Source organism: uncultured Psychrobacter sp., from assembly GCF_947500265.1.
Lineage (GTDB): Bacteria > Pseudomonadota > Gammaproteobacteria > Pseudomonadales > Moraxellaceae > Psychrobacter.
Map to the genome: position 1 here is coordinate 1 of NZ_CANMRN010000012.1, position 57,671 is coordinate 57,671.

Annotated in this window: 51 protein-coding genes (1 of these 51 running past the window's edge); 20 read left to right on the forward strand and 31 right to left on the reverse strand. The window is 43.4% G+C overall.

What is annotated here, in order from left to right:
* Window positions 1-279: 279 nt before the first annotated feature.
* From fusA to Q0788_RS13200, 4 genes are all read right to left on the reverse strand, one after another.
* Window positions 280-2,406, reverse strand: coding sequence for an elongation factor G (fusA, locus tag Q0788_RS13185; protein ID WP_057761733.1), 2,127 nt, complete (start codon window positions 2,404-2,406; stop codon window positions 280-282).
* Between the two features lie 343 nt (window positions 2,407-2,749).
* Window positions 2,750-3,223 carry a 30S ribosomal protein S7 gene (gene rpsG, locus Q0788_RS13190; RefSeq protein ID WP_057761735.1) on the reverse strand — a complete coding sequence of 158 codons (474 nt, stop codon included), beginning with the start codon at window positions 3,221-3,223 and terminating at the stop codon, window positions 2,750-2,752.
* Window positions 3,224-3,441: 218 nt separating this feature from the next.
* The gene (rpsL, locus tag Q0788_RS13195; protein WP_011281154.1) at window positions 3,442-3,816 is read right to left on the reverse strand and encodes a 30S ribosomal protein S12; all 375 of its coding nucleotides are present in this window, start codon (window positions 3,814-3,816) and stop codon (window positions 3,442-3,444) included.
* 411 nt (window positions 3,817-4,227) lie between these two features.
* The gene (locus tag Q0788_RS13200; protein ID WP_298811439.1) at window positions 4,228-5,349 is read right to left on the reverse strand and encodes an EcsC family protein; all 1,122 of its coding nucleotides are present in this window, start codon (window positions 5,347-5,349) and stop codon (window positions 4,228-4,230) included.
* Window positions 5,350-5,847: 498 nt separating this feature from the next.
* Between Q0788_RS13200 and Q0788_RS13205 the strand changes: the two genes are divergently transcribed.
* A complete protein-coding gene (locus Q0788_RS13205; protein WP_102091614.1) occupies window positions 5,848-7,083 on the forward strand; it encodes a beta-ketoacyl-ACP synthase II in 1,236 nt (411 codons plus the stop codon).
* A 3-nt stretch (window positions 7,084-7,086) separates the two neighbouring features.
* The gene (locus Q0788_RS13210) at window positions 7,087-8,802 is read left to right on the forward strand and encodes an anthranilate synthase component I family protein (protein WP_298811443.1); all 1,716 of its coding nucleotides are present in this window, start codon (window positions 7,087-7,089) and stop codon (window positions 8,800-8,802) included.
* A gap of 155 nt (window positions 8,803-8,957) precedes the next feature.
* Here the strand turns inward: Q0788_RS13210 and hisC are convergent, their stop codons facing one another.
* The 8 genes from hisC to Q0788_RS13250 all read right to left on the reverse strand — a co-directional run bounded on the left by hisC (window position 8,958) and on the right by Q0788_RS13250 (window position 17,082).
* On the reverse strand, window positions 8,958-10,091 hold the full coding sequence (gene hisC, locus Q0788_RS13215; RefSeq protein WP_298811445.1) for a histidinol-phosphate transaminase: 1,134 nt from the start codon (window positions 10,089-10,091) through the stop codon (window positions 8,958-8,960).
* 74 nt (window positions 10,092-10,165) lie between these two features.
* Window positions 10,166-11,461 (reverse strand): histidinol dehydrogenase, encoded by a 1,296-nt coding sequence (hisD, locus tag Q0788_RS13220; protein ID WP_298811446.1) that lies wholly within the window; start codon window positions 11,459-11,461, stop codon window positions 10,166-10,168.
* Window positions 11,462-11,712: 251 nt separating this feature from the next.
* A complete protein-coding gene (gene hisG / locus Q0788_RS13225; protein WP_101205353.1) occupies window positions 11,713-12,405 on the reverse strand; it encodes an ATP phosphoribosyltransferase in 693 nt (230 codons plus the stop codon).
* 94 nt (window positions 12,406-12,499) lie between these two features.
* Window positions 12,500-13,768, reverse strand: a complete 1,269-nt coding sequence (gene murA / locus Q0788_RS13230; RefSeq protein WP_114701832.1) for a UDP-N-acetylglucosamine 1-carboxyvinyltransferase — start codon at window positions 13,766-13,768, stop codon at window positions 12,500-12,502.
* A 111-nt stretch (window positions 13,769-13,879) separates the two neighbouring features.
* Window positions 13,880-14,131 carry a BolA/IbaG family iron-sulfur metabolism protein gene (locus tag Q0788_RS13235; RefSeq protein ID WP_057761749.1) on the reverse strand — a complete coding sequence of 84 codons (252 nt, stop codon included), beginning with the start codon at window positions 14,129-14,131 and terminating at the stop codon, window positions 13,880-13,882.
* 164 nt (window positions 14,132-14,295) lie between these two features.
* Window positions 14,296-15,291: an alpha/beta hydrolase gene (locus tag Q0788_RS13240; protein ID WP_298811450.1), complete on the reverse strand. Its 996-nt coding sequence runs from the start codon at window positions 15,289-15,291 to the stop codon at window positions 14,296-14,298.
* Window positions 15,292-15,528: 237 nt separating this feature from the next.
* Window positions 15,529-16,329, reverse strand: coding sequence for a BON domain-containing protein (locus tag Q0788_RS13245; RefSeq protein ID WP_298811452.1), 801 nt, complete (start codon window positions 16,327-16,329; stop codon window positions 15,529-15,531).
* A 267-nt stretch (window positions 16,330-16,596) separates the two neighbouring features.
* Window positions 16,597-17,082, reverse strand: a complete 486-nt coding sequence (locus tag Q0788_RS13250) for a YraN family protein (protein ID WP_298811454.1) — start codon at window positions 17,080-17,082, stop codon at window positions 16,597-16,599.
* Between the two features lie 143 nt (window positions 17,083-17,225).
* Here Q0788_RS13250 and rsmI point away from each other — a divergent pair, with 143 nt between their 5' ends.
* Both rsmI and Q0788_RS13260 read left to right on the forward strand, forming a co-directional pair.
* Complete coding sequence (gene rsmI / locus Q0788_RS13255; RefSeq protein ID WP_298811457.1) at window positions 17,226-18,182, forward strand: 16S rRNA (cytidine(1402)-2'-O)-methyltransferase; 957 nt, start codon at window positions 17,226-17,228, stop codon at window positions 18,180-18,182.
* Window positions 18,183-18,236: 54 nt separating this feature from the next.
* On the forward strand, window positions 18,237-19,256 hold the full coding sequence (locus tag Q0788_RS13260; RefSeq protein WP_201569522.1) for an adenosine kinase: 1,020 nt from the start codon (window positions 18,237-18,239) through the stop codon (window positions 19,254-19,256).
* Window positions 19,257-19,371: 115 nt separating this feature from the next.
* On the opposite strand, the gene Q0788_RS13265 is transcribed toward Q0788_RS13260, so the two are convergent.
* On the reverse strand, window positions 19,372-20,694 hold the full coding sequence (locus Q0788_RS13265) for an aminotransferase class I/II-fold pyridoxal phosphate-dependent enzyme (protein ID WP_298811462.1): 1,323 nt from the start codon (window positions 20,692-20,694) through the stop codon (window positions 19,372-19,374).
* 256 nt (window positions 20,695-20,950) lie between these two features.
* Window positions 20,951-21,634, reverse strand: a complete 684-nt coding sequence (gene nfuA / locus Q0788_RS13270; RefSeq protein WP_298811464.1) for a Fe-S biogenesis protein NfuA — start codon at window positions 21,632-21,634, stop codon at window positions 20,951-20,953.
* A gap of 583 nt (window positions 21,635-22,217) precedes the next feature.
* Here nfuA and Q0788_RS13275 point away from each other — a divergent pair.
* The 4 genes from Q0788_RS13275 (at window position 22,218) to Q0788_RS13290 (ending at window position 26,875) form a co-directional block, all read left to right on the forward strand.
* A complete protein-coding gene (locus Q0788_RS13275; RefSeq protein ID WP_298811466.1) occupies window positions 22,218-23,207 on the forward strand; it encodes an alpha/beta hydrolase in 990 nt (329 codons plus the stop codon).
* A 139-nt stretch (window positions 23,208-23,346) separates the two neighbouring features.
* A complete protein-coding gene (locus Q0788_RS13280; protein WP_298811468.1) occupies window positions 23,347-24,414 on the forward strand; it encodes a bifunctional nicotinamide-nucleotide adenylyltransferase/Nudix hydroxylase in 1,068 nt (355 codons plus the stop codon).
* A gap of 209 nt (window positions 24,415-24,623) precedes the next feature.
* Window positions 24,624-26,021: a nicotinate phosphoribosyltransferase gene (locus tag Q0788_RS13285; RefSeq protein WP_298811471.1), complete on the forward strand. Its 1,398-nt coding sequence runs from the start codon at window positions 24,624-24,626 to the stop codon at window positions 26,019-26,021.
* Window positions 26,015-26,875 (forward strand): SGNH/GDSL hydrolase family protein, encoded by an 861-nt coding sequence (locus Q0788_RS13290; protein WP_298811473.1) that lies wholly within the window; start codon window positions 26,015-26,017, stop codon window positions 26,873-26,875. Before Q0788_RS13285 ends, Q0788_RS13290 begins: the two co-directional genes overlap by 7 nt.
* 111 nt (window positions 26,876-26,986) lie before the next feature.
* Here the strand turns inward: Q0788_RS13290 and Q0788_RS13295 are convergent, their stop codons facing one another.
* A complete protein-coding gene (locus Q0788_RS13295; protein WP_057761772.1) occupies window positions 26,987-27,265 on the reverse strand; it encodes a type B 50S ribosomal protein L31 in 279 nt (92 codons plus the stop codon).
* A 503-nt stretch (window positions 27,266-27,768) separates the two neighbouring features.
* On the opposite strand from Q0788_RS13295, the gene Q0788_RS13300 reads away from it, so the two are divergent.
* Both Q0788_RS13300 and Q0788_RS13305 read left to right on the forward strand, forming a co-directional pair.
* On the forward strand, window positions 27,769-28,368 hold the full coding sequence (locus Q0788_RS13300) for a YceI family protein (protein WP_298811475.1): 600 nt from the start codon (window positions 27,769-27,771) through the stop codon (window positions 28,366-28,368).
* A 233-nt stretch (window positions 28,369-28,601) separates the two neighbouring features.
* The gene (locus Q0788_RS13305; RefSeq protein WP_298811477.1) at window positions 28,602-29,693 is read left to right on the forward strand and encodes a GNAT family N-acetyltransferase; all 1,092 of its coding nucleotides are present in this window, start codon (window positions 28,602-28,604) and stop codon (window positions 29,691-29,693) included.
* Between the two features lie 122 nt (window positions 29,694-29,815).
* Here Q0788_RS13305 and Q0788_RS13310 read toward each other — a convergent pair whose 3' ends face one another.
* Window positions 29,816-30,250, reverse strand: a complete 435-nt coding sequence (locus Q0788_RS13310) for a hypothetical protein (protein ID WP_101205338.1) — start codon at window positions 30,248-30,250, stop codon at window positions 29,816-29,818.
* A 560-nt stretch (window positions 30,251-30,810) separates the two neighbouring features.
* On the opposite strand from Q0788_RS13310, the gene Q0788_RS13315 reads away from it, so the two are divergent.
* Window positions 30,811-32,430: an FAD-dependent oxidoreductase gene (locus Q0788_RS13315; RefSeq protein WP_298811479.1), complete on the forward strand. Its 1,620-nt coding sequence runs from the start codon at window positions 30,811-30,813 to the stop codon at window positions 32,428-32,430.
* A 131-nt stretch (window positions 32,431-32,561) separates the two neighbouring features.
* Here the strand turns inward: Q0788_RS13315 and Q0788_RS13320 are convergent, their stop codons facing one another.
* On the reverse strand, window positions 32,562-33,245 hold the full coding sequence (locus Q0788_RS13320; RefSeq protein ID WP_057761780.1) for a TIGR00730 family Rossman fold protein: 684 nt from the start codon (window positions 33,243-33,245) through the stop codon (window positions 32,562-32,564).
* Window positions 33,246-33,626: 381 nt separating this feature from the next.
* Here Q0788_RS13320 and Q0788_RS13325 point away from each other — a divergent pair, with 381 nt between their 5' ends.
* Window positions 33,627-34,514 carry an alpha/beta fold hydrolase gene (locus tag Q0788_RS13325; RefSeq protein ID WP_367179727.1) on the forward strand — a complete coding sequence of 296 codons (888 nt, stop codon included), beginning with the start codon at window positions 33,627-33,629 and terminating at the stop codon, window positions 34,512-34,514.
* A gap of 48 nt (window positions 34,515-34,562) precedes the next feature.
* On the opposite strand, the gene Q0788_RS13330 is transcribed toward Q0788_RS13325, so the two are convergent.
* Entirely contained in the window at window positions 34,563-35,285 is a 723-nt protein-coding gene (locus Q0788_RS13330) for a DUF3820 family protein (RefSeq protein ID WP_298811484.1), read from the reverse strand.
* 197 nt (window positions 35,286-35,482) lie between these two features.
* Here Q0788_RS13330 and Q0788_RS13335 point away from each other — a divergent pair, with 197 nt between their 5' ends.
* Window positions 35,483-36,073 carry a M23 family metallopeptidase gene (locus tag Q0788_RS13335; RefSeq protein ID WP_298811486.1) on the forward strand — a complete coding sequence of 197 codons (591 nt, stop codon included), beginning with the start codon at window positions 35,483-35,485 and terminating at the stop codon, window positions 36,071-36,073.
* Between the two features lie 107 nt (window positions 36,074-36,180).
* Here the strand turns inward: Q0788_RS13335 and phoR are convergent, their stop codons facing one another.
* From phoR to dtd, 3 genes are all read right to left on the reverse strand, one after another.
* The gene (phoR, locus tag Q0788_RS13340) at window positions 36,181-37,272 is read right to left on the reverse strand and encodes a phosphate regulon sensor histidine kinase PhoR (protein WP_298811489.1); all 1,092 of its coding nucleotides are present in this window, start codon (window positions 37,270-37,272) and stop codon (window positions 36,181-36,183) included.
* 58 nt (window positions 37,273-37,330) lie between these two features.
* Entirely contained in the window at window positions 37,331-38,035 is a 705-nt protein-coding gene (phoB, locus tag Q0788_RS13345) for a phosphate regulon transcriptional regulator PhoB (RefSeq protein ID WP_057761786.1), read from the reverse strand.
* A 112-nt stretch (window positions 38,036-38,147) separates the two neighbouring features.
* Entirely contained in the window at window positions 38,148-38,600 is a 453-nt protein-coding gene (dtd, locus tag Q0788_RS13350; protein WP_298811491.1) for a D-aminoacyl-tRNA deacylase, read from the reverse strand.
* Window positions 38,601-38,874: 274 nt separating this feature from the next.
* Between dtd and asd the strand changes: the two genes are divergently transcribed.
* Window positions 38,875-39,711: an archaetidylserine decarboxylase gene (gene asd / locus Q0788_RS13355; RefSeq protein ID WP_298811493.1), complete on the forward strand. Its 837-nt coding sequence runs from the start codon at window positions 38,875-38,877 to the stop codon at window positions 39,709-39,711.
* Window positions 39,712-39,804: 93 nt separating this feature from the next.
* Here asd and Q0788_RS13360 read toward each other — a convergent pair whose 3' ends face one another.
* From Q0788_RS13360 to fadB, 4 genes are all read right to left on the reverse strand, one after another.
* A complete protein-coding gene (locus Q0788_RS13360; protein ID WP_298811496.1) occupies window positions 39,805-40,434 on the reverse strand; it encodes an HD family hydrolase in 630 nt (209 codons plus the stop codon).
* 240 nt (window positions 40,435-40,674) lie between these two features.
* Window positions 40,675-41,250 carry an isochorismatase family protein gene (locus Q0788_RS13365; protein ID WP_101205330.1) on the reverse strand — a complete coding sequence of 192 codons (576 nt, stop codon included), beginning with the start codon at window positions 41,248-41,250 and terminating at the stop codon, window positions 40,675-40,677.
* A gap of 285 nt (window positions 41,251-41,535) precedes the next feature.
* Window positions 41,536-42,708: an acetyl-CoA C-acyltransferase FadA gene (gene fadA / locus Q0788_RS13370; protein WP_057761795.1), complete on the reverse strand. Its 1,173-nt coding sequence runs from the start codon at window positions 42,706-42,708 to the stop codon at window positions 41,536-41,538.
* A gap of 230 nt (window positions 42,709-42,938) precedes the next feature.
* The gene (gene fadB / locus Q0788_RS13375; RefSeq protein ID WP_298811499.1) at window positions 42,939-45,098 is read right to left on the reverse strand and encodes a fatty acid oxidation complex subunit alpha FadB; all 2,160 of its coding nucleotides are present in this window, start codon (window positions 45,096-45,098) and stop codon (window positions 42,939-42,941) included.
* Between the two features lie 866 nt (window positions 45,099-45,964).
* Between fadB and Q0788_RS13380 the strand changes: the two genes are divergently transcribed.
* The 4 genes from Q0788_RS13380 to Q0788_RS13395 all read left to right on the forward strand — a co-directional run bounded on the left by Q0788_RS13380 (window position 45,965) and on the right by Q0788_RS13395 (window position 49,732).
* A complete protein-coding gene (locus tag Q0788_RS13380; protein ID WP_298811500.1) occupies window positions 45,965-47,041 on the forward strand; it encodes a polyprenyl synthetase family protein in 1,077 nt (358 codons plus the stop codon).
* Window positions 47,042-47,112: 71 nt separating this feature from the next.
* On the forward strand, window positions 47,113-47,931 hold the full coding sequence (locus Q0788_RS13385; protein WP_298811501.1) for a DUF72 domain-containing protein: 819 nt from the start codon (window positions 47,113-47,115) through the stop codon (window positions 47,929-47,931).
* A complete protein-coding gene (locus Q0788_RS13390) occupies window positions 47,931-48,707 on the forward strand; it encodes a hypothetical protein (protein WP_298811502.1) in 777 nt (258 codons plus the stop codon). The genes Q0788_RS13385 and Q0788_RS13390 overlap by 1 nt, the downstream gene beginning before the upstream one ends.
* Window positions 48,708-48,991: 284 nt before the next feature.
* Window positions 48,992-49,732, forward strand: a complete 741-nt coding sequence (locus Q0788_RS13395) for an SDR family oxidoreductase (protein WP_298811503.1) — start codon at window positions 48,992-48,994, stop codon at window positions 49,730-49,732.
* A gap of 136 nt (window positions 49,733-49,868) precedes the next feature.
* Here Q0788_RS13395 and Q0788_RS13400 read toward each other — a convergent pair whose 3' ends face one another.
* A complete protein-coding gene (locus tag Q0788_RS13400) occupies window positions 49,869-50,498 on the reverse strand; it encodes a superoxide dismutase (protein WP_101205324.1) in 630 nt (209 codons plus the stop codon).
* A 552-nt stretch (window positions 50,499-51,050) separates the two neighbouring features.
* On the opposite strand from Q0788_RS13400, the gene rdgB reads away from it, so the two are divergent.
* Complete coding sequence (gene rdgB, locus Q0788_RS13405; protein ID WP_298811506.1) at window positions 51,051-51,704, forward strand: RdgB/HAM1 family non-canonical purine NTP pyrophosphatase; 654 nt, start codon at window positions 51,051-51,053, stop codon at window positions 51,702-51,704.
* 534 nt (window positions 51,705-52,238) lie between these two features.
* Window positions 52,239-53,582: a trigger factor gene (gene tig / locus Q0788_RS13410; RefSeq protein WP_298811507.1), complete on the forward strand. Its 1,344-nt coding sequence runs from the start codon at window positions 52,239-52,241 to the stop codon at window positions 53,580-53,582.
* Window positions 53,583-53,765: 183 nt separating this feature from the next.
* On the opposite strand, the gene Q0788_RS13415 is transcribed toward tig, so the two are convergent.
* From Q0788_RS13415 to ureC, 5 genes are all read right to left on the reverse strand, one after another.
* A complete protein-coding gene (locus Q0788_RS13415) occupies window positions 53,766-54,518 on the reverse strand; it encodes a HupE/UreJ family protein (RefSeq protein WP_298811509.1) in 753 nt (250 codons plus the stop codon).
* A 50-nt stretch (window positions 54,519-54,568) separates the two neighbouring features.
* Window positions 54,569-55,258: an urease accessory protein UreG gene (gene ureG / locus Q0788_RS13420; RefSeq protein WP_298811510.1), complete on the reverse strand. Its 690-nt coding sequence runs from the start codon at window positions 55,256-55,258 to the stop codon at window positions 54,569-54,571.
* A 57-nt stretch (window positions 55,259-55,315) separates the two neighbouring features.
* Window positions 55,316-56,110 (reverse strand): urease accessory protein UreF, encoded by a 795-nt coding sequence (locus tag Q0788_RS13425; protein ID WP_191114300.1) that lies wholly within the window; start codon window positions 56,108-56,110, stop codon window positions 55,316-55,318.
* Window positions 56,100-56,738 carry an urease accessory protein UreE gene (gene ureE, locus Q0788_RS13430; RefSeq protein ID WP_298811513.1) on the reverse strand — a complete coding sequence of 213 codons (639 nt, stop codon included), beginning with the start codon at window positions 56,736-56,738 and terminating at the stop codon, window positions 56,100-56,102. The genes Q0788_RS13425 and ureE overlap by 11 nt, the downstream gene beginning before the upstream one ends.
* Window positions 56,739-56,904: 166 nt before the next feature.
* On the reverse strand, window positions 56,905-57,671 hold the 3' end of the coding sequence (gene ureC, locus Q0788_RS13435; protein ID WP_298811516.1) for an urease subunit alpha. 1,423 nt of this gene lie beyond the right edge of the window; the window shows 767 of its 2,190 coding nt (coding positions 1,424-2,190); the start codon falls outside the window, past its right edge; it ends in the stop codon at window positions 56,905-56,907.

Consider the following 57,671-nt stretch of genomic DNA (forward strand, 5'->3'; position numbering starts at 1 on the left):
CCGATTGTACCGACGTTGACGTGTGGCTTGTTACGTTCAAACTTGGCCTTTGCCATGGGTATTTCCTCTTTTTTTGGGGTTCAAGACTTAACTCATATAAATATGATTATTAAGACGATTTTGACCACATTAAGATAATTGTTAAAAGGTTGCACATACTAATGTGCAGATATTATAAGAAAATCGCGGCCAATAACAAGTCTTTTAACAAGTTATTGGCGTATTCTTTAGTGACAATACACAGACGCACTCTATATTGTCACTTTCAGTAAACTTTATTTACTCGTCATCATCTTTAGAGTTGAACTTAGAGATGATTTCAGCAGCAACTGATTTTGGAATTTCAGCGTACTTTTGGAATTCCATTGAGTAAGTTGCACGGCCTTGTGACATAGAGCGCATTTGAGTGGCATAACCAAACATTTCCGCTAATGGTACTTCAGCACGAATCTGTTTAGTACCGCCAGGTAGATCTTCCATACCCTGTACCAAACCACGACGACGGTTAAGATCGCCCATGATGTCGCCCATGTAGTCTTCAGGTGTTTCAACTTCTACTTTCATTACTGGCTCAAGTAGCGCTGGGTCAGCTGCTAAGAAACCTTTTCTGAAGGCCATAGAACCAGCCATCTTAAATGACAATTCATCAGAGTCAACGTCATGATAAGAACCATCATACAAGGTCGCTTTTACGCCAACTACTGGGTAGCCTGCAAGTACGCCGTTTTTCATGCGCTCTTGGATACCTTTGTCAACAGCACCGTGGAATTCTTTTGGTACAGTACCACCAACAACTTCTTCAGCGAATTCATATTCAGTGTCGCCAGCTGGATCAAGTGGCTCAAGACGTAACCAAACGTGACCAAACTTACCACGACCACCTGTTTGACGTACGAATTTGCCTTCTTGTTCAACAGTGTTACGAATCGTCTCACGATAAGCAACCTGAGGTGCACCGATGTTTGCTTCAACGTTGAATTCACGCTTCATACGGTCAACAAGAATCTCTAGATGTAGCTCACCCATACCACTGATGATCGTCTGACCAGATTCTTCGTCAGTGTGTACACGGAACGATGGATCTTCTTTTGCCAAACGGCCAAGAGCGATTGACATTTTTTCTTGGTCAGCTTTGGTCTTTGGCTCAACAGCTAGAGAGATAACTGGATCTGGGAATTCCATACGCTCAAGAGTAATCACGTTGTCTTCATCACATAGCGTATCACCAGTAGTCACATCTTTCATGCCGACTAGAGCTGCGATATCACCAGTACGAATCTCTGCAAGCTCTTCTTGAGAGTTTGCCATCATCTGTACGATACGGCCAACACGCTCACGCTTCATCTTAACTGGGTTATAAACACTGCTACCCTGCTTCATTACACCAGAATAAACACGTACGAAGGTTAAGTTACCAACGAATTTGTCATTCATGATTTTGAACGCTAGTGCTGAGAAAGGTGCTTCATCTGATGCTTCACGGCTGCCTTCGCTTTCGTCTTTGTCATCAAGAATACCTTTAATAGCAGGTACGTCGATTGGTGCAGGTAGATACTGAATAACGGCATCTAGCATCTTCTGTACACCTTTGTTCTTAAAGGCAGTACCACAAAGAAGCGGGATGATTTCGTTATCGATAGTTAACTGACGAATAGCACCGTGAATTTGTTCTACAGTCAACTCACCGTTTTCTAGGTATTCGTTCATCAACTCTTCGTTTGCTTCAGCAGCGCTTTCTACAAGGTGCTCGCGGTATTCTGCTGCTTTTTCTTGTAGTTCAGTTGGGATTTCGCGCTCATCATATTGCATACCTTGAGACGCTTCGTCCCAATAGATAGCTTTCATGGTTACTAGATCAACAACGCCTTCGAAGTCATCTTCTTTACCAATTGGAATAACCAATGGTACAGGGTTGCCGCCTAAGCGAGTTTTGATCTGTTCGATAACACGATAGAAATCAGCACCAACACGGTCCATTTTGTTTACAAATGCAAGACGTGGTACTTTATATTTGTTCGCCTGACGCCATACGGTCTCAGACTGTGGCTGAACGCCGCCTACTGCACAGTAAACCATGCAAGCGCCATCAAGTACACGCATAGAACGTTCAACTTCGATCGTGAAGTCAACGTGACCTGGGGTATCGATGATGTTGATACGGTGTTCGTCAAACTGTTTAGCCATACCTGACCAAAAACAAGTTGTTGCCGCTGAGGTAATAGTAATACCACGCTCTTGTTCTTGCTCCATCCAGTCCATAGTGGCTGCGCCATCATGTACTTCGCCAATTTTGTGGCTAACACCGGTATAGAATAAAACACGCTCTGTAGTGGTTGTCTTACCAGCATCGATGTGCGCTGAGATACCAATATTGCGATAGCGTTTTAGGGGAGTTTTACGAGCCATAGTGTTTTCCTAGGAAAAGTCGTGTATATAATAATGTATTGTGTCTCTACCTCATACTCTATGACAAAGCGTTCAGCTTCGTAATATTACTTACTGATTATTGAGCCTAATACGGACAAAAAAAGAGCAAATACTAAGAATAGTGCGGCATCAAATTTGGGATGCTCTCCAGCAAAAACTGTATTTGTTAAGAGAGACATCTGGATAGATGTCCGCCACCTCAGTCATCAATAAATAACATTTATATATGACCGAATGATGATGGCGGCAATCAATAGAATAAACAACAATGTAAGATTAAATGGCATGAGCCTCTAATCTTAAGCTACTATTAAAAAGTAGCTTAGAAACGGTAATGAGAGAATGCTTTGTTAGCATCTGCCATGCGGTGAACTTCGTCACGCTTTTTCATAGCAGCGCCTTTGCCATCAGCAGCATCATTCAATTCGCCAGCTAAACGCAAAGCCATTGATTTTTCAGAACGCTTAGCAGCAGCTTCAGCTAACCAACGCATAGCCAATGCAGTACGACGGGAGGGGCGTACTTCCATTGGTACTTGATAGGTTGCACCGCCAACGCGGCGAGCTTTTACTTCTACCATTGGGCGTACATTTTCTAGCACTTCTTCGAAGAAAGATACTGGATCTTCGACTTTACGCTTCTCACTTACTGTCTCAAGTGCACCGTAAACGATACGCTCAGCAGTAGATTTTTTACCATCACTCATTACATGGTTGATGAATTTTGCAACAGTTTGGCTACCAAACTTAGGATCCGGTAGGATCTCACGGGCAGCAACGACGCGACGTCTTGGCATAATAAATTTCCTTATCTTCAGGAGTGTCTAACATTCACAACATCGACTACTTATCATTAGGATATAGCAGTGAGTTATCAGTTAGCCTTACTGCATGGTGGTATGTTTTAAGAGCAAATCACAGATATATGTTTATATAAAAGCGATATTACTACTGACACCAAACCCATGCACAGTTATTGGGTAGTGCAAAAAGCTTATCTAATAACGTTTAGTTATTAAACTTTAGGCTTCTTAGCACCGTACTTAGAGCGACCTTGCTTACGGTCTTTAACGCCTGCGCAATCTAATGCACCGCGAACAGTGTGATAACGTACACCTGGTAGATCTTTTACACGACCACCACGGATTAGAACAACACTGTGCTCTTGTAGGTTATGACCTTCGCCGCCGATGTAGCTTGATACTTCATAGCCTGAAGTCAAACGTACACGACATACTTTACGCATGGCAGAGTTAGGTTTTTTTGGCGTGGTAGTATATACACGAGTACATACACCGCGACGCTGTGGGCACGCTTCCAACGCAGGAACTTTTGACTTTTCCTTGATGGTTTTGCGACCTTTACGAATCAATTGGTTAGTTGTTGCCATAAGGCATCCTTCTCCCGTTTGGTATAAAACAAAAAAATGGGCCAATGCACCATCTATCTGACAATAATTGCAGATTTCGGGGCACCCATTTTTAGGACAGTGTATTATAAAGAGTTGTTGCTGCTATTTCAACCACTTATGAATGGTTTCGCTTTACAACATTTGATAGATATGCATTCAGCCTCTCATTGTATCACTTTATAGATTTTTCGCCGAAAAATAGCGTAATAAATAAAGCAAACAAAGCGAGCTCAAGCATCATTAAGAAAAGATGTTTAACATTGAAATGGTACTTGATAGTAACTAAGTGGTGGTATTTATCCTAATTTTCAAGTCGTGTTGCTTAATCAAATTAAGATAAATACCATCGTGCTTATAAATATATAACCCAACTAGCAAATAATATGTCTATTACTTGGCTTTTTTATCAGACGTTTGCTTGTCTGAGTCTTTTTCACTGCTAGTTTCTTCTTTACTAGCTTCTTCTTTATCAGAGACCTTTTCTGAGTCACTGCTTTTTTCTTTACGCTCTGTGTCTTTTTTCGCCTCATCAGTATCAGCCTTTTCTACTTTAGCCTCACTGCTGCTGTCATCAGTAATAGCACGATTGGCCAATTTTGCTTCTGGTGCAAAGGTCGCTTGAGCAACGCCAATAACTTCGTCGATCAATTGGCTGTTATAGTGCATGCCGATCGCTACTGCGGTGACAGGAATAAAACGACGAACCCATGATAAATTAATCTGATCTAAATCAATACCTACTTGACTGGCGACTTTGTCTATTTGCTCAGCATAGAAATTTACATTTTTATTTTTTAGACCGAGATTTTTAAGTTCACTATGTAGTCCCTTGCTTTGAGCATTATCAAGCAAGCCTTTACCAATACCTAGACCAGCTAGTAGCGCTTGTTTTTCTTGCATTTTGCTCAAATCAGCGTTTGATAGTAGTTCGTATGCCATCTTGACGCCTTGCTTACCTGTCAGCGGCTTATTATATACAGCAGCAATCTGATAAACCGTACGTAATGAAACCAGTAATAGCCATAATGTATCAGCGAGCAGACCTGGTAGACCTGCTAAACCCGTCAAACCACCCATCATTGCAAGCGCGCGGTTTTGGTTAGCAATATCAGTAGCTAGCGCATAACGCTCTTCGTCATCTAAAGTAGCAATATTGGCAAAGCGATGTTCATTAGGTAAGTCTAGTTGACTCCAGTTGGCAGCGAGGTTGGCAACTTGGGCAAATGCGCCGTCAACTGTTGACTGGAAAAAACTATTCGGCACGATTTTCTTGGCGTATTTACCATAAGTAGCAAAGCGTGGTCCTAAAAGTTGCTGCGTAGCCTTTAGTGTTTGCTCACGAAACAAGTCTTGTTGGTAGTCTTCATCGCCTAGGTCGACGGCTTTGTATTGACGCGGTTTGCCTGTTTTGGCATTTACGCTGTCAATCATAGCCCCTACGCGCTCTAGGTTGTTTCGAGTAAAAGAGCCAATGGTATTGATACTTTTAGAGAGAGTACTACGCTTTGCCATCGTGATGTCCTTAATATGATGAAGTGGTTTTTAATATAGTTGTATTTTAATATGATAGTTAATTATTAATAATAATGAATCTATTATTTTAGCCAGTTATCGTAACTTGTGTCAGTGCGAACAATGTTATTAGAATCACAAATTTTGTATCTAAAGTATAATTCCGTCCATAGTCAGTAGCTAGTCTTACTTCTCCTCTCTTTACTCAAAACTCAGTCATAAGTGTTATTTTGTCGTTATTTTACACTTGTCCAAAGATTTTCAGTGTTTGATACGTTATCATGTGCCGTAACTGAGAGCATAATTGTACACTGAATTTATATTACCTCTGATAGACCGTTAACAGAATTTAGTTACCTAAATTCATGCTATCGTTATCTACATAGACTATTTTTTCATTATAATGCTCGAATTAACTCATAGTTAAACATCATATATAGATTTACCACGATTATTGCAACCAACTGCTAGCAAGTCGTTACTTATAAGGAATAGCATATGCGCCGCGTCGTTATTACTGGAGCAGGGATTGTCTCTTGTATTGGACATGATTTAGATACTGTCACCACTGCCCTCAAAGAAGGTCAGTCTGGCATCACATTTAACGATTCTTATGCTGAGCACGAGTTTAAATCACACGTGAGCGGTAGTATCAATCAATCAGAACTTGATACCAGTGGTATTGATCGTAAGCTGAAACGATTCTTTAGTGACGCCAGTCTCTATGCTTATGTTAGTGCGCTAAATGCGATTGAGCACTCAGGCCTGTCACTTGATACTATCAATAACAACCCACGAGTGGGTGTAGTGGCAAGTTCGGGGGGCGCATCAACAGAAAATATCGTCAATGCTATCGATGCTATGCGCGAAAAAGGTCTACGCGGTGTCGGCGCAATGGCCGTACCAAAGACAATGGGCAGCTCGGTATCAGCCGCTTTAGCAACCGGTCTCAAAATCCAAGGCGTCTCCTACTCGCTCGCCTCTGCTTGTGCAACTTCAACACACTGTATCGGTCATGCTGCTGAGCTTATCCAATTGGGTAAAGCCGATGTGATCTTGGCTGGTGGTAGTGAAGCTGAGCATTGGACGCAGTCTTGTATGTTTGATGCAATGGGCGCAGTTAGTACTCAATATAACGACACACCAAAACTTGCCTCAAGAGCCTATGACAAAGACCGTGACGGTTTTGTGATTGCTGCTGGTGGCGCGATGGTTGTTGTAGAGAGTCTGGAGCATGCTCAAGCACGCGGCGCCAATATTTTGGCTGAAATCGTTGGCTATGGTGCCAGCTCCGATGGTGCAGAAATGGTTGCACCAAGCGGTGAAGGTGCAGTTCGCTGTATGCAACAAGCCTTAGCTGAAGCGGGCCTAGAAAGTGTGGATTATATTAATAGCCATGGTACTAGCACACCATTGGGTGATATTACTGAGCTTAAAGCGATTGCTAAAGTATTTGATAATGACGTCAGTAAAGTACCTGCTATCAGCTCAACCAAATCAATGACAGGTCATAGCTTGGGCGCTGTTGGTGCACAAGAGCTGATTTATTGTCTGCTAATGCTACAGGACGGCTTTATCGCTCCAAGTATCAATGTTGATAACTTAGATCCTGCTGCTGAAGGTTTCGATATCGTCACCGAAATGCGTGAAGCAAACCTTGAAACCTTGATGAGTAACAGCTTTGGCTTTGGTGGTACTAATGCTACGCTAATTATCAAAAAGTTTGACGCTTAACCCATGCTTGTATCGAATCACAATACAACTGAGCAGACAGATTCTGCACCATCGCCAGCTAGCAAACCTAGCTGGCGTTTTGGTGATTTGTCTGCTGCAGAGCTGATGCCGCAGCTACAGCGTCATTTGCTCGCTCAAGATATTAAAGCAAACTGGCAACTTATTTGGCTTAATAACGATGGTCGACCAGTAATCGGCTTACTCCCAAAAGTCAGCTGGTCTGTTTATCCCACTGATGAGCAATCTTCTAGTGACTTACCCAATGTTTATAAGGTGATTAAAAATTGTCGCGATACTGATGTAAATAGCGATGATAATAGCTATGCTAGCACCACAGCTTATATGAGCTACCTAGAATGGCAAGAGGAACTAATCGCTTATAGCAGTACTCAAAAAGCCAATCACGACACGTCATATATCAATAACGAAGAAAGCTCGAAACCCAGTTATCATCATGGGCTAATCGGTTTTATTGGTTATGATATTGCAGCTCTCGAACTAAGCCCTGCCGATAGGATTGAATTGGCAATGCAGCCGTGTGCTTCGTTGGGACATTATGATATTTATCTAACACCTACGGCACATACTGATACAGGTTGGGCGTTAAAGACTCATCTAACTAACGATGATGCTTCTGAGAATATTGGTCATAAGACAAACGATATTCTTATAAATACTCTTACCTCTTACCTAGACGAACTGGATCAAAAACTGTCTGATAAATATCTCAATCAATCACAGTTTAAAGATACATCAAACATCACTCCCCTAGTTTTAAGTCCACGATGGAGTAAGCTTGATTATCAACAAGCATTTAATCGCACACAAGACTATCTACAGCAAGGCGACTGCTATCAGATAAACCTGACACAGAAATGGTCTGGTAGTTTAGCGCGTGAAAATAACGATGTTCAATCAGCCTTTTCGCTTATTGACTATTTGCCTGCGCTATATCGCAATACAAAAGCGCCTTTTGCAGGATATGTGAGCGTTGATGGCGATGATGGTGATTACCTAAATAAAAGCAGCAGCTTCAACGCAGATAGCAATCATTTTGAATTGTTAAGCTGCTCACCTGAGTTGTTTTTTACATTCACTAGAGAAATTGACACTGGCAAACACTCTATTCGCACTAAGCCTATCAAGGGAACTATGCCGCGAGGTGTTACTAATGAGCAAGATGAGCGCTATAAGCAGCAACTGGTCGATAGCGAAAAAGACCGTGCCGAAAATGTCATGATTGTCGATTTACTGCGTAATGATTTGGGCAAATACGCCAAAATTGGCACTGTGAAAGTACCACAGTTATTTGCGATTGAGAGCTTTAGTAACGTGCATCATATGGTGAGTACTATCATCGCTGAGCTAAAAACTGATACTCATCCATTAGCTGTATTGTTTGGTAGTCTGCCTGCTGGTTCTATCACTGGTACACCAAAAAAACGCGCTGTCGAAATCATCGCTGAACTGGAGTCTACGCCACGCGGTGCTTATTGCGGCACTATGGGTTACATGAATTTTGATGGTAATGGTCAATGGAATGTGCTCATTCGCACTTTGCAAGCCAACGCTTTATCGAATGATGACTGTAATAAAGAAAGACACGTTAACCTGTGGGCAGGTGGCGGTATTACGGTCGCGTCCGATTGTGATGCTGAATACCAAGAATGCTTAGATAAAGTAGGTAATTTATTATCAGTGCTGGCTCAAAAAACCTAAGATAGCGAACTCAAATATTACTGCTAATTTGAAATTAAAAAAGCCTGCCAACGTTACGTTAGCAGGCTTTGTTTTTAAGACTTGTTGATAGTGGTACGCGTTGTGAATAAAGAGACTTATTTATCAACATTCTATATTAAGCTATCAATCTAATATTATTCAGCAGCAACGCTAGCAGCAACTTGCAAGGCTTTTAGCGCATCAATCAAACGGTTGTTCTGCTCTGCCGTACCGATAGTAATACGCAAGTACTCTGCAATACGCGGCTTATCAAAATGGCGAACGATAATACCTTGCTCGCGTAACGCACTCGCGACAGCACTTGCATCGCCATCTTTTGGACGAGCGAATACGAAGTTGGCATGTGACGGTAGGACCTTATAGCCCAATGTAGTCAACTCTGCCGTTAGCGACGTACGTAAATCAATGACTTGCTGACGGGTTTGCTCAAAATACTCAGTGTCTAACACACTCGCAGTCGCCCCAGCTTGAGCCAACTTATCCAGCGGATAGCTGTTAAAGCTGTTTTTCATCCGTGTAAGTGCTTCAATCAACGATGCATTGCCAAAGGCCATACCAACCCGCAATCCAGCAAGCGAGCGTGATTTTGAAAAGGTTTGGGTCACGATGACGTTATCACATTCATTGATTAAGCTCACCGCTGAGACTGGAGCATCTGCATTGCTTTCATTTATCTGAGCAAAATCGATATACGCTTCGTCAATCACAATAACCGCATTAGAATGCTCACTCGCAAGTTTACGAATATCAGCAAGCGACAGCAGTAAGCCCGTTGGTGCATTCGGGTTAGCAATGATAATACCGCTACAAGGCTGACGATAAGCATCAGGGTCAATGCTAAAGTCTTCTTCTAGAGGAATCTGTACAAGCTCTACACCGAACGTCTGCGCATATACAGGATAGAAGCTATAACCAATATCAGGTGATAGCAGCGGACGCTCTTTTAAAAAGAAGCTCGCAAATACTAAAGCCAAGACTTCATCCGAACCATTACCGACGAATACTTGATTGATATCAAGGTTGTATGACTGTGCTAATGCAGCACGTAGGTCATTAGATTCAGGAGCAGGATATAAACGTAGTTCATCAGCTTGCTGCTCCAAAACCTTGGCAATAGCCTCCCCTACTTTTGGCGAGGGTGGAAATGGGTTTTCATTGGTATTTAGTTTGCATAGATTGTCGTGTTGCGGCTGCTCACCTGGAACATAAGGTGATAAGTTGCGCGCTTTAGACGACCATAGTCTGGTGTCTATCTTTGACTCACTCATAAATTATCCTACTATTAGCCAAAAAGACTATTAAAAATAAATATCAAAAGTAAAAGCTAAAAATTCAAAATCAATTACTGATAACGATAACGAGCTGAACGCGCATGGGCTTCTAAGTCCTCACGTTGCGCTAAAATATCAGCTGTCTCAGCCAGAGGCTTACTGCCGGATTCACTGCAATAAATGATGGATGATTTCTTTTGAAAATCGTAAACACCTAACGGCGAAGAAAAGCGCGCTGTGCCTGATGTTGGCAGTACATGGTTTGGTCCTGCACAGTAATCCCCAATAGCTTCAGGCGTATGACGACCCATAAAGATAGCGCCCGCATGACGAATATCATTCAATAATGCGTCAGGATTATCAACAGATAACTCTAAATGCTCAGGAGCAATACGATTGATAAGTGCCATACCTTCGCTACGATCTTTTACCAATATCAGTGCACCGCGGTTCTGCAATGAGTCACGCGCGATATCTGCTTTCGGCAGTTCAGCCAATGCTTTTTCTACCTCTAACGCTACTTCGTTGAGCTGCTCTTCACTAGTCGTCACAAAGATAGCTTGTGCAATACGGTCATGCTCAGCTTGAGACAATAGATCCATCGCTAGCCAGTCTGCTCTATCTTGTGCTTCGCCTTCTGCATACACCAATACTTCTGAAGGACCAGCAATCATATCGATACCGACTTGACCAAATACTGCGCGTTTGGCTGCGGCGACATATTTGTTGCCTGGTCCTGTGATTTTGTCCACGGCTGGAATCGTTTCAGTGCCGTAAGCTAAAGCTGCTACTGCTTGAGCGCCACCAATGGTAAAGACGCGATCGACTTGAGCCAGATGGGCTGCCGCCAATACCAGAGGGTTCAGCACACCTTTAGGCGCTGGCACCACCATGATGACTTCAGTGACGCCAGCCACCTTAGCAGGAATAGCATTCATCAATACTGACGAGGGATAAGAAGCTAAACCACCCGGTACATAAATCCCAACGCGATCAAGTGGTGTAACTTTTTGACCCAATCGGTTGCCTAGCTCGTCTTCATACTGCCATGTTTCTTGTACTTGGCGCTCATGGAATGTCTGTACCCGAGTTGCGGCTGTGGTCAGCGCTGTCTTTACTTTTTCATCAAGATTGGCAAACGCTTCAGCAAGCGCTTCTTTAGACAACTCTAACTCTTGCATCGACGTTGCTGGATGTTGGTCAAACTGCCGAGTCAATGCCAACACGACGCTATCACCATCAGCACGTACTTGGGCGATGATATCATCGACGGTATGTAGTAGTTCAGCATCATTGACTGTTTCAAAGGCAAGCAACTGTGTCAATTGACTATCAAAATCGGCATCTTGGGTACTTAACTGGCGCATGACCTAATCCTATATCTGAGCGTAAAGTGGTGCTAAAAATGAACGGCTTGGAACTGAGTAAAGTAGGTTTGTACGGTAAGAGTATTGCGACTTATTCGATGTCTTCTTGTCTGCATTTTATGATGATTTTATATTTTCACAAGCTAAGACAACAAAACCAGTTTAGCACGCTACGTCACTCATAGCCTGCTAAACTGGTTTAAAAATTTGTATAACCATGCTTTATATTACCAATGACTTGCACTGGATCATTAGCTGTTGGCGATACTATTTTTAAAGCTATCTAAGATTGGTTCTAGTAGGGCAAATTTGCGCTTATAGCTGACTTGATTGACGATCAGACGTGATGAAACATCACAAATGTGATCGCGTGCCTCAAGTCCATTGGCACGCAATGTATTGCCTGTATCGACCACATCGACAATCAAATCACCTAAGCCGACCAATGGCGCAAGCTCCATCGAACCGTAAAGCTTGATGACATCAACCTGCTGACCTTGGCTTGCAAAATAAGCACGAGCGACATTGACATATTTGGTCGCGATACGCAGGCGACGATTTGGCAGCGGTGCATCTTTCACACCCGCAGTCATCAGTTTACACTGAGCAATCTGCAAATCGAGCAATTCATAAACATGATTGGCACCATGCTCAAGCAGCACATCTTTACCTGCTACCCCAAAATCAGCAGCGCCATGTTCGACATAAGTCGGCACGTCGCTAGCACGCAAAATCAATACACGTACATTTGGATTTGAAGTTGGAAAAATAAGCTTACGTGACGCTTCAGGATCTTCTAAAAGATCAACGCCAGCTGCACGTAGCAGTGGCATGGTCTCTTCTAAAATGCGGCCTTTTGATAAGGCCAAGGTTAGACCTGAAAACTCATCGTTTACTTCGTTTAATAAACCGCTGGCTGGTAAAGATTTGCTTGTCTCAGTCATAATGACATCGTGTCCATGTGCAGTCCCCTACTCAAAGGGGAATTTTTAATTTATAACGTAATATGGGTAACAGTTGATATTGAGTCAATCAATATTAAGCGTTGGTATTAATACGCTCGATGTTCACGCCTAAGCTACGCAGCTTGTCTTCAACATGCTCATAACCACGGTCGATGTGGTAAATACGGTCAATCAGGCTCTCGCCTTCAGCGGTCGCCGCTGCCATTACCAATGACATAGACGCACGTAAATCCGTAGCCATTACTGGTGCTGCAGTAAAGTTTTCGACACCTCGTACTACGGCAGTATGACCATCAACCTGAATAGACGCGCCCAAACGATTAAGCTCTGGTACGTGCATATAGCGGTTTTCGAAGATGTTTTCGATGAAAGTACTTGTACCGTCCGCTAAGCAAGCAATCGCCATTAGCTGAGCTTGCATATCCGTTGGAAAACCAGGATGTGGCTGTGTACGAATATCAACCGCCTTTGGACGGCCTTTCATTTGTGCGCGAATCCAATCATCGCCGCTCGTAATAGTTGCACCCATGTCTTCGAATTTCTCTAGCACTGGCGTCAATAATAGAGCAGATGTTTTTTTGGTCAATACATCGCCACGTGTCATCAAGGCACCAGCAAGGTATGAGCCTGTTTCAATACGGTCAGGGACCACTGAGTACTCACAGCCGTGTAGACGCTCTACCCCTTCGATGGTCATCGTTGATGTACCGATACCGCTTATTTTGGCACCCATCGCAACCAACATATTGGCCAAATCAACCACTTCTGGCTCTAACGCACAGTTGCCTAAGACTGTTGTGCCTTTGGCCAATGCTGCTGCCATGATGACGTTTTCAGTACCACCAACAGTGATCATATCAAATGAGAAATTACAGCCTAATAGCTTGCCACCTTTTGGCGCTTGGGCTTTTACATAGCCATTCTCTACACTGATTTCGGCACCCATCGCTTCAAACGCTTTTAGATGTTGATCAACAGGGCGTGAACCAATCGCACAACCACCTGGCAATGAGACTTCAGCTTCGCCGAAACGTGCCAATAACGGCCCTAGCACCAAGATTGACGCGCGCATGGTTTTTACCAAATCATACGGGGCATAAAAGTTATCGATACTCTTGGTATCGCAAGTGACTGTATCATCTTGCTTTTGGATTTTGATCCCCATACCACCGATCAATTCAATCAACGTTCGCACGTCTTGTAGTGACGGCACGTTATGCAGTGTCGTTGGGGTCTCAGCCAATATCATAGCTGCGAGTAACGGCAAAGCGGCATTTTTGGCGCCTGAGATGGTGACTTCCCCTGCGATACGACTACTACCAGTGATTAAAAATTGATCCATAAAGGTGACAACCTAGCGATGATTATAAAAAATTATGAAAACTAGAACTACAACTCTCAACCATGCATATGGCCGATTCAGCAATATCTAGTCATATAGACAGCTATTTAATTAGCCTTTTGATTGAGCGTCCCACTCAGCAGGCGTCAGCGCTTGGATGTTGAGTGCGTGAATATCGCCACTCGCAATCTTATCATTGACTAACGCATATACTGCTTGCTGACGTTGAACCGCGCGTTTGCCTTCAAAGCTGGCATCGACCACGCGTACGTCAAACTTATTACCTTGGTTGGCAGCTTGAATAAAAGCGTCTGGGAAGTGAGTCTGTAAAAATGCGATCAAATCGTCAGCGTTCATGCTCATAGAATAGTCTGCCTTAAAGTTTAGAATAGGGTATAGATTTAAAGTGATGACATTATAACAAGAGTTTGCATATCTTACAGTACTGTCTTACTCAAGTGTGTTTAAGCATTGAGACAGTACTATCAATTAAATGGTCAAAATTTATAGATATGCATAGTGATAAGCTATTTGAGCGTTTTATCCAAGTAGGTCAATACTTGCGCGCGCACATCATTGACCCAGCGTAGCGGCGGTGCCATCGCACCAATACTGGTTGCGTGACTGGCCCCTTCGATTTCACCCGTTTCAACGGTGACGCCTGCTTTTTTAAACGCTTCTGTCATTTTGATTGTATTAGTCACATGTACAATTTTGTCTTTTTCCGCCGTTAATAATAAATACGGTGGCTGCGCTCCTTTAATCTGACGATCTGGCATCACCTGATCAGGTGTGGCATTGGGGCCAAACGCTGTTGCACTACTGAACTTGCGGAAATCATAGCTGTAAGGACCCGCAATTCCGATAACGGTTGCAATATCTGTTGGCTTAATACCATAAGGCGCCAAAAAATCTTCGTTGGCAACGGCTGCTACTGCATTAAACGCGCCAGCAGAATGCCCCATCACCGCTAGGCGTGACGGATCTGCATGGAGACTGGTCGCATTTTCAATACTCCAAGCAATTGCCTGAGCTGCATCTTTGACATAATCAGGATAGACGTGTTCAGGTGCTTTACGGTAATTAATCACTGCGGTGACGTAACCTGCTTTGGCTAAGCTCTGACCGACAAATGCATATTGTTCTTTATTACCACTCTCCCATGAACCACCATGGACAAATACCACCATAGGGTAGCTAGTATCAATAGCACTTTGAGATTTCATTGCTTGTGCTAGCGGTTTTGGATAATAGATATCTAGGTCTTGTGAAGGCTGATCACCATATAAGATATCCTTACTCACCCCAACGCCACCACTAGAAGTAATCCCATTGACGATAGCTAACGGTGATAGTGCCTGTGCGTTTTGTGTGGCTAGCGCGATACTGCCTAATGCCAATATTGCCGCACCACCAAATCTCAACGTTCGTGTTTTCTTATGAGCAGGTTTATTGTGTATGCCTATGTTACCAATGACACTTGTTTCTTCATTTGGTTGTATATTTGCCTGTGAATCCTTCATGACCAGTGTCCTATTATATTTATTTATCAATCAGTAGTAACAGGCTAACAGCGATAATGATTCATCCACTAGCCAATGATGTGTTTGATATTAGTACCGTTGGCTAATGCGCTGACTCTGCTACGTTTTACTATTGATATAGTACTCACTGACTGAATATTTCTCGTGCCTTTACTGTTATCACTATTTAGGCTTATTGTGATTAACGTCATTTATCGCATGGCAAACTAAGGATGCTTACTGGTTCTGATAAAGGTCAATATAAGGGCTTGAAGACGGCTGAGCAGTAGTAGCCTCTTCTTCTGTTATGGCAATAGGCGTTGCCGTGCCGATAGTAGTATCTTGGGCAGCTGGCGCTACTGCAGGATTGGCCAAATTATTCTCATACATGATGTCATCATTATTTATTTTCACCCCTCTATCGTCAACGACAGTTGTCAGCAATACCAACTCAGTGACTCCAACAGTACCATTGGCGATATCAATCAAATGACTCTGCTGAGTAGGTGTCATACGGCCCATAATATAGACCACACCATTATTGGTAACGGCTTTAATTTGTGACGCACTCACACCATCGCTGGCGGCTATTTTCGCCAGTAGCTTTGAAGTGATATAACCATCATGAACCGTTGAGCTATACCCTTTTGACGCACTCACTTCCATCTCATTATAAACACGGCGTACATCCGGCATAGAGCTAACGACTTTTTCTACTTCTGCTTTGAGCGTTTCAGTTGGCACTTCACCTGTGAGCAATACTTCGCTATTGAAACTATCGATACCCATACGGCTGGTTTGCTGCAAGTCTTCTTTTAGCCCGTATATATTGATTTTGGCAGTATGTTCAATACTACGATCGAGCAGACGCTGCGGAATCGTGCGCTCAGTCATTGGCACACCATAAGTCCCTTCTGTACTGTTGGTCAGATAGTTGGTGGCACAACCTGTACTGACAACGCAGGCAGCAATCATAATGCCAGTCGTAATACGGCGTGATGAACCAAAAATAGCAGTGCGCAAATGCATCCGTGTCATTATTTACCTCTTAGAACATGGTTGTGACAATTTTATAAATTGAACAAATCTTAATCTAGGCCGTGTTTTTATTTTGGAGAAAACACGCTCTAGTAGTGATGAGCTAAACTTAGCTGTAAGCTAATACTGTATCTGATTTATAGAAAATTGACTATAACCGCTACTTTACTTAATTTTGGCCATCAGCGGTTAGCTTTTTAGTAACGAACCTTACTTGTCAGATATGGTTAGATGCTTCACTTGGCAGCATCTATCTTACTTATTCTATTACCAAGCACTGGCTATAAAAGCATTTTGAATCCATTCTGGTTGATGGTCTAACTGCTCATTTCTTGAATTTGACTTACTCATCGTGTTGTAAGCAATGACATCAAACCGGCAATCATAATGAGCATATTCAGGATACTGCTGCAAAAAGGACTGTGCTGTCTTAATGACTTTACGCTGTTTGCTGGCTGTCACACTGAGTGCTGCATCGCCATAATTCGAGGACTTGCGTTGGCGAACTTCAATAAATACCAGTGTTGACCATGCTGAACCTGTCTCAATCATGACCAGATCCAGCTCACCTACTTTTGGCTGTTGCCAATTTTGCGCGACTAACCTTAACCCTTGCGCTTGTAAATACTCACACGCCTGCTGCTCAAACCGACTACCTTGGCGTTGTTTCGGTGAGGTTAAGATTAAGGGCTTATGGTTCGGCATAAGGTTGATTGGTCTGATTAACATTTGAGAATTATCATAGCACAACATGCTAAACTAGCCACTTCTGCGCATTCTACTCTCAAAATCTATCGATTGCCTCATTCGTTATTTGACTGAAAAACCATAGATAACGACTGTACATACTAGCGCACTATTATTTTCTAACGTCTTTTTAACGACCCGAGGTTTTCATGTCTACCCCTACTGCGATGCCAGCTTGTCTCTATATCGTTGCCACGCCGATTGGCAATATGTCCGACATGACAACGCATGCAATTGATGTCTTAAAGCAGGTCGCCATCATTGCCTGCGAAGACACCCGCACCTCAGGTAAACTACTGTCACATTTTGGCATCGATACCAAAGGCAGCAAAGGTGACGAGACAAAAGACTCAGAGACTCGTCCTGCCAAAAGCAGTATCGAAAATGATGACACGACGACAAAGCAAAAAGGTCACAATAAGCTATGGGCTTATCACGAGCATAATAGCGCCATTCAAACGCCCAAAATTATTGAAATGATTGAGCAAGGTCATTCGGTTGCCTTGATTAGTGATGCGGGTACACCTCTGGTCAGCGATCCAGGTTATCAACTGGTACAAGCCGCGCATGAAGCTGGCGTGACCGTATCACCTATCGTTGGGGCTTCTGCTGCAATTGGCGCATTGTCAGTAGCAGGGTTACCATCTGATCGATTTAGCTTTATTGGGTTCTTGCCCGCCAAAACGCATGGTCGTCAAAAACAGCTGAGCGACCTAATCGCACGTACCGAAACTTTAATCTTTTATGAAGCGCCGCATCGCATCATATCTAGTTTAGAAGACATGGCAACGATATTTGGTGCAGACCGTGCAGTGACTTTTTGCCGTGAATTGACTAAGACGTTTGAAACGGTACATAAGAGCACCCTTGGCGAGTTGGTTGAGTTTGTCAAAGCAGATGACAATCAGCAACGTGGTGAAATAGTCGTGGTCGTCGCTGGCGTCGGTGTGGCAAAAGATACTGACGACATCAGTACGCATGATAAATTGCTACAGCGTTTGCTAGAGGATTTATCGGTCAAAAAAGCAGCCGCACTAGCCTCTGATATCACTGGCGTGAAGAAAAATGCGCTTTATCAGCGTCTACTAGAGTTGCAAGCAGACTAGCTTTTAATAATAAGAAAGACAATCGTTTATAAATGAATTGAGGAGAGATAAGCAATGTACGATGTAATGGCAATAGGTAATGCGTTGGTTGATCACGAGTATGTGCTATCAGATGCGGCACTAGAAGAGACCGAGCTGACCAAAGGTAATATGACGTTGGCTGGTATTGAAGAGCAGCAGCAACTACTGGCTTATTTTAAACTGGCTGAGATTGAGCCATCAAAACAAGCAGGCGGCGGATCAGCAGCCAATACGATGTTTACCTTTGCCAGCTTAGGCGGTAAGCCTTTTTATGCTTGCCGCGTCGGTGATGATGATCAAGGGGCGTTTTATCTTAGAGACTTGCACGAAGCAGGTGTCGCAACCTCAGACAAATCTATTCATGAAGGCGGTGTGACTGGCTCCTGTGTGGTTGCCGTTACCGAAGATGGCGAACGCACCATGCAGACCTATCTTGGCACTTCAAGTGAGATTGTCGCTGACAATGTTGATTTTGACGCATTAACTCAAGCAGATTGGCTATATATCGAAGGCTATCTAGCGATGTCTGAGAGCATTCAACCAGCAATGACTCAATTACGTCAGCAAGCCGGTATTCATAATGCAAAAATCGCAGTGAGCTTTGCTGACCCTGCGGTAGTAAAATTTGCCAAAGATGGCTTGCTTAATATGCTCGGCAATAAAGTCGCAGTAATATTCTGTAATAGCGAAGAAGCTAGACTGTTTACGGATAAAAAACAAGTCAAAGCAGCAGCGCGTGCCCTGCTTGAATATTGCCAAATTGCCGTCGTCACTGATGGTGCCAACGGTGCGGTAATCGCTCACCAGCCTACTGACGAAGCAGAGGTTGAAGTCCATGACGTTGCAACCCCAGCAGTGGCCAACGTCATCGATACCAATGGTGCAGGCGATAACTACGCTGGTGCTTTCTTATATGCATTATCGCAGCAGTATAGTCTGCCAGAATGCGGTCGTCTTGCCAGCGAAATATCAGCACAAGTTATTCAGCAGTTTGGACCGCGTCTTGCTTCGCAGGATTATCGAGATATCGCGCAGCGTGTACTGTCTGCTTAATTACTAAATGTTTATATTTGACGCAAACAAAAAGCCCATATCAGGTCGATATGGGCTTTTTTGTTTATGGATTATAATCACTCAAATAATTTTCCTAAATGAGCATGCTTTTATATTAAGCAGTAGCTAATGCTTGCGCAAGATCGGCTTTGATATCTTCAATATGCTCGATACCAATAGATAAACGTACCATATCCTCACTAACGCCAGCTTGCTCAAGCTCTTGCCCATTTAACTGACGATGGGTGGTCGTCGCTGGATGACAGGCCAATGATTTCGCATCACCGATATTTACCAGACGAGTAATCAGTTGCAGCGCATCGATAAAGCGCGCTCCTGCTTCCAGTCCACCTTTCACCCCAAAGGTCAAGATAGCAGAAGGCGTGCCTTTCATGTATTTTTTGGCAAGCTCGTGCTCAGGATGGTCAGACAGACCCGCGTATTTCACCCAAGCAACTTTATCATGATCACGCAGATATTCTGCGACGGCTTGTGCATTTTGCACGTGACGCTCCATACGTAGACTTAGCGTCTCCATACCTTGCAAGATACCAAAGGCATTTAGCGGGCTAAGTGCTGCCCCAGTGTTACGTAATGGCGCAACGCGAGCACGGGCAATAAAAGCTGGAGCACCTACGTCTTTGACGAAATTTACCCCATGATAGCTATGATCTGGCGTATTCAACAGTGGGAAACGTTCAGGATAATCGCCCCAAGCAAACTTGCCACTATCAACAATCGCACCACCAATTGATGTACCCGTTCCGCTCATATATTTGGTCAATGAGTGAATCACGATATCTGCACCGAACTCAAACGGACGGCATATCGCTGGCGTCGCCACCGTATTATCAATCACGACAGGTACACCGTATTCGTGAGCAACATCACTGAGCGCTTGAATATCAACGATATTACCTAGTGGATTACCGATACTCTCTGCAAACACCATTTTAGTTTTGTCATCAATCAAGTCACGAATGGCTTCTGGGTCTTTATGATCAAAGAAGCGCACTTCGATACCTTGACGCGGCAATGCATGAGCAAATAAATTATAAGTACCGCCATATAGCGTTGATACAGCGACGATATTGTCGCCTGCTTCACAAATGGTCTGAATTGCATAAGTGATGGCAGCCATACCAGAGGCTACGGCAAGCGCACCGATACCGCCTTCTAACGCAGCCACACGCTCTTCTAGCACCGCGTTGGTCGGATTCATGATACGAGTATAGATATTGCCTGCGACTTTTAAATCAAACAGATCTGCACCATGCTGAGTATTATCAAACGCATATGAACTGGTATGATAAATAGGCACGGCGACTGCTTTGGTCGTTGGCTCTACACTATAGCCTGCATGAATCGCTAAGGTCTCAAGACGTTGAGGGGTTTCTGATTGTTGAGCTGTCTGCTGGTCTGCTGATCCATCACTCATAGTACATTCCTTTATTTTGATAAAAGATGATTTATTGACGACGTATCGCTCAAAAGTCATCTTAAAAAACTGTCTGCTAAATCATAGCAATAAAAAAAGCTGAGTTCATCATAACTCAGCTTCTTTATTAAAAGAATAGCAAAATACTCATCTCTTCATGACAAATATTCATAAGCAGTAAACCAAACAGGCATATCTATACTAAAGATAATGGCCACCTTTATAGCAGCCACTTTGCTTTTATCCACTTTTATTTTTATTTGTAGTAAGCATTCTCTGTACGAGTATGGTCAGTCTCGTCAACCACTTGGGTCAATTCTGGAATTTGCTGTTTCAACTGTACTTCAACGCCTTGGCGTAAAGTCATATCAACCGCTGAACACCCTTGGCAACCACCGCCAAACTTCAATACAGCGGTTAAACCAATACCTTCTTCATCAATCAGTTCAAGTAACTGTACGTCACCGCCATGTGCTGCCAAGCCAGGGTTAATCTCTGACTGCAATACATAGTTGATACGCTCTTCGACACTAGCATCAGCGCCCACTTTAGGCACTTTAGAGTTTGGTGCGCGGAAAGTCAGCTGACCACCGAAACGGTCTTTATTATAATCGATGACCGCGTCTTCTAGATAAGGTACTGACGCCGCCTCAATAAAGGCAGAGAAGTTTTCATACGTAAAACGCAAATCGGCGCTGTCTTCTTCGCCCGGCTGGTTATAAGCCATGCAACACTCTGCACGCGGCGTACCAGGATGCTCAACGAAGATACGCACACCGATACCATCGGTATCTTGCTTAGACAACAAATCTGCCAAGTAGCCTTGAGCTGACTCAGTGATAGTAATGTTACTTTTCGCTTCGACTTGCTCGGTATCTAGGGCTGATTCATAGCCAGCAGTTTGGTCTAGTTGGTTATCAGCTTGGTTTCGCTCACTCATAATGTTTCCTATGCGTTATGACACAAACGCTATATCTATTATGGCTACTGTGTCGTGAATTTGGATTTTTAAAATGTTTACGATTTATATAGGGCATGCAGACTGACAATGATTGGTATTTATTATTGTATGACATTGGTCGACATGAGTATAAAGTTTAATCCGTCTATAGCAGTCATTATACCTGAATCAAGCATCAATTCCGACCACGCTACTGTGAATTGAATAGTGACCGTTGTAAATGGTTGTCATTGGTTTTTTTAATGATGCTAACAGGTGGTAAAGTAACTTCATATTTAAACCATGACAGATAAACATGCTGAATGACTATGTTGGCTGCCAAGTTATTCTCTATATAAAGACAGCGGTACCATTTATCAAGCGCACTCAGCGTTTTCGATATGCCATACCGTTCACATCTAGTCCGAGCAAGTCATCTGGTTTTGACGTAGTATTGTTAATTTGAATAATTTTATGCATTAGTGTTATGAGCATGGTAGCTTTTAATTGTCTAGTATAAATATCAGCTTGTATAAATATCGACTTGTATAAAGATTACGTATTTTTTGGATAGGATCATTTTATGATGACACGGACGTTGCACCTAGTAACTACCAAGGATGATGAGAAAATTGCCGTTTGGAAAGTAGTTGATAATTCAGACAAAGATACGATAGCTAACACATCAGAAAACAGCCTACATGACATCACACCGCAAAACATATTTTTGACGCATGGTACATTTTCTGACAAGCAAACTTGTCTCAAAATCGCTGAATATTTTGCAGGGCTTGGTCATCATTGCTACATCATGGAATGGCGCGGGCATGGTGATAGCTCGCTACCGAAAGAAAAATTCAACTTTGAGACTGTCGCCACTTACGACTATGAAGCGACTTTTCGCTATTTCTTTGAAGAATTAAAGCTCAATAACCTGCACTGCGTTACTCATAGTGGTGGCGGTGTTGGCTTGACCATGTTTCTCGTCCAAAACCCAAGCTATATCGATAAGGTTAATAGCATCAGTATGTTTGCCTGCCAAGCTTTTGGGGCGGCGCAAGACTCGACTAGCTACGCAAAAATCCTTACAGCCAAGGTGTTTACGCGATTGGTCGGCTTTATACCCGCTAAGCAATTAAAGGTAGGCCCTTTTAACGAAAGCTACTATACGATGAGCCAGTGGTACGATTGGAATTTGTGTAAAAACTTTAAAAGTAGCTTTTTAAAAAAGGCTCATTTTGATAAAGGTAGAGCGAATATAGACGAAATGAACGAAAGCATTAACCAGCAGAAAAATACTGGTGATGACTTTATCGATTATCGTCATCATATGGCTCAAATCACGATCCCTGTTTATTCTATCAGTGCAAAAGGCGATACCTTCATCTCCCCTACTCGTGGCTGTCGTTTGTTTTTTGATGGCTTTAACAATTCAACCAATGTCTTTCGAGAATACTCGCTTAGTAACGGCGATTTAGATGACTATACGCACAGTCGCATCATGATCAGTCGTAACGCAGCCACAGAGATTTGGCCAACGGTAACGGCATGGATAGAGAAGCATGCCCGTTAAAGCATATGTGTCGATTGGACGGTTTCGGTAATGACACACCCCTAAACATCTTTATACTTGTCAGAAAGTCATAGGCTGTGTCAGTATTAGCGTCATTAATTTTTAATCAATAAAAATAAGTCGTAGGAAGTTGGCGTCTATGAGTGAATTATCAGAGCAACAGTCAGATAAGCAGAACCTAGATCAAAAAAGCAGTAAACACTATCGTTATCTAGTCTTTATCGGACGCTTTCAGCCGTTTCATGCTGGGCACAAAGCCGTCATCGATGAGGCATTAAAACGCTCAGACGAAGTGATTATGCTCATTGGCTCAGCCAACTTGCCACGTAGCTTACGCAATCCATTTAGCGTCGCTGAGCGTGCCGCAATGATTAAAGGCGCCTACTCTGAAGAAGAAGCCGCATGCATTCACTGTGTTGGCTTAGATGACGCACTTTATAATGACACCCGCTGGCTACAGTATGTGCAAGCAGGCGTAAAATCTGTCACTGGCGACTTGCAGGCGGACATTGGCTTGATTGGTCATTCAAAAGACAGCTCATCGTACTATTTATCACTATTCCCCAACTGGGACTCTGTGTCAGTGCCCAATTATCATAACTTATCAGCCACGCCGATTCGCGACAGCTATCTGATGGGTGCCACGCCGACGCCCGAGCGTACGCCTGAGTCGACGCGCAACGTCCTCGATGCATTCAAACAAACTGACGACTATCATCAGCTGCATGAAGAAGCAGACTTTATCGATAAATATAAAAGACAGTGGGAATCAGCACCATATCCACCGACCTTTATGACTGCCGATGCATTGATTGTGCAGTCGGGCCATATCCTACTGGTTGAGCGACGCAGTATGCCAGGGCGCGGACTATGGGCGCTACCTGGTGGATTTCTAAATCCAAAAGAGACGCTGTTTGATGCTTGTATCCGTGAGCTACGTGAAGAAACTCGCCTCAAGGTGCCTGAGCCAGTATTGCGCGGCTCTTGCCATAGCCAACATACCTTTGATGACCCATATCGCTCAGCGCGTGGTCGCACCATTACTCAAGCGTTTTATTTTCAACTCAAAAACGATCCAAAAGGTCTGCCAAAAGTAAAAGGTGGCGATGATGCGACCAAAGCATTTTGGTTACCATTGGCTGAGCTCGATGCCAAAATGATGTTTGAAGATCACTATGCGATTATTACTAAAATGGTTGGCTTGTAGCTCGCTGCTAATCGTTTTTTCTAGTAGCTTTCTTTAGTAGTCTTTTTAGTAGATTTTTCTAATAGCGACTTGAGCAAATTATTATCAAAACAGCTATCCCTAAATAACGCACTAATGATTTGATACCAACGCCGATAGACGGCAATCAACCGTCGCCACTGTTCTTTTATTAAGACAGCTGCGGCACTTCAAAGCAGAGGAGTTCTGTGATGTATACTAGTAATCTAAACAATTTAATCTTAAATAGCGACAGCTATAAGACCTCACATTGGGTGCAATACCCGAGCGGTAGTGAGTATCTGTCAAGCTACATTGAGGCGCGCAAGGGCGACTACGATGTGGTGTTCTTTGGTCTACAAGCCTTTATCAAAGAATACCTAAGTACGCCTATTACTCATCAAGATATCGATGAAGCCGAAAAGGTCATTCAGGCGCATGGCCTAACCTTTAATCGTGCTGGCTGGGAACATTTAATCGAAAAACACGACGGCTACTTGCCACTACGTATCCAAGCCGTGCCCGAAGGCAGTATCGTGCCCGTGTCTAATGTAGTCTGCCAAGTGATCAATACCGATCCTGAGTTTTACTGGCTACCCAGCTATATCGAAACAGCGCTATTGCGTGCGATTTGGTATCCATCCACGGTCGCGAGTGTTTCCCACTATTGCAAAGACATTATCCGTCAAGCGTTAGAAAAATCAGCGGACAATACAGAGTCGCTACCTTTTCGCTTGCATGACTTTGGCGCGCGCGGTGCATCGAGCCAAGAAACGGTTGCACTTGGTAGCTTAGCTCATTTAGTCAACTTTGCTGGTACTGACTCGATGACAGCGCTTATTGCTGCCAGTCGCTGGTATCAGATGGGTGATGATATGCCGGCATTCTCTATTCCAGCGGCTGAGCACAGTACGATGACAGCTTGGGGACGTGATGGCGAGACTGCTGCTTTTCATAATATGATCGAGCAGTTTGGCGGCGAAGACAAAGCCTTTTCGGTCGTTTCAGATAGTTATGATTTATGGAATGCCATCGACAATATCTGGGGCGATGCCTTAAAAGACGAAGTCAAAAATATGGGCGGCACTTTGGTCATTCGTCCAGACAGCGGCGAACCTACCAAAGTCGTCCGTGAAGCGTTAGAACGCTTGGCAGTGAAGTTCGGTACGACCGTAAACAGCAAAGGCTATAAAGTGCTACCTGACTACGTACGCATCATCCAAGGTGATGGCATTAGCTCGCAAAGCTTAAGTAAAATTATTGATGTGGTCATCAAAGCAGGCTTTAGCATAGAAAACGTGACGTTTGGTATGGGCGGTGGTCTATTGCAGCAAGTCAACCGCGACACTATGAGTTGGGCGATGAAATCTAGCGCTATCTCTATCGATGGCGCATGGAAGGATATTTATAAAGATCCTGTCACCAGCCGCTCAAAACGCTCAAAAAAAGGACGATTGGCACTGGTCAAAGATGACAGCGGCCAGCTAACAACCATAAAAGAAAATGAGATGAGCGACCCGACTGACAATTTATTGCGCGATGTCTACGTCGATGGTGAGTTGTTAATTGAAGACAGTCTTACGACTATCAGGGAACGTGCAGGATGGTAGATACTAGTAAGCTGACATCGGTCGCAAAGGACGTTTTACTAGCCCCTGTCTACCTTTACCAAGGTCGAAAAATCAAACGTGATACGGTTCGCTTGCCTGAACCACACGGCGAAAGGCACGGCATGATTGAGCTGCCTCAAGCGAACAATGAATTACCTATGCAAGACGCTAAGACATTTAACCTCATGATCGTTGGCGATTCAGCAGCAGCAGGCGTGGGTAGCCAAACGCAGCAAGAAGCGTTGGTCGGTAAGCTCATCCCGATACTTGAGCAAAACAAAGCTATCCAAGCAAACTTTGCTCGACTCAATTGGTCATTGCAAGCGACAACAGGTCATACTAGCTTTGATATTCTACGCAGGTTATATGTCCTACCGGCTCCTGAGCAGTCTATCGATGTGATGTTGCTAAGCGTAGGGGTCAATGACACGACGTCCAATGTCTCTGTGCATAAATGGCAACAGCAAATTGAAGACATCATCAATATTGCACAGCGCAAATTTGGCGTACGAGAATTGGTTTTTTTAAGTTTGCCACCAATGGCGCAAATGCCTGCAATCCCTGCTCCGCTCAATAACTTTGTAGGTGCAAAAGCATCGGTACTGGATGGGATATTGCAGCAGGTCTGTGCGGCTCATGCTGGTGTTACCTATATGGCAACCGATTTTACACGGATGCTAGAAGAGCATGCAAATGGCTCGGCTATCGATATCAATGTGATGTTTGCCAGTGATGGATTTCATCCTAGCAGTCTGATGTACGGCTATTGGGCACAGCAGATCGTAGAAACTATTATTCAGTTACTAGATTCTATTCAAATATTGGACTTATCTACTACTGAGTTTGAGCGCTAAATAGCTTGATAGCCTAATTTTTAGATCATAGAAAATTAAACCAAAAAAAACCGCTGAATAATCAGCGGTTTTTTATTGCTTAGCGAAATACATTTACACCATAAGTGCAAATTATTCAGCAGCGTCTGCAGCTTTCTTGCTACGGCCACCAAATGCGCCAAAGCGTTTGTTGAAGCTTGCAACACGACCTTCAGTAGAAGTTTTACGTTGCTCACCAGTATAGAATGGATGCGACGCACTTGAGATATCAAGTGGGTAGTATGGGTATTCTTTACCTTCGTATTCACGAGTCGCTTTAGTCTTAGCAGTTGAGCGAGTCAAAAAGAACACGTCAGCGTTAGTGTCGTGGAATAAAACTTCTTGGTAATTAGGATGGATATCTTTACGCATAATATACTCTCTAGGTCCGATGTATGTACGACGTCTAAATACAGCATCATCGATGATGTATCAAACAAATAATGACATACGTAACTGAGGCACTAAGGACATTACAAGTATGGCAACTGCGTCACTGGCTTATTCCAGCACCCAACACCACCCTTCTGTTCGCTTAGCCTTTCCCCAGCGGGAAAATTAAACCGCGATTTTAACGGTTTTTGACGTAAGACGCAAGGAGCAGTTGTGATAGAGATATGTGATAAGTTGTCACTGAAAGCTCGAGAGTATTGAGATAGATGATTGGTTTTAGTACAGTAATAAAGTTAGTTAAATTAATCAATAGTAAATACTGTTGTAGATAATCTAACTAAATATAACCTTAGCTTTTAATCATATATAGTATACTCAAGGGGTACAGCTACGCGATACATACTCACTCTTACCATAACTTTTACCAACTCATTTACTTCTCAATCACCCACAACTCAATTAGATTAAATAAGGATCATTTAATGATAAATACTAAAATAAGCACGGCCACCAAAGCACTATTTATTGGCTCAGCATTAGCAGTTACTACCATAGCAAGCGCCGCTCTACCGACCCAATGGCAGCTAGATGACTCCCATACTCGCGTTGGATTTTCTGTCAGTCACTTAGGGTTTTCAACCACCATGGGTCACTTCAATGATGTCAAAGGTATAGTGAATTACGATATCAAAGCACCCGATAAAACCAGCATGAACTTTACCATTGCGACTGACAGTATCGATACCAATTGGGATGCTCGTGACAAACACTTAAAGACAGATGAGTTTTTTAATGTTGCAAAGTATCCAACCATGACTTTTAAGTCTACTCAGGTCAAATTCATCAATCCGCAGCAGGCTAAAGTAACGGGTGACTTTACTTTGCTTGGTCAAACCAAACCACTAACCTTAGATGTCACGTTGAACAAAATCGCTAATAGCCCTCTCACCAAAGAGCCAGTCGTTGGTTTCCGTGCCACTGGTACCCTTGATCGCGCCGCTTATGGTATGACCGCTTACGCTGACGGTATCACGACCAACGTCCCTATTCAAATCGATGGCGAGCTAGTAGAAAAGAAATAACAGTAAGCTTATAGCTCTCTAACGGCTTTCTACAAAAACAAGAAAGGCAGCCCTACCCTCGCTTATAGAGGCAGGCTGCTTTTTTATTTCCTACAGATTCTTCTACGCTCTTATCACGTATATTCATTATTTTACATAAAAGGTTTTTATATACTTGAAGGCTTCATACTTTGTTGTTATATTCATATATACGGATTTACGAATATATAACGCAACACTGAGGGAGCAGCAACGTGGATACAGTACAAGTTGATTACATAGCGATAGATGCTGAGTGGGATAAGAAGGTATCAAATCATCATTTTGATATATACCACTTATCTGGTTGGATTGCGGCCTCAGCTGTTATCGACAAGGGCAAGCCTCAAGGCATCATCGCTCACTATAAGAACAAGGAAGTATTGTTACCCATCATAATTAGACAAATTGACTCAGAGCACTGGGATGCTACTTCCACTTATGGTTACGGTGGCCCGTTGATGGACAAAACCCTCACTGATGCCGAGTTAGACGTCGTACTAGATGAGATAAGAGCTTTTCTTTGCGAGAGAGGCTGCGTGTCTTTGTTTATGCGGTTGCATCCGATTATTAATAAAGAATGGATACCCACAGTTGGCAAAGCACTGACTCACGGGCTGACCTTGATGTCTGATTTAAGTAAGTCAGAAGAAGAGCATTGGAGCGAAACACAAAATCGACATCGCCGCGGCATCAAAAAAGCCATAAAAATGGATGTCGTGACAAAAACAGAATTCTTAACCCGACAGAACGCGATGGTGTTTTCAGACATTTATAAAGAGACGATGCGACACGTCAAGGCTAGTGATTATTACTTCTTTGATGATGATTATTTCTTTAATTTGCTTGAAAACCTTCAAGAAAAAATACTGCTGATAACTGCCTATCAAGACAATAAACCAATCGGGTCCTCTATATATACGCTCTGCCAAGAGTCAGGCATTATGCAGTTCCATCTTGGCGGCACGCTGAACGCCTATACACATCTACAACCTTCTAAACTTATCACTCATGTCGCTCGCAATTGGGGACGAGAGAACCGTTATGAAGTACTACATCTTGGTGGCGGTGTTGGCTCCAATTTAGATTCTTTATATGAGTATAAGAAAGGCTTTAGCTCGCAAGAGTTACTATTCAAGACTTATAGACTCGTCGTCAATGCAGTGAAATATACAGAGTTAGTGGCGGATATCTGGTTCACGGAAAGTGATCTGCTCTCAGACTTTTTTCCTTTATACAGAAAAGATCCTAGCAAAGAGGAAGTGCTAGAGACCATTCAGATTGAGCCTTTAGCAAATGTGACATAGTACAGATTGCACCTGGTACTAGAAAATAACATCAAAAAAATAAAAAGCAGCCTGCCTCCATAATTGAGGATAGGCTGCTTTTTTATCTTAACATTTTCGATTCAGTTTATATCTAACGCATACTATTTACTTGGGATAACGTGCCAAACGCCAAGTTTGTCATCACCGTCTTTGTCACCAACTTTTGTATCGTTAGCATAGAAGTATAAAGGCTTACCGTTCATTGCCCACTGATATTTGCCATCTTCACGCTTAAATGCAGCGAACTGACCTGAGGCTTTAGCATCGCTAGGCGCTTTGAAAATTGGCCACACAACTTGGCAAGCTGCACCGCAATCTGACTTGTTCATAGAGTCTTTATCAAACGTATATAACGTCATATGGTTGGTAGCATCTACCAACACCCCATTCTTGCTAGTGACTGGCGCTGTATTATTGCTCGTTGCCTGTACTTCATGCGTACCTGACATATCATTACCGACTACGTTTTTTAAAGTAGTACAGCCAGTTAGTGCCAATACACCTGTTAAGGCCGATAGCATCATTATATTTTTCATCATAACTTCCTTGTAATTTTAGTCGTATTTTTTATAGCGATAAGCTTGTTGTCGTTTACTATATCGACTGTCCCTATTGTTCATTTTGATATTTGTAGTTTTGAACAGTCATCAAAACAGAACCTACGCTTCTTGTTAAGCAAAATAAATATAGCATATGGTTTTATATTATCTTGATAATCAATATACACGCTTACAAAAGTGGTCGAATTTTACAAAACAATAAAACGAGCTTATTTTCGATTTCACAAGTTTGCCACCTCTCTCGTTTACTCTATTTTTAGACAGACTCATTCATCTGAAAAACTTCACACATATAGCGACTCGTTGACAAAACTCATGCATCTTCTTACGTATTTCCCATCATATTGTCTGTAGTTCTTCGTAAAATAAACCTATAGAGATGAAGAATGGCTAAACAATAGAAAAGATGACTATTGAAGTTCAGATTTGTGTGTTGAACTTAATTACCTTCGCACGCATATCAAGAAATATAGAACATTGAATAAATATACCGAGCACGGCCTAATACAGATGCTATTAAGGATACAACGACGACAATGACTCAGTCTTTTGATAAAAACTACGCTCAATCCTTTAATCGTGAAGCTCATTCTGAGGTGTTATCTTACGAGGCACAAAAAGATCAACCTAAAAAGCGTGTTGGCATTTTGGGCGGCGGTACTGCGGGATCAACGATTGCGATTCGACTTGCTGCATTAGGATTAGAGACCTACTTATTTGAGAAGAAAAAATCCCTCATTGATGGACCACCTATGTGTCATTTGCATGCAGGAGGTAACTTGTACCGTGAAATACCGGACGAGGATTGCGTAGCGCTGCTTAAGCAATGTATCGATATTTTGCGTTTATATCCGCACACTATTGACGTTCGTCCTACTGTGTTTGCCGTACCGACACGTGACGAAGGATTGCCTGAAGACTTACTGCCGCGTTTAGATATTCTGACTGATGCTTATCAAGAACTGATTGAGCAAGATGCTAATAATAAAGTATTGGGCGAGCCTGAAGATTATTATCAGCTTTATAGCCGTGAGCAATTGATTGAGCTGTCTGAACGTGAGCAAGTCGCTGTACCAAGTGCGGTTGATGAGTGGATGATTCCAGTTGCTAGATACTTAGATTTAAACAAGGTTAAATTTCCGTTAATTGTCGTTCAAGAATATGGCTGGAACATTTTTCGTCTAGCCGCTTCTGCCAAGCTTGCACTTGAAGAGTACGACAATGCGCATGTATTTACCGAAACTGCTGTGCAAAAAGTCGTACCAGTAGATTGTGAAAATTGTACCAACGCTGACCATCATGTCACCAAATGGCGTATTGACTATCAACAGATTCATAGTCAAGAACACGCCTCTCAGCCTGAGTCTATTGAAGTTGATTACCTAGTCAATGCTTGTGGATTCCGTACGGGTGTCATCGACGATATGGTTGGTGTCGAAGTCACACGTATGGTCGAGTTCAAATCGTCTTATGTGACCCATTGGGGCGATGCTGGTGGACAGATACCAGAGATTATCGTTTATGGTCAACGAGGTACGCCAGAAGGCATGGCGCAGCTTACTCCCTACCCTGGCGGATATTTTCAGATTCACGGTATGAGTAAAGCCATTACTTTGTTTGATGATGGTCTTGTTGCATCGAGTGAAGACAGTGCGCAGCCCAAACTGCCACAGCAATATGTGCACTATATTGAAGATGGTTGGGATAAAGCGCCTCTACAAGCGCGTAGCCAGCAAGCAATTGAATATGTGGCTGAGTTTGTACCGACATTCAACAGCGCACGTACTGTTGGTAACGCGCTATACGGTGGACAGCAGATTCCTGGACAAGATGATACGCTTCGAGTCGCTGACGTGAGTTTATACTCTAATATGCGCTATGCCCGTGCAGAAAACGTCAAAGCATCTTCGACCTTGATTGCCGCTGATCAAATCGTTAATGAGCTGACAGATCTAGGTTTGATAGAAAACGATACACCTCTGAATCGTAGTCGCTATGCTCATGAATGGTCGTACCTTGTCCATAACGATAGCCTCGCTGTCGATGAGGTTGCACGTGAGCTCGCTGAGCAGCGTGGATTCCCAATCGCTATGGCTCATGTTAATCACAGTATTCGTGAAGTAGCATTGGATGATCTCACGCCTGCTGATGCCTAATAGGCATGATTCTCTGATAGGTTGTTAATACATATAATAAAGGAGCAGATCACCGAGATTTGGTTAACTGCTCCTTTTTTGCAATAGCTTTTGATATTTAAGCATTTGCTGTGTATGAATAGCTATACGGCTTAACTATTACTGCCTGCCATTTTCTCTGTATCCACAGCATCATCTATGGTCACTACTGTTTGTAGCATATCGATCGCTTCGCTGATGGTATTACACACCACTAGACGATCTAAATCTTCCTGCTTCATAAAACCTTGCTCAGTGGTATATTTCAAATGCTCAATCATACGGTCATAAAAACCATTGATGTTCAAAATGATCATTGGCTTTTCGTGTTGGTACAATTGACGCCACGTAGCGATTTCCATGATTTCTTCTAATGTTCCTAACCCGCCTGGTAGCGTGATAAAGGCATCGGCATACTCTGCCATGACGGTCTTACGCGTGTGCATAGTGTCAGTCAAATGCAACCGAGTCAGCTGCTCGTGAGCGATTTCGTGCTTGAGCATAAAGGTTGGAATCACGCCCACTGCTTGCGCGCCGCCATTGATTACTTCATCTGCAACTGCGCCCATCAGACCGATACTAGCGCCACCATATACTAGCCCCATGCCATTATTTGCTAATGCACTGCCAAGCTCGCGTGCCGCTTGTTCATACACGTCACCATTGCCCAAGCGTGAACCGCAATACACAGCCACGAGCGGCATTGATAAGGCAGACTTGTCGACTGCTTTTTCAATATTTGTAATGTCTTTGCTTGTGATTACGTCATAAGTATCATCGTTAATTTTCATTTGCATATAGCTTCCTTAATTACCTGTCAGTTTTTATTGAGTGCTTGTTATTAGTGAGGGCTGCATACCGACACCTATCATTTATATTGTCATGCACATGATTCATAAGACAAACTCAACCAAGCTATATAAAACTTGGAAGTCATATTTGAGCAACTGTCTTGCCAGCATTTATCTTAACATAAGCAATGCTACCACATAGTCACAACGATTTATCAATACGCAACGACTACACTTTCAAGATGCACATTTATTGTTCATCATAGCTCGATATTCATTATCTACTAATAAAAATACTAAGGTATACCCATGGATAATCACAACACCTCTCCCACTGCCGAGCCATCAATCTCTGTGGTCAATAGCAATCTCACTAATAAAAGTAATATGCATGACGCGAGCAATATTGATACTTACTCATTAAGCATCATGACCGATCGCAACCAAGCATTGGTAGCCACGGTCTATCGCCCTAAAGATGTGACAAAAAAAGCAATTATGATGGCACCAGCCACAGGTATTAAGCGTCACTTTTATCATAATTTTGCGACCTACCTAGCAGAAAGCGGCTTTGGGGTGTTGACCTTTGATAATGAAGGAATTGGTGAGTCACTATCGACCGATCTGGCAAAATGTAGCGCTTCCTTGATCAGTTGGGGTCGCCACGACATGCCAGCTGTACTTGATGCCTTACAAGATGAGTTTCCTGATGCATCTTACCATCTCATCGGTCATAGCGCAGGTGGTCAGCTCATCGGCTTAATGCCCAACTATCAGGCGATTAGCTCAGTGTTCAACGTCGCTTGCTCGTCAGGACGTATCAAAAATATGGGCATGCCATATAAGCTCAAAGCCATGGGCTTTATGGATGCGTTTATTCCACTCACTAATTTAACACTGGGCTATACGCCGTCAGACAAAATAGGTATGGGTGAGCCGCTGCCACGCGGTGTGGCTCGTCAATGGCGTGAATGGTGTAATGGCGCAGGCTATATCAAAACCGCATTTGGCAAAAGCATACACACACATTTCTACGATGAGCTCAGCATGCCAGCATTGTGGCTTGGCTTTATCGATGATGATATTGCCAATAGTGAAAACATGGACGATATGATAAGGGTATTTACAAAAATGCCCATAGAAAAGCGATTCTTAGATCCTGAGGATTTTGGACTAAATCATATCGGTCATATGCGCTATTTCAGTAGTAAGACCAATATCAAAGCGCCGCAGCTATGGCAGATGGCGGTGGCATGGTTGCACGATCAATCATAAGCTCATCGTCATGTAGCCCCTTATATATTAGCTACGTAACAACTCAGATTACTTTTCTGCGTTTTCTGCTTCATCCAGTTTTAAGCGTTTAGTCAGTGCCGAATACAGCGATGGCTGCATATTATGAATATTGCCTATCATCCATTTAACATAGCTGATAGGCACATCCTTGATCGGCTTGCCTTTATGCTTACCAAACGGCATCTTGTTCACAGGAGTCGCTTTATTAGAAATAGCATGTGCCGCTGCAAAATCTGTCGGCGCAATTTCTAGACGCTCGCAGCATGCTTGATACAGCAGATAGCACATTCGAGCATCGCCAAGCGCGTCATGAGCGGCAATTGTCATTGCACTCGCCTCACCTTTGCCCAATAACTGCTCGACACACTTAGACTGACCGTAAGCACGCCATTCTGGAAAGGCTGCCCGCGCAAGCCTCACCGTACAAATAAGCTTAGCAGAAGGACTGCCAATCACTCGCCAATCAAAACGTACATTGTGACCAATCAAGTACTCTGGTAATTCAAACTGTTCTAGCTCAAAACGTTCTAGTCCAGCCACATCATCATCGGTAATACCATGCACCTTTATGACAATGGGTGAAATAGATCGACCACTGTTAAAGTATTTCATCCACTCAAAACCAGTTGCTACATTGATAGTAGCAACTTGAATAGGTCTGGGATCACTGCCCTGATCTGTTTCGGTATCGATAACCAGCGCTGTTTCGCGCGTGGCAGAAATATCAGCAGGCTTAAAAGCATCATTCATAAAGTATTAACCATCAGTAGCAACTGTCTATGCTCAGCAGAAATGTTAAGTAGATAAAACTGTATTTGCTGTTTATATTCTTAACCATAAGAATATCTATGGGGGTAAAAACGATAGATAACAATGCGATACATACGTTGTTAGACGAAGCTTTTATAATAAAATCTCAAATGACATCAAATATATATGAGACATCAATGCTAGCAGATGAAAATAACCAGCCTCCCAGACCTTCTTTTTTCAGTCGTTTAATAAGCCTATTGATTAAGGCTGTCGTATTGCTAGCACTATTATTTGTCTTCGATAAGCTACTACCCAGTATCAGTCAACAAACGCAGTCATTTGTGGTTGCCAAATGGCAACAATTGAGCCTATTGCAACAAAAACTGCCGACCGAAAACAGCTTGCCCAGTCCACTACCAGAACGAAACCTGACAGACACTTGGGGCGCGGCACGTAGCCAAGGCCGCTCCCACGAAGGCATCGACATCTTTGCGCCGCGTAATACTCCCGTACAGTCGACCACGCAAGGCGTAGTAAGCAAAGTTGGTGAGAACACCTTGGGTGGGCGCGTAGTCGTGGTAGTAGGGCCGGGTGGCGCAGGACATTACTACGCTCATCTAGAGGACTATGCTGACATCTCCCCCAATGACTGGGTCAATCAGGGCGATGTGATAGGTTATGTGGGTGATAGCGGTAATGCAAAAGGAACACCGACACATGTACATTATGGTATCTATATTAATGGCAGTGCGGTTAACCCTTATCCACTTTTGCAAAAGGATTAACGAATACAGAAAAGTATATCGTTGTCCCGAGCTGAAGTAGTCCTAAGTTTGCATTAATCACAAAACTGAAGCCGAAAAACCAACGCTAATACAGACTAGAAATCATATTAATTGGCTGTGACGGATCTGACGTAATTTGAGGGAAATACCACACTAAATGTCGATCCTTCCCCTTCTACTGAATCGATTTGCAATTGCGCTTCGTGCTGGTGCAATACGTGCTTTACAATTGCTAATCCCAACCCCGTACCACCTGTTGCACGGCTACGACCTTTGTCGATACGATAGAAACGCTCTGTTAAACGGGCGATATGCTCTGACGCAATACCGATCCCATCATCTTCAACCGCGAAACGGCAACCATCAGACGTCCTTGTCCAACTGATAGTGATATTGCCACCCTTTGGCGTATATTTGATCGCATTGATTACTAGATTGGATAGCGCACTATTCAAGTACATCTCTGACCCGTACAGCCCATCATACGTATCTATATGCAAATGAATGATGTGTTTGTACGCTTGGTTGTAGGCCTGTGCATCGTCATAGATATTGGTCAGTAGCTTAGTCATATCTATGTAATGCAGCTCGTGTGACTCTTCGATTTCAATCTTAGACAATAGCAGTAAGTCGTTCACAATTCTGTTCATACGGGCTGTTTGCTGCGTCATCAGCTCAAAACCACGACGCCATTGCGGCGGCATATCTGGCTGATCGGAGAAATTTTCTAGGTAACCCATCATCACAGTTAACGGTGTCCTAAGCTCATGCGAGACATTCGCCACAAAATCCTGACGCATTTGCTCTAAGTGCCGCAAGCGGGTCACATCATATACAAACAGCAGTTTTTCATCACCGAAAGGGGTCAGTTCACACTTCAAGTAGAGACTAGGATCTCGCCATGATTCTATATGGACGCCATCGTTAGGTATCGTTGTACCTTCATAATACTGGCGGAACTCAGGTACAGTGATAAAGTCAAAAATATTTTGACCTTTGTCCTCTGACTGTAGCAGCAATAAGTCTTGTGCTGCCTGATTCCACCATTCTAGACCATCATTGTTGTTGAGCAAAATCACTGCATCGCGCAAGGCTCGTAGTGCACTGCCGATTTTTTTGAGTTGCTCCGCTGTGCTTTGAGTAGATATTTGCTCTAATAGAGCTGATTGCTCACTTTGTGCTGGCGCTATCTTGTCCATTTTTTATCCTTACCACTATCCGCGGCCTTTATATCGCTGCGGCATTATTTGTACAAGATTAACTTGGCTCAATCAGGCTAGAAAATCGATAGCCTGTTCCACGTACCGTCTGTATCAATGTATCACAGTCATAAGGTCGCAGTAATTTACGTAGACGTTTAATATGCACATCGATGGTTCGGTCTTCGATGTATACATTGCCGCCCCATACCTGATCGAGCAGCTGCGTTCGTGTATAGGCGCGCTCAGGGTGACTCATAAAAAATGCCAATAGGCGATACTCTGTGGGCCCAACATCAACGATTTTACCGGCAGCTGTCACGCGCTGACTCTTAGTATCTAAACTTAACTGCCCAATTTCGATAGGTTTGTCGCTACTCATCGCGCTACTGCGGCGTAGTACGGCTTTGATTCTAGAAATCAGTTCACGAGTCGAAAAAGGCTTGGTCATATAATCATCTGCGCCTGCATCTAGACCATGCACCTTACTGTCTTCTTCACTTTTTGCCGTTAGCATAATGACTGGTATTTCAGAGAGTAGCTCGTCGTTTTTAAGCATACGACAAAAATCCACACCGCTCTTGTCACCCGGCAACATCCAGTCTAACAGTATCAGTGACGGCCTATGATCGACCACTTGCTGATGCGCCTCTGACACGTCAGCCGCTTGCAAGCTATCAAACCCAGCCATCTCTAGCGTCATGACAACCATTTCACGAATCGCAGGCTCATCTTCAACAATCAAAATTTGCTCATTATACATAGGACATTCTCGGTGTTAGAGGACAAAATCTAGCATGTAAAAAGGCGATATATACTCACCAGTCTCTACCTATTAAACGGATTAATTATGACAGCTTGATGACACTCTAAAATCAGGTTTCTAGTAAAAAATTGAGCGGCCCATCATTGACGCTCGACACTTGCATATCCGCACCAAACTGACCAGTTGCCACATTTGGATACTTAGTTTTGGCATAATCGACCAGTTGTTCAAATAGCGCTTGCGCCGCAGCAGGTGCCATCGCACCACCGAAGTCTGGTCGGCGACCTTTGTCTGTTTTTGCCATCAAGGTAAATTGCGAGACCAATAATAGCCCACCACCGACCTGCTGAACGTTTTTATCCAGTTTACCAAATTTGGCCGGATCATCATCATTTTCAAAAATGCGATAGGTCAGTATTTTGTCAATCATACGCTGGGCAGCAGCGAAATCGTCTTCATGCCCTAAGCCAATATATGCCAATACTCCATGCTCAATCTCGCCGATACACTGCTGATCGACGACCACACTAGCCTGCTTCACCCGTTGTATGAGTGCTTTCATTTACTAATTCCTTAACAGATTATGGCCATACAATAATATGCTGTCCATGATAAAATACCGTCATTAACTTAACTATTATTAGGGCGTGTTTGATATTCACAAATAGGTACTGCGGATCGCTAAAACTGTTCCAGACAAGGCGTAAAACGACGATAATGCTCATGCCTTATCTAGATTTACAACGTAGTATGGCGCAATTTTAGCCACTGTCAGTGCCATGGTCGAATTTCCAACACGCCCCTATTACATTACACCTTATTTTGGTAGCCTTATTATGAATGTATTTACCACCTTACAACAGCTTGTGCCGCAGCAAAAGCTCAGTAAAGTCGCTGGACGTTTGGCCGCCAGTCGCCACCCTTATGTCAAACGCACCTTTATCCGTAGCTTTGCCAAAGCTTATAATATCAGCTTAGACGAGTACGAACGCCAAAGCCTAAACGCTTATGAGAGTTTTAATGACTTTTTTACCCGCGAGTTAAAAGAAGACGCTCGTACTATCGACGCCACTGCAAATGGTATCGTGAGCCCTGCGGACGGTATTATCTCTCAGCTAGGACAAATCGAAGACCATAAACTACTACAAGCTAAAGGGCGTCACTATGATGTCGGCCAATTGCTTGCTGATAGTGAAGATGGCAGTTATTTCGCTGATGGTAGTTTTGCGACTATCTACTTAGCGCCTAGCAACTATCACCGTGTGCATATGCCGTTTACTGGCACATTGACCAAGACTCGCTATGTACCTGGCACCCTGTTTTCGGTCAACAATACTACGGCGGCTAACGTGCCGGACTTGTTTGCACGTAATGAGCGTCTGGTCTGTATGTTTGATACCAAATATGGCAAAGCAGCTGTTGTGATGGTTGGCGCTATGATCGTCGCTGGTATTGAAACTGTTGCCACTGGCAAGATTGCTCGTACTAACGACATATTCGAGTCCGATCATGACATGCAGTTTGCAGCAGGCGAAGAGCTTGGACGCTTCTATCTAGGCTCAACGGCTATCGTAGTATTACCAAAAGCAGCAAAGGCTGACTGGCTAGATAGTATGCAAGCCAACAGCGTCGTGCAAATGGGTCAGTTGCTAGGAATGGCAAATGCTCAATAACACGCCTGTATAAGAGTACTGAAAATATCAGCCCAGTTAAGCGTGAATCATAATGCTTAATTGGGCTTTTTTATGCCTGCTACTTGTGCAGATTTACGCATCAATCAGCCAGCCTTGCTGAGTTGCGTATGCAATATTATGTGAGAGCCAATCATGGATAGGAGGAAAGCTGTCTTTGATAAATGCATGCGCACACGTCACCTGCGATCGCGTAACGCCAAGCTCAATCCACGTTTTACCTTTGGTATTTAGATTGAGTAAAAACGGCAATAAGCGATCGACCACTCTGAGTAACTGACTCTCTTTGCTATTTCCTGTTTCCTGCGCTTCCCAAACCTCGCTTAAATCACTAATACCATTGCCTCGCTCACGTTGCAATCTGGCAATGCCTGCACGCTCTTCGACGTGTGCATCAGTACGCGTATCGGCATACAAAAAAGTATCTCCAGCATCAATCTCACCCAAATCATGAACCAGTGCCATCTTCAGCAATTTTTCATGATTGACATCTAACGCAAATAATTCAGCAATCGACCAACAGGCCATCGCTAAATGCCAAGAGTGTTCGGCAGAGTTTTCTTTGCGAGTAGTCTGTGTCACATAGCTGCGGCGATTCACGCGTTTGAGCGCATCTAACTCCAATAAGAAATGAGTGACATCGTCGATATCGATATGTGAAGTAGATTCGGAATGAGTGAGTGATATAGAGCTGGCTTGCGACATTGTTTTTCTCTGGTTTTCTCTAATTATTGGTTTTTTAATGCTTATGAGTTCTGGCGATTTTAAGTTTCATTGCTCAAGGTATTATAGTTAGTTTGATATCTAGCAATGGTTAAAAGACTATTACCGTTATCAAAAAAATAGCGCTTATTTTACCAAGCGCTATCTATTATAAGTTAGAAGATAAATAGTTAAATTGATTCCCTATTTATCCAAGTCTTTAAGCACCTAGATATTAGCCACCTACTTGATCAAATTGATAATGGTTTTAAATGCAGGATCTTCACTGCTGCGGCACAGCTCAAATAAGATTGATTCGACAGTGCTGATTACCCCGCCCGCACGGCGAATACGGCGAATTGCTTGCTTTTTATCATAAGGAAAACGAGAACCCACCGCATCTCCAATAATGACAGGCTGCATACCATTGTCCAATAAATCTAGTGCCGTTTGCATGATACAGACATGCGCTTCAGCACCAAAAAGCAACACAGTACTACGGTTCTGCTGCGCTAGATGGTGCCATGAATCATTATTATCGCAGGCACTAAAGGTGACCTTTTCAAAGCTCTTGGCATTGTCTCCTTCGAGTACGTCGCGCAGCTCTGGCAAGGTATCGCCCAATCCTTTTTTATATTGTTCATTGAGCATAATTGGAATATTGAGCGCTTGCAGCCCTTTAATCAAGGTAACGGTTTTTTTGACGATATTTTCGTGATCATAGATATGCGGCGTTAAGCGCTCTTGCACATCAACAATCATTGCTTGGGTATTCTCACGAGCGATTCGATAGGTGCGATCATTAATCATAGTAGACATAGTACACTCCTTGTACGGCTGACAGTTGCAACTAAAAACTATTTTAGAATTATCATAAACAGTGCCATGGTTCATCTTTCTCTTATTTAGTCATAGTTTCATGAATGCGTCAATGGAGATAATTTTTAATCGCCGTAATACTGTGTTTTTCGACTCCGTGTTTTATTAGCTTACCAAACATCAGTTTTACCCATAAAAAAACCTCTAGCCGTTATGACTAGAGGTTTTTTATTAGCGAGTAGCTACTTATTGAGTGTTCAAATAATCTTGTTTATATAAATAAGATTAAACACGCTCAATGATAGTAGCGATACCTTGACCAAGACCAATACACATGGTCGCTAGACCGATTTCAGTATCTGATTGCTCCATTGCGTTTAGCAATGTCACTGTGATACGAGCACCTGAACATCCTAGTGGATGACCTAGAGCAATGGCACCACCGTTGATGTTAACGATGTCTTGCTTATCAGATAGGTTCAGACCTTTTAATACCGATAGACCTTGAGCAGCAAATGCTTCGTTTAGCTCGATGGTTTGCATATCATCGATGCTCATGCCAGCACGCTTCAATGCTTTTTGGGTGGCAGGTACAGGACCATAACCCATGATAGCGGCATCACAACCAGCAACAGCCATACTACGGATACGGGCACGTGGCTTTAGACCTAGATCTTTGGCTTTTTGTGCGCTCATCACTAGCATTGCTGACGCACCGTCAGATAATGCAGATGAGGTTGCCGCTGTTACTGTACCGCCTTTTGGATCAAACGCTGGACGTAGCTTTTGCATTTGCTCCATCGTTGCGTCTGGACGAATCACTTCATCAACCGTACATAGTTGCAAACGACCAGCAGCATCATGACCTTCGATACCGATGATTTCATTGTCGAAACGACCTTCAGTAGTTGCAGCCCATGCACGGCGATGTGACTCAAGACCAAACGCGTCTTGCTCTTCGCGCGTGATGTTGTTCATACGGCCTAGCATTTCAGCAGTCAAGCCCATCATGTTTGACGCTTTTGCATAATGCTTAGAAGCAGCAGGATTCAAATCAACACCGTGCATCATGCCGACGTGACCCATGTGCTCAACACCACCGATGATGAATACATCACCTTGGTTGGTCATGATTTGTGCAGCAGCAGTATGTAGCGCCTGCATAGAAGAACCACATAGACGGTTAACCGTTTGGCCACCAGCAGTCTTTGGGATACCAGCTAGCAAACCGATGTTACGACCGATGTTCAAGCCTTGCTCTAGCGTCTGGTTTACGCAACCCCAGATAATGTCTTCAATATCATTGGTGTCAAAGTCATTACGTTCTACTAGCGCACGTACTAGTTCCGCTGACATGCTATCAGCACGTACATGACGGAACATACCGTTTTTGGTCTTGCCCATTGCCGAGCGTACGCCATCTACGATGACCACATCTTTTGGACTTAAAGTTGTCATACCATATTCCTTTTCAATTTTTATTGTCAGTGTAGTCAGCCCAATTTACGACTATTACCTTGTTAACCCCGCTCAAAGTAAAATAGGTACATTTGCGCTTGATTTACTCGTACTAGCATTAAACTGAACCAACTATAATCGTACGTTCGCTATTGGAGACGATTCATGTCTCAATTGCTTTCATGCAAAATAGCAAACGTACTGCACTTTATCCTAGTAATGACTGACTATTACGCTGTTGCGTAAAAAGTCTCGCCTGCGGCTGCCATGTCGCGAATCTTTTGTGGCGCTTCATAAGCTTTGCCAAGATGTGCGTATTTTTCACATAGTGCCAAGTAGTTATCTAGACCCATTTGATCGATATAACGGCATGGGCCACCACGGAATGGAGGGAAACCTACGCCCATGATCATCGCCATATCGGCCTCGCTTGGTGTGCTTACGATGTTGTCTTCTAGGCAGCGAACGGTTTCGTTACAGAAGGCAATCATAGTGCGATCAATGATTGCTTGATCGTCAAAGGTCTGCTTTTCGCTATCAGTCGTGGCTTTTAGCAGCTCGTAAGTGGCTTCGTCAGCAACTTTCTTTGGCTTGCCGCGCTTGTCCATTTCGTACTTATAGAAACCGATACCATTTTTCTGACCCAGACGCTCATTGTCATATAGATGCTGGATAGCACCTTTATAATCAGGCTTCATGCGATCAGGGAAACCATCAGCCATCACCGCTGCGCCATGTACACCTGTATCTAGACCGACCACGTCGATTAGGTATGCAGGGCCCATTGGCCAACCGAATTTTTCCATAACTTTATCGACATGAGCAAAGTCAGCACCTTGCTTAAGCAGCAAGTCAAAAGCGCCAAAGTATGGGAACAATACACGGTTCACCAAGAAACCTGGGCAGTCATTAACTACTACGGGCACTTTACCCATTTTAGAAGCAAGTGCAACAGTAGTCGCGATGGCTTCTTCAGATGATTTCTCACCGCGGATAACTTCTACCAATGGCATACGATGTACTGGGTTGAAGAAATGCATACCGACGAAGTTTTCTGGACGCTCAAGCGCTTCTGCTAGGAACGTAATAGAGATAGTCGAGGTGTTTGACGCTAGGATACAGTCGTCTTTTACCAAGCCTTCTACTTCTTTAAGTACCGCACGCTTCACGTTTGGATTTTCTACAACGGCTTCGATAACGATATCAGTCTCAGCAAAGTCACCATAGTTCAAAGTAGGACGGATACGGCTTAACGTTTCACCCATTTTTGCTGGGGTCATCTTGCCGCGTTCTACCATTTTGCCAAGCAGTTTGCTCGCTTCGCCCATACCAAGGTCTAATTGCTCAGACTTGATATCTTTCATGATGATTGGCAAGCCTTTGCTGGCTGCTTGATAAGCGATACCGCCACCCATGATACCAGCGCCTAGTACAGCGGCTTCGTTGATGTCGTGTGCTTGTTTGCTATGCTGTTTCGCTAACTTTTTAACCAATTGATCGTTTAAGAACAAACCAACCAAGCTTTCTGCTTGTGGGGTTTTAGCCGCTTTCGCAAAACCAGCAGCTTCTACTTCGATCGCTTTGTCACGTGGTAGGTTAACGTGTTTTTCAATGGCTTCGATTGCTAGCGCTGGTGCTGGGTATTGCTTAGGATTCGCTTTAGCGAAAATAGCACCTTTGGCACTGTTGAACGCCATTGCTTGCTCAAGCTGGTTTAGCTTAACTGGAGCCAGTTTTTCTTCACGTTTTGCTTTCCAATCAAGCTCACCTGAGATACATTTTTTGACTAGATCAATTGCGGCATCTTGTAAGTCGTCAGCAGGTACAGTCGCATCAACCAAGCCTAGCTTCAATGCTGCCAATGCTTTCTTTGGGCTACCAGTCGCGATCAGCTCAAGTGCGTTATCGATACCGATGATACGCGTACTACGAACTGTACCGCCGAAACCTGGGAAGATACCTAGCTGAGTTTCTGGCAAACCGATGATGGCTTTGTCACTCATGACACGGTATTCACAAACCAAAGTCATTTCGCAACCGCCGCCCATCGCCGCGCCATTGATAGCCGCAACTTTAGGGAATGGCAGGTCTTCAAAACGATTGAAAGCGTCATTAACATGAACGACCCAATCTTTGATCTCGCTTTCTGATTTTTTGAAAGAACCGACGAATTCTGTGATATCAGCACCAGCGATAAACACGCCTTTGGCTGAAGTAACGATAAGACCTTTTACGTTGTCGGCTTTTTCTAACGCACTAACTGCTTCACCAAACTGTTTGTTGGTTTCGGCATCAAATTTGTTCACGCTCTCATTTTCGGCGTTGTACTGCATGTTGGCGATGCCATCCTCTAGCATTGTCACCGTGATGCGATTTCCTTGGTATACCATTTGAAACTCCTTTCTATATAACGAAAGCTACGTTTTGAATTAAAATAAATAGCCAGTTACTGTTAGTAAAATGGGTAATAGCACTGTGCGCTTGTCATGTTATAAAGACAAACATATAACCAGCTCACAAGTGAAGATGTCTTTATTATCCAGCGTTCATCATGATGCACGTATTTTGCGTCTCTTGCATGACATCATATGACGCTTCATTTATATACTGCTGTTGCAGGTACTGATGTTCAAAATATTGACTGAGACTTGGTCTAACACTCGGTATCGACGATTGAACATCCTGAGAAAAAACCCAGTAGGGTCACCATCAGACCATTTTCACGTCAATTAGTGTAGGGGATTATGCCCCTAACTGTCACAAGCTAATACCATACTCGCAAGTCACTCTTAAATCACTTGCAGGCATTTACCTTACGCTAAAAGTGTTTTAGTGAATAAATGTATACTGAATTGTTAATTTAGATTTATTTCGTGTTGTTGACTTCATACATGCCATCTTTGGAACGACAGTCCGTTAGCGCTGCTTAATAAATGCTACTTGGTCAGTGCTAGCTATTCAGTGTTAGTATTCAGTACCATTTTTCTACGGTAATAAGATTAACGTGCCAGCCTAGCTTGCTCTTTTATCAGAACATATTCAACCAGAGAGTGACATCATCCATCGGTAACGAAATCTTGTCGTTATATTGCAGCTAAGATTGCTCTACTTTCGAATAGACTTCGGTAGAAAAATGCAAAAAATAATCAATTGATACCGTGTGTCACATAAGCGATATGACCTATCATGCTACACTAATAGCGTTTTTATCTTATCCCTAATAAGTTTTATTGTATCCCTGATAAATGGTTGGATTATGACTGTTTCCCTTACTTCTAGTACTATCTCTACTGGCTTTACCCCTTTTGACTTTGTCTCTTTTCAAAGCACTGAGCAGTTTCATGGTGCTGTGCGCGAGCAATTGGCACAAGATATCGAAGTCTTGTTTGCTTATGCAAAGCTCCCTAGCCCATTGGTAGATGCCTGCCGTTATGTCATGACAGGTCAAGGCAAACTGGTACGCCCCCTGATGGTTGCCAGCGCTTTTGCCAGTATTAATAGCAGTAATAATGCATGTACAGACGAGCGTAATGATGATATCGACACTCTCGATACTGGTCTGGACACGCTACTAGAAAACGACTCAGACTACGATATGTCGCGCCGTGCTGCATTGGCGGTAGAGCTGCTACATACTTATTCGTTAGTGCATGATGATTTGCCCTGTATGGATGATGATGAGCTGCGCCGTGGTCAGCCGACGGCTCATATCGCCTTTGACGAAGCGACGGCTCTGCTGGCAGGAGATGTATTGCAGACACTAGCGTTTGAAGTATTGACCGCGGAGATGCCAACTTTTGCGCCATTCAATGCAAATATCGCAAGTCAGCTTATGGCAATATTTGCGCCGCGCGCCAGACGGATGGTGTCAGGTCAAATGCTAGACCTCAATGCCGAAGCCAGTGCCAGTATTGCACAGGATGATTTGGAAGCTATCCACCGTGACAAGACAGGGGCGTTGATTGAAGCGGCGATGCTCATGGGCGGCGTCTGTGCTGGTGCAACGGCTCCACAGCGCATGGCACTACAAGAGTGCGCGCAACATATCGGTCTGGCCTTTCAAGTCCAAGACGATGTGCTAGACGTCACGATGACGACTGATACACTTGGTAAGCCTGCAGGTAGCGATGAAAAACTAGACAAATCTACCTACGTAAAACTGATGGGTGTCGATAATGCCACCAGTTATGCGCAATCGCTATTTAACGACGGACGCGCAGCCATTTCTCATGAACTAAATAGTCGTGAGCTTAGCGACAATGAAGATAACATTGGCACAGATAATGATGCGCTACTGGCACTGATTGAATGGCTCTGGTCGCGTAAGAAATAGTTTAGCGAATAACCATTAAGTAAAAACAGCTCAGCAAATTTTCTTACCCAAAACGGCAGTGAGTGGTCAACATGGACAGTTCCCCTACCCCGCGTATTTATCTTGGCACTGGTGGCTATAGCGATACCGACTTGCTCGGTACGCTGTATCCTACTGGCACTAAAAAGACCGACTTTTTACGTGAGTATGCCAAGCAATACGGTGCAGTGGAGATCAACAGCAGCTTTTACGCACCCATCGGACAAAAAGCCTTTGCTGGGATGGTTGATAAAGCTTATGTACAGGCGGACAGTCAGTTGAAGTTCGCCGTCAAACTGCACCAAGACTTTACTCATGCACGCAAAGGCACTGTCGAGCACGCACAGGCATTTCTAAATGCCTTATCCCCGCTTATCGAAACAAATGCCTTAGCGCCATTATTGCTTCAATTCCCACATGGCTTTGATCGTACTCGTGAGCATCGTCTCTATTTAGCAAACCTCGTCAGTTGGTTTCAGGACTATCCACTCGCTATTGAGTTTCGTCATAATGGCTGGCACACACTGCAAGTGGTTGATAGTTTCCAGCAGCAAGGTCTCATTTGGTGCAGCGTTGATTACCCTAAGGTCAGCGGATTACCGCCATCACGATTGATATTCACTGAACGCACTGGCTATCTGCGCATGCATGGCAATAACCTAAACTGGTGGGATGCGATGAGCGCAGCTGATCGTCATGATTATCGCTATAGCGAAGCTGAGATGCAGGACTGGGCACAAGCGATTGCTAATCAGCGTCAGCACTTTGATACCCTCTATATTTTCTTTCAAAACACTGTAAATGCACACGCTTATTATAATATTGCAATGCTGCGAGAAGCGTTGGGTAAGTTTGGATTTGAGGTGCTATGATGTCGATAAAACTAGCAAATTTGATTGGGTTCTTTCAGTCTAATAAAAAACCAGAACATAACCAAACAAAGGCTATTCAGCTTCTGCAAACGATGCAGTGGTCAAAATTATGCTGGGATGAAAGCTGGGAAGAAGTGATAGCGCTAGAAGGCTTATTACCAGAAGTAGGTAAAACCTACTCTATAAAACTTGATGAAAATGAAAACTATGCTAAAGAAGGAAAAGCATACATTTTATGGCTACCACCACATTCAGAGCTTAATGGTTGGTACGAAAAAAGACCCTCTGAAATCCTAAAATCTTATGTATTAGAAGGTGATTTATACAATGCCACTTCAAACTACGAGAATCGTGAGTATTTTTTTGACTTTCAGGTTGTGAGTCGTACAAGGCTAATTGATTACTTTGTCAACATTCATGAAACAGAAAGTGTCTATGTACCCTATTTTTTAAAATATAAAGATAATTTGGCATCAACTTGGGAAAACGTTCAAGACCTTGAAAAATGTAAAGTAGGAGACTACTTGTATCTACATGGGGTAGAGTCCGAATCTAGCTTTGAGCTTATATTATCTTATGAAAAAGAAAAGATTTGTCTCCATTACTTAGCAATTCTATATTACCCTGCTGACTATGAAACTGTTATTACAAGATATTGTTTCAATCCTAAAGAGCAGAAGTTATTTGAAACATTGATAGAAAAAGCCAGTGAAATAACAGATGATTCAATGGACTCACTAGGAGATAATCAGATTTTCGGTGCTGAATATTGGTAATTTCTTTTAATCAAGTTTAAAGCTAAAAAAAAGGACACCGTGCCGTGTCCTTTTTTCTTCCAAACTCTCGATAGCTAGAGACTAACTTTCCACGCCAACCTCCTAAACTCTATGCTTTACATCCGCATAGACACAATAGATAAATTTATCCAAAACAAGCATACAGAATCGCTCTACTTATTGGTTTGGCACACTGGTAACTTATATCCTACTAATCAAGAGACATCAGTCAAAACGCCGTATAAGCGTACTGATATTCACTTATACTATTGGAGAAAGTATCGATGACAACACTAAAAAATAAAGTCGCGATTGTAACCGGTTCATCAAAAGGTATCGGCGCGCAAATAGCCTTATCGCTCGCAAAATCAGGGGCTAAAACCGTCATTAATTATGCAAATGATGACGTAGCAGCGAATGATATCGTAAGTCAGATTAAATCAGCAGGCGGTGAAGCCATTGCCGTGCAAGCTGATGTCAGCAATACCAAGCAAGTCGAAGTAATGTTTGATGCCACTATCAGCGCGTTTGGTAAGCCAGATATTTTGGTCAATAGCGCAGGTATAATGATTAATAAACCCATTGCCGAGACCACCGACGAAGACTTTGATCGTATATTTGCTATTAATGTAAAAGGCACGTTCAACACATTGCGTGAAGCCGCGACTAAACTCAATGACGGTGGCCGTGTTGTAAACCTCTCAAGTACGACCACTCGCATGCTGCTACCTAGTTACGGCACTTACTGTGCGACCAAAGGCGCGGTCGATCAGCTGACCAGAATCTTTGCTAAAGAAGTTGGCGCGCGCAACATCACGGTCAATGCAGTATCTCCCGGCCCTACGGACACTGAGCTATTTCATCAAGGCAAATCGGATGACACGGTAGAGAGACTTGCTAGCATGTCACCGTTTAACCGTATCGGTGAACCAGTTGATATCGCTCGTGTGGTGGCATTTTTAGTCAGTGAAGAAGCAGCTTGGGTTACTGGACAAAATATCGGCGCAAACGGCGGTATTGCCTAATAGCGTGATTGAAATGCTTTATTAAAGATATATGTTGATCAGATATCAAAATAGAAAGCTATACAGAAAGTTATCACATAAAAAAAGGACACCTTGCGGTGTCCTTTTTTTCAATCAAATACTTAGTCGTTAAAAATTACTCTTCAACGCCAGCATCTTGACCTTTATATTTTGCGTTTGCGTAGTCCCAGTTCACTAGCTTGTCTAGGAACGTGTCAACATAGTCAGGACGACGGTTACGGTAATCTACATAGTACGCGTGTTCCCATACATCACAAGTCAATACCGCTACTTGGTCATGTGCAAGTGGGGTATCAGCGTTAGCTGTCTTAGCGATTGACAATTTGCCACCGACTTTGTCAGCGACTAGCCATGCCCAACCTGAACCAAACTGAGTCAATGCTGCGTTTTTGAACTCTTCACGGAACTTGTCGTAGCTACCGAAATCTTCTTCGATTTTTGCTTTTAGATCGCCAGTAGGTTCGCCGCCGCCGTTCGTTGGCGTCATGCAGTTCCAGTAGAACGTGTGGTTCCATACTTGAGCTGCTTGGTTGAACATACCTTGCTTGCTGTCATCTTTAGCAGTCGCTACGATGATTTCTGGCAATGTTTTGTCTTCTAGACCAGAACCTGGCAACATGTCTTTTAGCTTGTTTACATAAGCAGCATGGTGCTTGTCATGATGATACTCTAGCGTTTCGGCACTGATATGTGGCTCTAGTGCGTCTTTTGCATATGGTAGGTCTGGTAAAGTAATATTTGACATAATTATTTTATCCTTGCTGTTTAGCCGTTAGTTTATAAAAACTTGCTTATAGAAACTGAATTTTACGCTATTTTTACACCGCAAAAAACACTATAAAATAGCGGACTAAATTGGCTGAGTTTATTGTTTGAAATGAACTTTATCGCTTGATACACGGTACTGCTCAATACAATATCACGTATCATTATGAATCCAAAATTAACCTAGCGGTTACTTATTGCTATTATTCTTCGCCAAAAAGCCAAGTCTCTGACTTTATAGACTTTTATTAACTTAATATTCACAAGCTATAAGATATAATTCACTGTAGCTTGGTATCTATTATAGCAATAGTGGCCAATAATATCAGTTACCAAATGTTATAGCCCGTACAATCTGTATAGCGATTGGTTATTTATTAAGCAGTAACTGCGCCCACTCCAAACTCATGCGTTATCATGATTAATATAACTACTTCAATCGACAAACAATTTATCAATTAGCGCTACAGAAGATAAATAAAGCTCACTCGAATAATAATTTTTCATCATTTTCATATAACGGACTGACTCTATGAGCACCACTGATACCTCGTTAACTGCTACCAATCCGACATCTGGTAACCAATGGGTACTGGCCAGCAACAATAAAGGCAAATTGGCTGAGTTTAAACGGCTATTTGCCAAAGCGAACTTGGACGTGACGATTGTCCCGCAAGGTCAGCTCGATATCGAAGATGCGATCGAGGATGGTTTAAGCTTTGTAGAAAACGCCATTATTAAAGCCCGTCATGCGAGCCGTATCAGTGGGCTGCCTGCTATTGCTGATGATTCAGGACTGTGCGTGCCTGTACTAGGTAATGCGCCAGGTATCTACTCTGCTCGCTACGCTGGTGAGCACGGCAACGATAGTAAAAACAATGCCAAGCTCATCGCTGACTTGCAGCCTATCCGCGCAGCAAATCCAGATACTCCGATCAAAGGTATGTTCGTTTGCGTACTGGCAATGGTGCGTCATGCTGATGATCCGCTACCGATTGTCACCCAAGGATTATGGCATGGCGAGATTTCAGAGACAGCGCATGGTGACGGCGGTTTTGGCTATGATCCATTGTTTTGGTTACCTGACTTGCAAGCCAGTGCGGCTAGTCTGAGCGCTGCTGATAAAAACAGCATCAGCCATCGTGGTCAGGCAATCCAGCAGCTATTGGCGCAGCTACCTTTATAAGTATTTTATAGCGGTTCTATCCATAACTATCCGTAAGTGCGCTTAATGCTCATAGTGCGCTTACAACCTTATCGCTGTTTTTTATCCATTATCTGATTTATTGAATACGAATATGGCTAACCCTTTATATAAAATTAAGCTATATAAGAGCAAGCAACATAAGGAAACATGCTGTCAAAGAGATAATTTTTACTTTAATAAACAGATAGATTATACTGTTCTACTTTTAAAATTTTGTTGAAATCCGTTATTTGGCTGTATAATTCACCAAAAAGCGTTATTATGCGGTGCATTAACGGTTTATTATCGATATTTGATAGCATGGACAACCTCAGCAGGTTCACCTTTTGGTATCAGCGGCGATTGCTACTGGCACTGAATTTGACGTTGTGCGCTATCGCTATTCCCTATTTATTTCAACGGCAGCCCGTCGTACATGCCCGTAATTTGAGGCGCGGTCTGTCTATTACAATTTAACCCTAAGTACTATTTCATTAATCAAACGTACTACTTAATCCTAAAGGTGTAATTAACATGGCTACAGATTTACAAGTCACAACCAACAAGCTATCTAATAAAGAAACCCAGCTAACGGTTAAAGTGCCCGTTGAAAAAATTCAAAACAAAGTTGAAGGCCGTATTCGCCAAGTTGCGAAAACTGCCAAGATTGACGGTTTCCGTAAAGGTAACGTCCCTATGTCACACATCCGCTCTCAGTACGGTGCTGGCATTCAACAAGAAGTTATCAACGATGTCATCCGTGATACTGTATTTGAAGCGATCAAATCTGAAGACATCCGTGCTGTTGGCATGCCTAACATCGACGACGTAAAACTTGAAGACGATTTCTTGGTATATCAAGCCACTGTTGAAATCTTCCCAGAAGTTGACGTACAAGGTATCGATGAGATCGAAGTTGAGCGTCACACTGCACAAGTGAGTGAAGAAGACGTTGACACCATGATCGAAAACCTACAAAAGCAACGTGAAGAATTCGTTGAGAAAAAGGGCATGGCTGCGAAAGACAACCAAGTAACTTTTGACTTTGAAGGCTCTATCGACGGCGAAAAATTCGAAGGCGGCTCTGCTGAAGACTTCAAACTGGTTATCGGTAGCAACCAAATGATTCCTGGCTTTGAAGCAGGTATCAAAGGCATGAAAGCTGGCGAAGAAAAAATCATCGAAGTGACTTTCCCAGAAGATTACCAAGCTGAAAACTTGGCTGGTAAAGAAGCTCAGTTCAAAATCAACGTAAAATTGGTTGAAAAATCTAAGCTACCTGAAATCGACGATGCGTTCCTTGAGCTATTCGGCGTAAAAGAAGGCGGCGTTGAAAAACTAAAAGACGACGTACGCAAAAACATGGAACGCGAAATCAAAAACGCTGCGCGTAGCCAAGTTAAGCAAGCGACTTTTGACGCATTGCTAGAAAAGAACGAGTTTGATGTACCAAACGCGATGCTAGAGCAAGAAATCGAGCGTCAACGCAACATGATGATGCAACGTTTTTCTCAGCAGTTCGGCGCAAATGCTGATAGCTTCGATAAAGACATGCTGCCAAATGAGCTATTTGAAGAGCAAGCGCTACGTGCTGCCCGTCTTGGCATCATCGTTGCCCGTGTTATCGATACTAAAGGCTTAGAAGTAGATCAAGAGCGTGTAGAAACCTTTATCAAAGAAGCTGCTGAAAACTACGAAGATCCAGCAGAAGTTATCGAGTACTATACCAATGATAAGCAGCAGCGCGCTAACATTGAGTCTGTTGTACTAGAAGACCAAGTAGTAGATTACTTGATCGCTCAAGGTAAAGTAACTGACAAAGAAGTTAGCTACCAAGACTTGCTAGCTGCTCAGCAACAACAGCAGCAAGCAATGTAATTGATACGACAAGCTGTCTTTTTAGATATGCTGTAGTCGGTTATCAAAACTAAAATGCGCCCCCGACCTTTTGATCGGGGGCGCATTTTTTATGGCGTTCGCTAGCTAAATAAAATCAGCCACAACTATCGAACCTACAAGCATCGATTCTATAAACATCGTACCCGTACTATAAAGCGCGCTTTATACCAAAACAGGTGCAAATACGGCGCTCAATCCTAGCAGTACCAGCCCACGCTGTAGCCATAAGCTATCACTAAAGCGTTGCTGCAACTGCTGACTAACCAGCGTACCAACTGCATATAGCGCTAGCATCGTGACCATCATCCCTGCATAAAATCCTATCTGACCGCTCACACCAACATTCGCTGGTACTTCCATCGCGTGTGCCATGCCATGAAACACTGCCAAACCACCAAAACCAAACAATGACAGCTGCTGAATACTTGGCGTGCGTGCTGTATGAGTCTGCGCAGAGAATGCCTCTTGTCTGCTTTTTTGGCTCATCAAGACCATAGCCAATACGACCACCGACAGTGATATGGCCACTTCAATCAACCCAGATGATGCAGAAAACGCGATACCGCCAATTAGCACGCCAGCCGTGCCCAATATCGCACCCAATGACAATCCTGCCGTCAATGACATCATGCCTAAGCGCTGCTTTTGCAGGCCATAAAACAACATGCCCATGCCGACTGCCAAAAACAGATGATCAAAGCCAGTCACTGGATGCATCAGTCCTGCTTGCAACGTACCTAACAACGATGGCGCTTGCGTGGTAGTCGAATGAATATGCCCTGAATGTGCTTGCGCCAATGACGGTAGCATTAGTGACGTCATCATCACAGCCGAACCAGACACGATATGACGAGCTGAGAACGCTTGTGAAAAGCGAGAGTTTTCGATGTGAAGACCTTTTGTACACTGTGTCATGCGGTTTTTCCTTATTTTTTATATTTTAATAGTAAAAGCTCATCTGCTCTTTAGGCAAGCATGCCATGTTCTTTGATAAAGGCGATAATCTCATTTAGCCCATCGCCTGTTTTCATATTGCTAAAGACAAAAGGTTTGTCGCCACGCATTTTTTTGGCATCGCGTTCCATCACCTCAAGCGAAGCACCAACCATTGGGGCAAGGTCAGTCTTATTGATAATCAACAAATCAGACTTGGTAATGCCGGGGCCACCTTTACGAGGTATCTTATCGCCTGCAGAGACATCAATGACGTACAAGGTCAAATCAGACAGCTCTGGGCTAAATGTCGCGGCTAGATTGTCACCACCTGACTCAATGATAATCAACTCTAACCCTTCAAAAGTCGATTGTAGCTCAGCAATCGCAGTCAGATTAATAGAAGCATCTTCGCGAATAGCTGTATGCGGACAGCCGCCCGTCTCTACACCGCGGATACGCTCAGCAGGCATGGCATTATTGCGGGTCAAAAACTCTGAATCTTCTTTGGTATAGATGTCATTGGTCACCACCGCCATATTGACCGTATCACGCAGGTTTTGGCATAGCCTTAAAGTCAAAGCAGTTTTACCACTACCAACTGGCCCGCCAATACCAAGGCGTAAGCACGATAAGGCAGAAGACGGTTTCTGGCTGTTGCTATTAGTCTGTACGTCTGATGCAGTGTGAGAGTTTTGTGGTTTAAGCGGAGTTAGAGACATATTAATTTCCTAAAACAGTTTGTATATTAATAAGTATAAATAGAAATGAATTTATAGCTATGAGCGGAACAACCGACTGTATTGCTCCTCATGCATGCTTGAGAGAATAGCCAAATTGGGCAAATTATTCGAGATATTAAGCGATTCATAGAGGTCTTGGCATAGCTGCTGACAGTCCGACTCTTCACTATTACCTACAGTATTGGCCGTGTTTGTCGACATAACTAGAGCATCAAAGACATGCTGTACGTCATCGCTTAGAGCATCGACCTGAGCACCCAAATCGCTTTGTAATTGCCACAGAATACGCTGACCTGCCATCTGTCCTAGCGGCACTGTCTTCACAGCAGCGAGCACCATGTTCTCTAATTGCGCAAATCCATAAGTAGTCATTGACTGCGCTAGTGGCAGCTGCCAATGCTGAGCAATATGAGCAAATAGCGGCAAAAATCCATCTTCAGGTATTTCGGCCGGTATGCCAAGACTCAGGACTTCGTTGAGCCAAGACACCATGGCTTGTGCCAACTGCTGCGACTCCAGTACAAACTCTTTACTTTCTAGGCCAGCGTGATAATCATGTGCTAAATTTGCTGCTAGCGCTTCATGACCTTGGCTGAGTGCGCACATTATCAGCCCTAATACAGGCAGCTCGTAGCCAATCACCGCAAGCGCTAGATAGTCCTGCATAAATGTAAGCGTACTAGCTTCATCAGAGACAACCCCTGACTCAATCGCTGACTCCACACCTTGCGAATAGGTATAGCTACCAATCGGCAAATTGCTCGATGCCAGCATCAGTAGCTGTCCAAGTTGGGCAGATTGAGCAGGCTGAGCACTGGTATCAACCATCATTCGAACGACCTACAAGCGCATCATGATGACTATGGCTATGTCCGTGGCTGTGGCTTTCATCATGGCTATGGTCATGACTTTCCTTATGACTATGAGAGTCACTATGCGAATGTGCATGTGAGTGAGAGTGGCCATGCGCATGCCCTTGGCCCGTTTGATAAGCGCCTGTCTCAGGCTCAAATGGCACTGAGGTAGACTCGATATGTAGACCGAGGTTTTCTAACATTTGTGCAAGTACATGATCATTTTCAAAATATAAGGCATAGCCTGCATCACCCTGATCAAAACTGTGGTCAAACATCAATGGCACATGACGGTTGCCCAAATGATAAGCGCCTTTCATTAGTAAAAAGTCATTAGCAGCAGTCACCTTAGTCACGGCTTGTGGCTTGGCGATGACTTGCATCAACTCCCCTGATTCATTGATAAGAACATCATCACCTTTTAAGACGCCTGTACGAGGCAGGTCAACACCAACTACCTCACCTGAAACAGTAATGGCTCTAAAGCGAGAATGCTGACGAGTATCAAAGTCTAACAGCAGATAATCATCGGCTTGATACTGTTCTGCCAATTGCGCTTTTTGGATATCGCTAAGTGTACTTAAACGGGTATTAAATATTTTCATTATTCTTCTCTGGCTATTGTTGCTCAAACTATTGGTCAATAGTATTGATGGTAAAAGTGTTGGGAATAAAGACGCGATCTCACTCAAGAAACCAACTGACTATTGGCATACATGGTTTATGGCTCCCTGTCTGTCCTAGAGATCCTATAAACGTGCATCATAAGCTCTAAAATAAAAAGTAACGCTGTGCCATGGGTAGTACATCAGCTGGCTCACAGGTGAGTGTCTTACCATCAGCGCGTACTTCATAGGTCTCAGGATTGATATCCATATCTGGACAATAGCTGTTAAAGCGCATATCACTTTTACGAATTTTACGGATGCCGTGTACTGGCTGAATAACTTTGGTCAGCCCAAGCTGCTTATCTACTTGTTTGTCGATCGCCGCTTGCGACATAAAGGTAATGCTGGTCTGAGCAACCGATTTTGGATATGTAGCAAACATAGGACGATAATGCACAGGCTGAGGGGTGGGAATAGAGGCATTGATATCGCCCATTGGCACCGCAGCGATGAGTCCGCCTTTTATAACGCACTCAGGTTTTACCCCAAAAAACTTGGGCGACCATAGCACCATATCTGCCCATTTTCCCACTTCGATGGAGCCAACCATATCGCTGATACCGTGAGTAATCGCAGGGTTTATTGTATATTTTGCGATATAACGTTTGATACGGAAGTTATCGTTGTCCGCGCTTTGGTCATAGTCTGTCAAAGTGATGTACTGTTGCTCATCTTCAATGATAGCCGTTGCATCTGGTGCTAGATGGCCACGTTGAACTTTCATTTTGTGCGCGGTTTGCCATGTACGGATGACTACTTCACCCACCCGCCCCATCGCTTGTGAATCACTACTCATCATCGAGATTGCGCCCAAATCATGCAAGATATCTTCTGCGGCGATGGTTTCCTGACGAATACGGCTCTCAGCAA

Coding starts and splice junctions, on each gene's coding strand:
- fusA (WP_057761733.1), bottom strand. CDS start 2,406: ATGGCTCGTAAAACTCCCCTAAAACGCTATCGCAATATTGGTATCTCA.
- rpsG (WP_057761735.1), bottom strand. CDS start 3,223: ATGCCAAGACGTCGCGTCGTTGCTGCCCGTGAGATCCTACCGGATCCT.
- rpsL (WP_011281154.1), bottom strand. CDS start 3,816: ATGGCAACAACTAACCAATTGATTCGTAAAGGTCGCAAAACCATCAAG.
- Q0788_RS13200 (WP_298811439.1), bottom strand. CDS start 5,349: ATGGCAAAGCGTAGTACTCTCTCTAAAAGTATCAATACCATTGGCTCT.
- Q0788_RS13205 (WP_102091614.1), top strand. CDS start 5,848: ATGCGCCGCGTCGTTATTACTGGAGCAGGGATTGTCTCTTGTATTGGA.
- Q0788_RS13210 (WP_298811443.1), top strand. CDS start 7,087: ATGCTTGTATCGAATCACAATACAACTGAGCAGACAGATTCTGCACCA.
- hisC (WP_298811445.1), bottom strand. CDS start 10,091: ATGAGTGAGTCAAAGATAGACACCAGACTATGGTCGTCTAAAGCGCGC.
- hisD (WP_298811446.1), bottom strand. CDS start 11,461: ATGCGCCAGTTAAGTACCCAAGATGCCGATTTTGATAGTCAATTGACA.
- hisG (WP_101205353.1), bottom strand. CDS start 12,405: ATGACTGAGACAAGCAAATCTTTACCAGCCAGCGGTTTATTAAACGAA.
- murA (WP_114701832.1), bottom strand. CDS start 13,768: ATGGATCAATTTTTAATCACTGGTAGTAGTCGTATCGCAGGGGAAGTC.
- Q0788_RS13235 (WP_057761749.1), bottom strand. CDS start 14,131: ATGAGCATGAACGCTGACGATTTGATCGCATTTTTACAGACTCACTTC.
- Q0788_RS13240 (WP_298811450.1), bottom strand. CDS start 15,291: ATGAAGGATTCACAGGCAAATATACAACCAAATGAAGAAACAAGTGTC.
- Q0788_RS13245 (WP_298811452.1), bottom strand. CDS start 16,329: ATGACACGGATGCATTTGCGCACTGCTATTTTTGGTTCATCACGCCGT.
- Q0788_RS13250 (WP_298811454.1), bottom strand. CDS start 17,082: ATGTTGTGCTATGATAATTCTCAAATGTTAATCAGACCAATCAACCTT.
- rsmI (WP_298811457.1), top strand. CDS start 17,226: ATGTCTACCCCTACTGCGATGCCAGCTTGTCTCTATATCGTTGCCACG.
- Q0788_RS13260 (WP_201569522.1), top strand. CDS start 18,237: ATGTACGATGTAATGGCAATAGGTAATGCGTTGGTTGATCACGAGTAT.
- Q0788_RS13265 (WP_298811462.1), bottom strand. CDS start 20,694: ATGAGTGATGGATCAGCAGACCAGCAGACAGCTCAACAATCAGAAACC.
- nfuA (WP_298811464.1), bottom strand. CDS start 21,634: ATGAGTGAGCGAAACCAAGCTGATAACCAACTAGACCAAACTGCTGGC.
- Q0788_RS13275 (WP_298811466.1), top strand. CDS start 22,218: ATGATGACACGGACGTTGCACCTAGTAACTACCAAGGATGATGAGAAA.
- Q0788_RS13280 (WP_298811468.1), top strand. CDS start 23,347: ATGAGTGAATTATCAGAGCAACAGTCAGATAAGCAGAACCTAGATCAA.
- Q0788_RS13285 (WP_298811471.1), top strand. CDS start 24,624: ATGTATACTAGTAATCTAAACAATTTAATCTTAAATAGCGACAGCTAT.
- Q0788_RS13290 (WP_298811473.1), top strand. CDS start 26,015: ATGGTAGATACTAGTAAGCTGACATCGGTCGCAAAGGACGTTTTACTA.
- Q0788_RS13295 (WP_057761772.1), bottom strand. CDS start 27,265: ATGCGTAAAGATATCCATCCTAATTACCAAGAAGTTTTATTCCACGAC.
- Q0788_RS13300 (WP_298811475.1), top strand. CDS start 27,769: ATGATAAATACTAAAATAAGCACGGCCACCAAAGCACTATTTATTGGC.
- Q0788_RS13310 (WP_101205338.1), bottom strand. CDS start 30,250: ATGAAAAATATAATGATGCTATCGGCCTTAACAGGTGTATTGGCACTA.
- Q0788_RS13315 (WP_298811479.1), top strand. CDS start 30,811: ATGACTCAGTCTTTTGATAAAAACTACGCTCAATCCTTTAATCGTGAA.
- Q0788_RS13320 (WP_057761780.1), bottom strand. CDS start 33,245: ATGCAAATGAAAATTAACGATGATACTTATGACGTAATCACAAGCAAA.
- Q0788_RS13325 (WP_367179727.1), top strand. CDS start 33,627: ATGCATGACGCGAGCAATATTGATACTTACTCATTAAGCATCATGACC.
- Q0788_RS13330 (WP_298811484.1), bottom strand. CDS start 35,285: ATGAATGATGCTTTTAAGCCTGCTGATATTTCTGCCACGCGCGAAACA.
- Q0788_RS13335 (WP_298811486.1), top strand. CDS start 35,483: ATGCTAGCAGATGAAAATAACCAGCCTCCCAGACCTTCTTTTTTCAGT.
- phoR (WP_298811489.1), bottom strand. CDS start 37,272: ATGGACAAGATAGCGCCAGCACAAAGTGAGCAATCAGCTCTATTAGAG.
- phoB (WP_057761786.1), bottom strand. CDS start 38,035: ATGTATAATGAGCAAATTTTGATTGTTGAAGATGAGCCTGCGATTCGT.
- dtd (WP_298811491.1), bottom strand. CDS start 38,600: ATGAAAGCACTCATACAACGGGTGAAGCAGGCTAGTGTGGTCGTCGAT.
- asd (WP_298811493.1), top strand. CDS start 38,875: ATGAATGTATTTACCACCTTACAACAGCTTGTGCCGCAGCAAAAGCTC.
- Q0788_RS13360 (WP_298811496.1), bottom strand. CDS start 40,434: ATGTCGCAAGCCAGCTCTATATCACTCACTCATTCCGAATCTACTTCA.
- Q0788_RS13365 (WP_101205330.1), bottom strand. CDS start 41,250: ATGTCTACTATGATTAATGATCGCACCTATCGAATCGCTCGTGAGAAT.
- fadA (WP_057761795.1), bottom strand. CDS start 42,708: ATGACAACTTTAAGTCCAAAAGATGTGGTCATCGTAGATGGCGTACGC.
- fadB (WP_298811499.1), bottom strand. CDS start 45,098: ATGGTATACCAAGGAAATCGCATCACGGTGACAATGCTAGAGGATGGC.
- Q0788_RS13380 (WP_298811500.1), top strand. CDS start 45,965: ATGACTGTTTCCCTTACTTCTAGTACTATCTCTACTGGCTTTACCCCT.
- Q0788_RS13385 (WP_298811501.1), top strand. CDS start 47,113: ATGGACAGTTCCCCTACCCCGCGTATTTATCTTGGCACTGGTGGCTAT.
- Q0788_RS13390 (WP_298811502.1), top strand. CDS start 47,931: ATGTCGATAAAACTAGCAAATTTGATTGGGTTCTTTCAGTCTAATAAA.
- Q0788_RS13395 (WP_298811503.1), top strand. CDS start 48,992: ATGACAACACTAAAAAATAAAGTCGCGATTGTAACCGGTTCATCAAAA.
- Q0788_RS13400 (WP_101205324.1), bottom strand. CDS start 50,498: ATGTCAAATATTACTTTACCAGACCTACCATATGCAAAAGACGCACTA.
- rdgB (WP_298811506.1), top strand. CDS start 51,051: ATGAGCACCACTGATACCTCGTTAACTGCTACCAATCCGACATCTGGT.
- tig (WP_298811507.1), top strand. CDS start 52,239: ATGGCTACAGATTTACAAGTCACAACCAACAAGCTATCTAATAAAGAA.
- Q0788_RS13415 (WP_298811509.1), bottom strand. CDS start 54,518: ATGACACAGTGTACAAAAGGTCTTCACATCGAAAACTCTCGCTTTTCA.
- ureG (WP_298811510.1), bottom strand. CDS start 55,258: ATGTCTCTAACTCCGCTTAAACCACAAAACTCTCACACTGCATCAGAC.
- Q0788_RS13425 (WP_191114300.1), bottom strand. CDS start 56,110: ATGATGGTTGATACCAGTGCTCAGCCTGCTCAATCTGCCCAACTTGGA.
- ureE (WP_298811513.1), bottom strand. CDS start 56,738: ATGAAAATATTTAATACCCGTTTAAGTACACTTAGCGATATCCAAAAA.